Source organism: Fischerella thermalis PCC 7521, assembly GCF_000317225.1.
GTDB lineage: Bacteria > Cyanobacteriota > Cyanobacteriia > Cyanobacteriales > Nostocaceae > Fischerella > Fischerella thermalis.
The window spans coordinates 1-47,877 of the sequence record NZ_AJLL01000014.1 but is presented as its reverse complement, the minus strand read 5'-3'; the positions used below and the strand labels follow the sequence as shown (position 1 = coordinate 47,877).

The following is a 47,877-nucleotide window of genomic DNA, read 5'->3' as shown; positions in this document are numbered from 1 at the left end:
CTCGTGACTTTATTCTACAACAGCTAGGACAAGAGATAGGCTGAAATACACATATTCAAATTCCTGTCAATGCCTAAGTTCTGTATTTATCATTTCTGATCCCTTATAGCCGATCCCTGATCCCTAATCCCCGATTCCCGACCTACTAGCCACTCAAAAGCGCTTCTACAAACTCATAGCTAGAAAAAGGACGCAGATCTTCAATACCTTCACCAGCACCAATGAAGCGAATTGGTAAACCCAGCTGCTGTACTACAGCTAAAGCCACACCTCCTTTGGCGGTGCTATCCAATTTTGTGAGAACTACACCTGTGAGTTCTGCGGCTTGAGAGAAAACTTCAGCTTGACGCAATCCATTCTGACCTAAAGTTGCGTCTAATACCAGCAATGACTCTATTTTGGCATTGGGTGCTTTTTTATTAATAATCCGACGGATTTTGCTGAGTTCTTCCATTAAGTTTTTCTTATTTTGTAGTCTGCCTGCGGTGTCTACCAGAAGTAATTCACTTTGCCGTGCTATTGCCGCATCGATCGCATCAAACACAACAGCAGCTGGATCAGTATTTTTCCCAGGATTGGCAATTACTTCTACACCACTGCGATCGCCCCAAACTTTTACCTGTTGTACAGCAGCAGCACGAAAAGTATCAGCTGCCGCAATCAAGCATTTATAGCCAGATTTTTGTGCCAAGTGAGCAATTTTACCAATAGTAGTAGTTTTACCAGCTCCATTGACCCCTGTGATTAACCAAATATTAAAAGCATCTTTTTCTGGCGCGAAAAACTGCTTTTGGGATTTCTCCTGTGGTCGATCCAGCATATCCCGGAGAATTTGTTTGAGGTAGGCGATCGCCTGTTCTGGTGGCAAAGCTTCTTCGCGCAGTTTGTTCTGCAAGGCGGTGATAATGTAATCTGTTGCTTCCACACCCACATCTGCCTGCAACAACAATGCCTCAATTTCTGCTACTCCGGCTTGATTTAGCGGTCCTTGACCAACAATTGCCTTGAGTTGGTTAACAATATTACGACGGGTTTTATCTAAACCCTGCCGTAGCCTTTTGAGCCAAGTAATTTCTTCAATTGAAACGTCTTCTGCGCGCCTACCCTGTGCTGCTAGTACTTCTGCTGACCATAAAAATCCTTCATCAAAGTCTAGTTCGGGTATAGCTTCGGTTGTTTCTGGAACCTCAGTCGCAGATGCAGTTGGTTTGACTTCTTCCGGTTCTGTGACTTCGATCGCAGTTGCCATTAAACGTTCTTGTTTTGCTTGTCGTTCAGCCGCTGCCTTTGCTAGTAAAGATAAACCAACAGGTTCTTGTGGTGGTGTTACTGCTTCAGTTGAGGTCTTCTCTGAGTTTTCTTCTAATGTGACAACTGGCGTTTGGGGAACATTTTCTGTTGGTGGTTCTGGTGCTGATGGTGTGACTTCAGCTAGGGTTTCAACCTTTTGTGCGGATAATGTTTCTGTTGTAGTTTCTAATGTCGTTTCAGTTACAACCTCAGTTGTTTCCTCACTAGTTGGAGTTTCTACTGACTGAGATTGTTGCTTTTGTTGAATATTTTTATAAGCAGCTTTAGCGAAGGCAAGTAAATCTGTTGCTACAGCTTGTTCTGTTTCTGCTGTTGGCGCTGTGGCTGATTCTGTAGGAGATGGCGTTGCGGCAGGAGTTTCTGCCTGTTTTTCTGGGGATGAAGTATCAGAAGAATCAGTATGTTGACGACGAAACCAATTAAAAGCCATATTTTAGTTAGTGGTTGGTAGTTGGTTGTTATACCAGACGTGCCATGGCACGTCTGTACAATAGTTAGTAGTTAGTGCTTGATGGTTAGTAGTTATTAGTTAGTAATTAATGGTAATTCTTTAACTCCCCCCACTCCTCACACTCCTCACACTCCACCCTTACGGGAAGCCGCGCAAAGCGCGTCTACACACTCCTCACACTCCCAGACGCTTCAAACAGCGCGTCTCTACATTACTCCCCACCTCCCGATCTCCCCATCTCCTCTAAACAGGCTGTTTTTGCTGTTGCGTAACTCGGCGGAGAACACCGTTAATAAACCGATGACCTTCATCTCCACTGTAACGTTTGGCTAATTCCACAGCTTCATCAATTGCTACACTGTTGGGAACTCCCAAATATAATATTTCTGCTACAGCAATTCGTAAAATATCACGATCAATTTGAGCCAGACGAGTCACTTGCCAATCTACTAGCGCTAGGCTGATTTGCTGGTCTATATTTTTGCGTTCTTCGTCGATTGTTCTGACTATTTCAATGGCGTATCTGCTAACTTCTTTGTCTTGGTTTGCTAGCTGAATTAATTCTGGAAACTCAACAGCTGCACTTAACTGGTTAATTGCTGTTTGAGTAGAAGTTATTGCTTCTTTCACCATCGTTCTAGCAACATTAAGGTCACTAGCGCGAGTTTCGCTACTGAGGAGGCGATCGTTACTGCGTTGTAGTTCAGCGACAGCATTATCCAAAGTATCTTGCACTTCTGAGCGCAGGGTGCGTACTGCTGCTAACACCAATTTTGGTAGTTGGTCTTCAGTTAATTTTTTAGGATTGGCTGGCAGCTGAGAAAGGCTCAGAAGTGCCAATTCGCGGGCAATTTGACGGGGTTTCCTGGATTGCATATGAATTTAAGTAAGAATGTATGGGGAGTATAAGTCAGGTGAATATCAACGGAGTTAACAGTATATCAGTAGTGTTTACTTGTTAATTTACATTAATCAATTTTAAGTATCTTCAACAGGAAAAACCTGCCGTTTTGCTTCTAGAGGTGATACTTCTACTTTACGGTCTTTGGTAATAATGACAGGAGGCAGGGGAGTGTTAGGGGCGACAATACCGCCAGAAACAATAATTTTGAAGGCGTCTTCTATCGACATCGACAGGTTGACTACTTCATCTTCAGGAACTACCGCATACCAACCAGTGGTGGGGTTCGGTGTTGTGGGGATAAAAATACTGAGCATAGGACGAGACATATTCGCTTGGATATCGCTGCTGACAACGCCAGTAACGAAAGCGATCGCCCAAATTCCCTGACGAGGATACTCTACCAATATTACACGGCGAAATTTACCATTTGTATCTTTGAGTATCGTCTCTAAAAGTTGCTTGAGGGTTTTGTATACCTGTCCAGCCAGGGGAATTGCCTGTAAAAATCGCTCACCAAAATCTAGTAACCAGCGCCCTACAATGTTCCTAGCCATCAAGCCAATTAGGAGAATACTTAGTAATGGCACCATTAACCCCACTAATAAATCTAGTAGATTTACTAAGATGGGGTGCATTCCAACAAAGGGATTTAATTGCTTGGGAATGCGCGTGAGAAAGTTAATGACCCAACTAGCAATGGTAATCGTCAGCCAAATGGTAGTTGCTAGAGGAATCACTACCAACAAACCAGCAATCAGGTCATTTTTTAAGTCCTGCTTCCAGCGATCGATTACCAAACCCTGATTCTCCTTTTTTAAGCTTGTAGAATTTCTGTTATCAATATTCATAACAGCAGTTTTAACAAATAGCTAAGACAGACCTGGACATTGAAAAGTCGTATTTTGCTGTTTAATTCAGCAACTTGTAGCTAAAGAACAGCTATTTTTCTAGCTTGATGAAAAAATTCAGCAACAGAAGCCAGAAGATCAAACATTGCTGTACTGTCTCCTCACCTCTGAACCCAATTTTCATCGCTTAATTGAGTTTGAGCATGTAGACTTGTACCAACTGTGATAAAAGTTGGATTATCTCAAGAGAGCATTAATTTACTTTTTAAAACTTGTAAACGATTGTTGCAAGTTTTTGGGGTATCTCTAATACTACCGCGTGCAATCCCAAGCTGGTTATTATTCCATAAGTATTTATTAGATAGCGTTTTAATCAACTTCTTGAACAAGCTAGTCTGACAACATAACTTTGGATGATTCTAAAAAATTTATTTCTGTAATGTTAATTTCTATAAACTATATTAACGGTAAGGGTATGTGGGTGTGAGGTCTAGAGGAAAAACTAGCCCCAAATAAAAAAGATACAAGCTGATGCTACTTGACCCCAGTTACTGATGGAGAGAACTGTCTTGCTGCGTGCTAACTCCCTTATGGCAAGGAAAAAGTCAAACGCAGTTAATCATGTTTTCCCTAAAACCCTACACCCTTGTTTTTGACTGTTGTCACTTTTTTGTCAGGTGATTGTGTATCTAGATCTAATATAGGCATATGCTTCATTTCCCAGATTTTGAGTAAGATAAGATACTCATAGAAAGTTTGCAAAGAACACCATGCCAACCCAGCACGTCCATCCAGACACCCACCTAAGAGAAAATACATATATATAAAACGTAGCAAGGGTCTAGCGGGTAGACGCAAAGACAAATCTTTGAGGGCACGTCGGCGTTCAACTTCTGACTTACCAAAGAATAAATCCCACCAGAGGATTTTTCCATTTTCTAGTTGATGCAGCGTTTCTTTTGCTTCATCAGTAGAGTAACGGTTGTGCTTTTCAATCCAGCGACTCAAGCCTTTGCTACAAGTGTAGTGGAGATAGGTTTGTTTTAAAAAGCTTGTTGCGCCGTCACAAACTTCTCTTTCTGTATGACCATAATCTGTAAACCAAACCTTACCATGACGGAAAAGCCGCAGTTGGTAACGAGGATACTGAGTACTGCGGCGAATCCAGGTATCCATAAATATTACGCGTTCGGCAACGTAGTAACCAATGTAACTTGGATTTTGCAGTGCTTGGTTGCATTCAGCGAATAGTTCTGGTGTCATGCGTTCATCAGCTTCTAGAATATACACCCATTCATGTTTTGGAGGTATGTTTTCTAACATCCAAGTCCGTTGACGACCGTGGCTTTCAAAGGCATGTTGAACAACACGAACAGGGTAACTACTGGCAATTTCTACAGTGCGATCGCTACTGTATGAATCTACAACAACAATGTCATCTGATAGCATTGCTGACTCAATACAAGCCGCAATATCTAGTTCTTCGTTATAAGTCAATATATAGATTGAGAACATTTGAAACTGTTAGTCAATAGTCAATTGTCGTTGGTCACTATATTATTCTCCTCATACTCCCCCCACTCCCCCCACCCCTCACACTCTCTTCCAAATGCGTGAATTTTGAATTCTTTTCTTCCCACCTCCCCACCCTCTTAAGTTACTAGCGTGCTGTAGCTTTACGTACTGAACCACCTTGAGCAGCACCCATACCTCTTAAACCTGTCCAGCCGATAATAATGTATCCGATAGACAGCAATAGACTGCTCATACCAATTCGCATTCCAGATTTCCAGGCTCTTTGTTTAGCTTGTTTTTCAGCTTCTTCCTTACTTTGACGAATTTGGTTGCGTCGTTGATTTGCAACCTGCTGTGGGTCGCTTTGCTGAGCTATAAACTTGTCAAGTTCTTGAGGATTTTGTTTAGCTTTTTTAAGTACCTCTTTCACAGGTGGCGGAACATTCGGACTCTCAAGTGCTTGTTTGTACTTCTGCTCATCTTTGAGTATTTCAGTTAATTGAGCTTTGACTTGGACTTTCTGCTTTTCTAACTCAGTTTTGACTTGGTCGTTGCTCAACTGAGCTTGTACCTGTGATAATTGATTGTCCAGTTGAGTTTCTGCCTGATCTGCTTGTTTGTTGATTTGTTCTACCTGTTGCACGCTAGCTTGACGTACATTATTCAGGTGCAGGGGAAAAATCAGCAAAAACATCAAGCCTAAGATACTAGATAGTACTAATGCAGGGAATCTCAAATCTATACCAGACGGGCGACCATCTTCAGTAATATCAGCCCAATATCCAGCAAACAGCATAGCTAACCCTACTAAGGGTACAATCCCTCGGTCAACCAACGCTGTTGCTAAATCAATTTGCCATAAGCGATTTGTAGGTTGGAAGGGAAACAACAGAATTACAAAATCTAGTAAAAAAGACAAAATTAAAATTATTCCAACCACCTTCAGGGTACGAGCAGCAGTGACAGCAGCAAAATTATTATTCATAATTCATCTCGAATCGATAAGAATGAGTGACTATTTTATGTCAAGTTACCTAAATATTGTTCCTAATACCTGAGCAACTATTGAAAACCTGGAGTATTTTTAAGTCGGTAATTATTTTTCTATGTCATTATCAATACACCAAGGTAACACTTACAATTGAGCCTGTCCTCAGATAAATTATAGTGATTACTAATACCTAGAGCTTGAGTGATAACTAGGAAGTTGGGGATTGGCGAAAGGGGACAAGGGAGACAAGGGAGTGGGGGAGCCAGTGCAGTCTTGTTGGTTTCCAACAAAGAGCAACTGGCGTGGAGTGTGGGGAGTAGAATAATAACCACTAACCACTAACCACTAACCAACAAAAATTTGTTCCCAAATAGACAGATCCTCTGGACGGTCAACATCAGCTAAACTTGGCAAATAAGCCACTGATAAATTAAGTTGATGGCAAATAGCCACAGTTTGTTGCAAGACTTGGGAAGTTCCCCAGTCTATATCAACGAATAATTCTAAAAAAGGACGCTGCAAACCGATTAGATAATAACCACCATCTATTGCTGGTCCAAGCGCTATATCCCACTGCTGAAGTTTTGTGAAAGCCTGAGCAAGAATTTGGGCATTGACACCAGGGCAGTCAGTGCCGATAATGACTACTTGTCGCGCACCTGCATCAAACGCATCTAAAAGTGATCGCGTCATCCGCTGACCTAAATCTCCCTCACCTTGATACTGGTAAATTAAATCAGTTCCTAACCAATTTTGCATTAATTCCAAATCACCGCCACTAAAGCGTACTTCCACAGAGATGGCGATCGCTTTTTGCAATTCTTGAACCTTAGATAGGGTATACTCAGTCATCTGGCGCTGAACATTTGCAGCACCTCCAGCCCCCAAAACAGGTATCAGCCGAGTTTTTGTCAAACCTGGTTCTGGATAGCGAGTAAAAATTATTAAGTGCTGCTTGGCAATTTTGGGTGATTTCAGCACGCAATATATATTTGAATTCAACCAATAATATCTTAATAGCAATACTTGCCATTTTCGTTAGCTTTGATATGGTCTTTTCCCATACGTATTGCTCCTAAAAGAGTAGAAATATAAACGCAACGCTTTGCTTTACCACCGTTTTGACTGTATAAGGTAATTTGTCCTAGTGATTTTAGTGATGTATGAAGACATTCATCTCCAACTTCATAAATTGGACAGCCTTGATAGTTAAATACTACTCGCCACACTTTTTGTGAAGAATGCTTTCTGAAAGTTGTTTCGTATTTACCTTTCTGATTTTTTTCTTGAGCAATACGAATATTAGTATCGAGATTATGCCATAACTTATCGTTGGTACTAATAGCACTAGGAATAAATTGTCCTGCTTGAGCTTGATGCACTGTCCATTGAATAAGATTGTTTTGTTCGCGAAAGCTAACTTGCCAACTTAACTTTTGCTTTGTGGCTTCGTTTTGAGCTTGACGCATAGCTCGATAAATTTCATCTTGGGCAACGTTGAGCCGTTGACTTTCTATAAAAACTAACCAATGAGGTACAACGATTATAGATAGTATACTTACTATAAATATGGTGACTAAATTTTCCAGGAAAGTAAATCCATAGTTCCTGTTTTTTTTGTAAAAAAAATCGTACATTAACTATAAACAATAACTAACACGTCTATTGCTAGTTACTGGGATTTACTAAAAAATCCGGATATTTAATTTATTTTTTTACTTTAATTAAAAGAAGCGAATAATTATAAAAACTAATCTTTTAATATTAGTTTCCAAATAATAATTTTTCATCTCCTTGTTGTGGGTATCATTAACTATGATGTCTTGCACCTAAAGCTGATGTAATATCCAAGAAGACAGGGAAAATTTTTTTCACTTAATATTGGAGGTGAAGGGAACAGATGCACTTTATTTAGAGAGGTAGCGCTGTAAATATCCATGCCTCCATAGGTAGAAAGGACTAATGAAACTACTTATAAAAAGTTGCATTTCACACGCTGCTACCAATTCAGTTTTAATTTTCCAGCGATACTTGAGTAAATGGATAATAATCTTACGTAAATCATTGAGCATGTAAGCAGCTAAAGCTATTGGTTTTTGCCAAGATTTTAAATTGACTGTGCGAGTTATGTAGCGACTAAGTCCAATTCCACGAAAAAAAGGAATTAAATATTCTCTTTGTAAACGCCAAGAAGGAATCTGATGATAAATTTCCATGGCTGGATTATACCAAATTTCCCAACCTGATTTTTGAATATAAGATAATGCTTCTAAGTCTTCACTTGTAAGCATATTGCCAGTTACTCTACCAGACAAAATAGTTTCTTTCGGTAAGCTTTCTAACCAAGCTTTTCTGCAAACAACAAGCCCCGCAGATGGTGGAAGCAATTTTTTGTGAGACGAATATAAAAGAGGCAAATTACCTCGTTCTGTAATAGCCAAGAATGGGGCTATTCGTTGAAAATTTTCTGGTGGTTCTACTTCAAATTTTGGATGAATTTGACTACCATAAGCTCCTGCTTCTGGATGAGATTGACCGAAAGCATAAGCTGCTGCAACCCAGTTATAAGTTGGGTAGTTATCATCATCCAAAAAGCCAATAAATTTTCCCTTGGCTTGTTCAATAGCTGTTTTGCGAGCATATGCTGCTCCTTGTTTTGGTTCAAAGCAATACCTTAAGGGATAGGAACATTGCCAAGAAGATTGATAACTGCGAACAAGAGTAGCAGTATTATCTGTACTGTTGTTATCTACAACAATAATCTCCCAAGAAAAGTGTTCAGTGGAAATTTGATTTTGCAGTCTTTCTAGTAGTTCAGGTAAACGGCTTGCGCCATTATAAGTAGGGATAGCTACAGTAAAGTCAATATGCATAATCTGAGCGCCAAATAAAAAAGCACCTGATAAACTATTTTCAACTTCAGGTGCCATATTAGTGTCCCGTGTAATTACTAAATTTATATATTATTTTTGATAATAAAATTGTTACTCACATGCAGTATCCTTGCCTGTTTGTAGTGAACCTAAAAGAGTTTTTACAATTACGCATCGCTTTGTATTAGTTGCTTGAGTAGGATTACCAGGTTTAGCTATGGCAACTGCTACAATTAAGCCTTTATTACCAATCTTACTATTTTGTACAGCAGTCAAACCATCATTTTTGGTTTTAACTGTTAGGTCTAAAGCACCCATGTAATCAAATGTTATCGTTTGTGGTTTGCTAGTGGCACTGAATACAGGATTAGAAGCATAACTGACAGTACTACTGCTGGTATTTTCACCTGTAATGTTAGTTCCAATAACTAGCTGTCCGGGTTTAATATCTAAATCCCCTAATAAATTTTCCCAATCCGAACTATTAGGAACAGCATTTGTACCATCAGAGTTTTTTGCACGATATATAGCAAATTTTTGAATATTATTGTCAGTTTTAAAGCTAACACTGTAACTGAGCTTTTCCTTTTTCGCTTCTCGCTGGGCTTCTTGGAGTGCTGCTAAAACAGCATCATTAGCTTTATTTAACCGTTGTCTGTTGACAAAAGCAATCCAGCCGGGTGCTGCGATCACTGCCAAAACTCCAATTATCACTACCACTGCCAAAAGCTCAATCAGGGAATACCCTGCCTTAGATTGAGTGGAGTCGGAATCAAATTTTGATTGTGCAATCAATAATCTTACGCATACAACTAGGCCACACATAGTTAAGCTGCCCTGATTTTACAAACTTGAGAATTTTTACTGAGTAAATAAGAATCCACGTCCTTTTACACGTATGCTGGCTTGCGGAAAATAAACTTTGTTTTGTTCTATGTTTTGATGGAAGTTAAGATTGTTTTGCTGAATACGAGCCAAAGCATTACCACGTAAATAAACTTCAGCAACAGTCTTGTCTGAGTCTACACAGACGTAAAAGCCACGTGTTATTACATTGCCCGTAGCAACATCATCTCCACTGCCAGAATATTTTGGTATTAATTCACCCATAGAGCAAGTTGGAGCTGTATTTGTAGTACCAATAGGTGTTTGATCAATGTAGTCAACCAGTGGCAGAATATCTTGGGTATAGTTTTCACCAGTCTTTTTTGTCCATTTATTCATTTTGGTTTTCAAATCACCTTCATCTTTGAGATCGAATAATTGAAAACCTGGATCGCGAGTACTTTCTCGCTCAGCATCAGTCAGTCCATAGCCATTACTGATTTGAAATCTGCCAATTCGCGCTGCTTTTGACCATGTAGGGTTATTGTCTTTTATTAAATAGTAGGCAACTAATGAGTAAACAAAAGTATCATCTGTTCCACTTCCTACTGTTAGTGCGCCAGGGATAAATTGACGTTTCCAAAAGACAAGAATAGGAAAGTAATTATCTTTTTGATCATACTTAGGTAGTTGTTTTCTAATGGCTTTAATGCCATCAGCGTTATAAATAAAAACTGCCTGCTGCAAATCACGTGCTATAAAATCAAGAGCTGCTTTGATTTCTTGCTCAGAGTTTATTTTGGCTTGCTCTTTCCTATCTGTGTCCATGATGTTGATCATGAATCCTAATAAAGGTGTAATCACAAGAAAGGCAAGGAGCAGAGCAACTAATAATTCAATCAGAGTAAATCCACTGATTTTTTGTTGGCTCTTAAAGTGTTTCAGCTGATTCATCAAAATCCATTTGAATGGATTCATAACACTACATTTTCCCCTTGAGGTTACGAAGATTTAACATTGAGATTGAGAATTATCCTTATTTTTTAAGCGATCGCAGAAATTACTGAATGTTGTTGATTTATTAGATATTTCTGTTGATGTTTCCAACAGAGGAGCTTGTATTGGTGATAAACCACTCCCACCAGTAAAACTTCGTTGTTGCTTAATATCAGGAGATGCTTTCAATGTAACGCCGCTTTGAAAAGCATCTGCTCTGTATACTCGCAATCCTAATCTGTAGCCATCATCAGCATTAGTAGAATTGGCGTTATATCCAAATGCTTGGATGATCATGTCTTTAGAATTATCCTGGGTGCAGCCTCCTGTATCTGCATCTACGCAATACAGTTGAAATAGTGTAGAAGCAGGTGATATTGAACAGATAGCACTTCCTGTTGTCGGACAAGATAAAGTTCCTGAGGGTGCTGGTATTGGCGGATCATTCTTTTTGCTGATCGGAGGTGCTACAATCTTTGCAGAACGAACACCGTCAATGTAGGTTTTGGCAGCATCTGTAGCTAACTCAACACGCTTTGCTTGCACTCGTGTTCCCACAGACAAAACAATCACAGGGGCGATCGCTGCTAGTAAAATAGCAACAACAATTATTGCTATTAATGACTCAATGATAGTAAAACCTAACTGACTGGACAGGGATAGTTGCTGTTGTTTGTGGTGAATCATATCTCAGCAATTAAATAATCCTAGCTTTTCGTTAAATGCAGAACTAGATGAAATTAAGGGCATGTACCACGTTGGTCTTGGCTAAGAGCGTATTTGTAATTACTTCCATAGATCGTGGAAGGAGCATTTTCATAACCACCAGTACTGCTGTCTTGAGCAGCACATAGCAAAGTTTTCACCCAAGCATCATCTCTTCCGACTTCTCTGTAAAATTCGTTAGGAGGGTTAGTTGCAGGTGAGGTAAAGCGTTGCGAGAACAAATCAGGTAACTGAGTTAACAAGGCTACGTCATAACCCCAGAGACGTTGAGAGCCTGTATAAAAGGGTGTACGACCAAATCTATCATTATTGGTTTGGTTAACACTCAGTCTGTAGGCTTGAGGATATCCAAAAATAGTTCCTGTAGAACTGTACCCTGTAGAAGAATTATTGTATGTTTCAGTAAATACTTGGAACGGTGCTGTAGCAAAAGAACTACGTTTAAACTGGATAAAAGCACCAGCGGCTATGTGGTTAACAAGGTCGGTGTTATTAGGACCATTTTGCCAACGCTCTAAATAACGTACAAAGTTTTCTAAACCACCATTGCTTTCAACTGGACGTCCTGGAGTATCACCCTGAGCAAAGACGAGATTGGTTTCTGTAGGTGTAGCGGTTTGCATCCAGTTACCTGTAGTCCTCGCATCACCACTGTCGTTGAGCGTACTTGTATTACTACTCGGCGATGTCAATGGATACTGAATTTGTAGAACTGGTATTAAAAGCGGTTGCTCTGTGACTCTTGTTCCACTGAGGCTACTGCGATTTTCAATCCACAGAGGGTAGCTATGGCCATAATTGGCAGTGTTACTTTTATCTGTTTTAAACCAAAGAGCTCTTTGATGTAATCTGGGTCGATTACTAGAACTGTATGCAGGGTAAGGAGTGCCTGCAATTGTAGTATTAGTGTAAGGATAGTAGTTTACCTGCCCTGCATTATCTGTCTTTCCATCAGAGGGATTATCAGTACCTTTTATGCCCAAAGGAATTGGTCTACCACCAGATAGGATTAAATTACCGTTACTATCTCTGAGGAAGGCAACACGACGGGGAAAATGTCGGTCTGCTGCATTCAAGGCAGGTCTAGCTGTAGTACCAGCTCCTAGTTTATCAACTGTAAAGTTAGAATCATTTGGTAATATACGCTTTGTACCCGAATCCGTTGCCTTGTAATCCCAGTCAACAGTGCTACCAGCTGCATAACCTACACTCCAATCACTAGCTCCACAAGCTGTAATTGTTGGTTTACGACAAAGTTCCATGACATACTCTGGAAAAGGTACCCGACGTTGAATTGGGGTAACAAAGTTGTTGAAGTAGGAACTTTGGATGGGCTTATTATCTAAATCTGTAGGATTACCGTAGCTACTATTATTATCTTTCCAAGGAAAACTAGTGACAAAGTTGTTATCCCAAAAGCCATTGATTTTAGCAGCAGCTGAAGCTGTGATTTGAGTCTCAGAAACCGTTGTATCGGCTGCATCTCCATCACCATTTAAATCAAAGCCAAACTTTGTCTCGTCAACATTTCCCAAGGGCTTGTCACCATCACCATCAGCATCAAAAGTAACAAACACCGGATTACGATCTTTATCGATGACATCATAATTAGTTCTTAAGTCATAGTCACCTTCTTGGCGGAAGCCCAAGCGGAAGTTTTTTGACAAAATTGTAATTGCATCAGCTATTACCGAGGCTGATCGCCATGTTTCACCAGTGGTGCAACCAGAAAATTGACCCGGGCGACAAGCAAATTGTGGATTCAATGTTTTACGTTTGTAAAAGTCATTACCCCAGCTGTTAGTAGATTTCAAGAGAATATCTGTAAACTCTTCTTGTGTGTGGATGTTAAAATTCCCTTTAATGTAAACTGGTAGGTTTGATGCTAGAGTTAGACCTTTTTCTTCAGGTTTATAAGTACTATTTCGGCTCAAGTCACTGCCATTAATTAGCATAATGCCGTTAGGCCGCCGAGTTGGGTCTAACCTAAAGTCAGTAGCACTTACATCTTTACTTGCATTGCTAGCGTCTGGCAGTGCATCATCACGGGTGGCATAAATAATGCCACTATTTGGAAATAGAAACTCTCCACCTGTCTTTGATTTTCTGCGTAACAGGTCTAGATCTATAATCGTGGCACGAATTTCTAATGGCTGTCGCAGTTCTACATCTAAATCGTAGCTTGTTCCCGATGCCGATTTATCAATAGCCTTTATCTGCCTTGCATCCAAAAAAGCAGTTTCCATAATCGCGCCATGAGGAATTGCAGAGTCTGTAGGACTGCCAATTGTGCCATCTAAAATCTTTAAAGCACACATTGCAGAATCAACTGCTGATTGTTCTGCTAAGGTTAGTGACTTACTAGCTGCTATTTTGTCTAAGGCCTTTTTAAGCTGTTCATTTACCAACCGTCCGTTGGGGTACTTTAACTGTGCTTGGTAATTCAATTCTGCTTCATAACCTGTTGTTGATAGAGAGGAAGCGGAGTAGACGACACCGTTGTGGGATTTGCCTGGATTGTCATTAACGTTGGGCAATCCAGTTAAGTTTCTATAGTTATCTCTTAAACTAACATCTGGTAAACCTGTTTGATTTCTGGCTGTCGTACTGTTTGTAGGATCGTAGTAGCTACTGACACAAGCGATCGGTGTTTGGTAATCAGTTGGAGTCTTAGGATCGTAGGAATCGTCTTGGTAATGATAAACCGCCGTAGCCCGCATTCGCAGGTATGGTGTTTTGTCATCGGGTAAGCCCTCGGGCTTGGTGGTAACACCCATTGGCATATAATCTGGCCAAATAATCTTTTGGGTGTCAGTAAAAGTATTATCGCTAGGATTATAGTCATTGGGTAAGTAAATTCCTGCTCCCGTAATCACTCGCAGTCCTCCAACCACATCCAGTGATCCTTGGGGTTTTTGTGCTGCTGATTTTTCCCAAAAGCCATCCCGATCAGTCATTCCTAGATCATCTAATTGGTAAGCTTGGGTGAAGCGTTTGCGCTGATTAGTGTTGTTATCCCATTCTTTGCCAGAAATTACCTGACCTTCTTCGGAGCTAACAAATTTACCTTTAGTTGTACTGTATATAAACTGCGGCAGATTGTTACCTACTAAAACGCGATCGCCGATTCGTTCTTCTTTACCTAAATTCACCTGTACTGCTGGATCGGTTGCCGACAGATGAAGTTTCTTCGTACCGTTATCTTTAATGTCAATGTTGGCATAGTTGGAAGCCGTCTTACCATCACTGGGATCATAAGGAAAAACCCATGCATCTACCGGTCGTAGAGAGTTACCACTTCCTTGTAGCGGGCTATTTGTTTCATAATCATAGCTAGTAGAACCAAGTGTATATTTCAGAGGATTACTATTAAAAGGAATCTCTGCGTAGGGAACACGCCGAGTTCGCTTTCTAAAGTAAATCCTTAGCTGTTCATCACGTACCGCAGCTGGATCTAAAGTCGGATCAGCAGCAATTTGTCGGTCAATTTGCTGTTGAACTTCTTCAGGCAGAGCGGTTTTACTTGGATAAGTAGCGTTTGTTACTGCTACTAGATGGTCAATTCGCTTAGCATAGGCCTCATCATTGAAGGCTGCTGTATTTCCGTAAACTGACGCTGGTACGGTTTTTTTTGTGTTGTCAAGTTTATCCTGGACAATTGCAATATTATCTACGTCATAGCCTTGATTGAACAAATCTACAAAAACACCAGAACCGGAGGAGCTTTCATCAACACGGCTATTGATGACATTGCCAGCTACAATTATCTTGCTATTTTCCTCTGTGTAGTAACACGATTTTGGGCTGCTGACCAGATAATATCTAATGGTATTAGAAGCAGCAGTACCGGATTGCCTTGTCAACAAATTACCATTTGTGAAGATACGTCCATTGATGTTGATACCAAATCCTGGTGCAATCTCTAGATCATTTTCATAAAGAACTGCATTATTATTCAGAGGTATTCTTTCTCTGTCCTGTTGATACTCCAACGCTACAAAACCTTTATTGCCACTGAACTTTTCATAATTACTACCCAAGCCTGTTGTATCAGTGATCGGTACGGTCGCAGTGTATATAAACAAGCTTCTTTTTAGCTTGCTACCAACTTTATACCAGCCCTGACTACCTACTAAATCGGCGCTAGTAGCAACATCACTCTGACATTTACCACCAGTTGCACCTTCGTCCATGGGTTGTGTTCTTGCTTCTAGGGGATTTCTGGGTCTATTACTAGTAGGAGTACGAAAATAGATACCATAAAGGGTATAACTATCTAATTTACCGTTATTATCAGTATCAACAGGGTATTTCCATGCTGTATTCAGAGTCTCTTCATCTTGAATACCACTTGTAGAATTAAAATCTTTCACGACTTTGAGCGGTGTTTCATCACCAAATGTGAATTCACTGATATTCTCACCAATAACTTGAGTTAATGAAAAGTCAGACGGAGTTGAACGTGGAAGCCGTGGATCTTTAAATAGTTGATCTATTTTTGCTTTGGCTCTTTCTAAAGCAGGTGATGCTGCATTTAAAACAGCTTCATTCACGCGAACATTACTAGCATTTTTAGAACGTTCAAAAGACCGAAATAAGATAGCAGTAGTTAGTAGCACTACCACCAACGATACCATTACCACTGTTGGTAACACAAAGCCTGCATTTATCCAATCTGATTGTCTCCTAGTTATTAAGAAACATCGCAGTAGCCATAGACTTTGCTCTTTCATTATTGGTGAAGAATTATTGCAAAGTTTTTGAGATATTTTTTGTATTTTCCTGACTAACTTGCGTTTTGGAGACATAACCTAATTTCCTGCTAAGTTTTTTTGAGTGTCTATTTTATGGGCAATTAGAAATTCAGCCTTTCGATAAATTTCGCAGGCACTGTGCAAAGCTTTATTTATATAGCTACTGCCAGATATAAACGTAAACATAAATGCAGTAGCAACATAAATAAAAAATCTTGAATTTATATTTTTGATAATTTCTTATTATTTATCCAGAAAATTTCTATTTTATCTGAATAATTTAATTTATAACCGACAAAGGATAATAACGCCATAACTTCACATCCAATTTTGTGATTTTGTTTCAGAGCGAAGTCACTTGATGACTATGTTTTTAGCAAAGTAAGCTTATAGTACCCACTTGTGATAGTAAAATTATCAACCTGCTAAAAATTAAGTAGTTAGGTATAAATAAATGAAAGGTTTATGGTGGAGGCTTCAGCCTTCAGTACGAACAGATGTCTGACTTTTGTTGATATGAAGCCCATGCTTTCTAATGCCTCAATACTATAATGGCAAGTAAGTATGACAAAGTCTTAAATTTATTATGTAGCGATTATCGCTTAAATTTAAGTAATATTACTATATTATGCATTTGATCTCTTCTTCTTTATATTAAGGAGAGTGGTGTTAGACAACTGAAATATCATCAAAGTATAATGTATAAATTATAATAGGATGCCAATCTACGTACGCAATGGAGAATACCCAATGTTTCCAGCAAATAGAGCAGCTGAAAATTTTTCATCCATTTTTATAGATAGAAAGTATTTGATTGCAAGAATTTGGTCAAATCGAGAACTAAAAAAATTTGCTCATCTTTTTGATGGAGATATTGTAAATGTTAGTGGTTGGCAAGATGCTGATAAAGAGGGCAAACGGTATAAAGATTATTTTATAAATGCTAGTAGTTATACGATCACCAACTATAAGCCTGAAGCAATGGGATTTCAAGGATTAGAGAATGAATTTTTTTTGGATTTAGCTAGTGAATTACCAAATGAACTAATCAATAAATTTGATGTTGTATTCAATCACACAGTTTTAGAACATATTTATCAAGTAAATACTGCTTTCAAGAACCTATGTTTGATGAGTAGGGATGTCGTAATACTGGTTGTCCCGTTTCTACAGCAAATGCACACAAATTATGGAGACTACTGGCGATTTACTCCACTAACTATAAAAAGAATGTTTGAGGAGAATGGTATGTCTCTACTATACTTAAGCTTTAATAGTCATAAAAATGCTTCGATATATATATTTAGTATTGCTACTAGGCATACTTCAAAATGGCAAGATAAAATTAAAGGTCAGTTTTCTTATATAGAACAAAAAAGACCATTAGACGGTTTTGAATCTTATATTGGTTGTCATGCAATTCAGAATGAATTTTACGTACTATCAAAAATGTTTGGCAAGTTGAAAGATATTTTATTCCACCCTTTTATTAAGAAAATTCAAAAATAAAATACATTCAATCATGCACGAAAATACAGGAAAAGTTTAAAATGTCCCAGTCTAAACCAATTTTTTTGAGTAACTGGGTTTTGCTATTGTAAGTAAATAGACCTAAACTCTTGGATAATTTATATTTTTACCTTTTTATTTGCCTTCATCCCCCATTTACAGGGAGATGAAAAACTTCTTCATTGAGTAACGACTGTACTATGGGATTTTGCCCAATGATTTTTTGTACAGTGTTTGATAAATTCGTAACGTGAAAGCTTGTTTTAGAGGCTAAAGCGCCTCATTACAAACATAGTTACGAACTACTCAATTTTCTGCCTAGTAATGATTGAGATTAATCCCTGCTTCTTTAGCCATAGCTGCTAAACCTTTCTTTTCTAAGGTTTTGATAGCTTTGGTAGACAATTTGAGTCTCACCCAACGATTACCCTCGGGCCACCAAACGCGCTTGCTTTGCAGGTTGGCATTCTGAATACGCTTAGTGCGGCGGTGGGAGTGGGAAATTGCAAAGGCGTTATTGGCCTTTTTACCAGTTAAATCACAGCGACGAGACATAGGATAATCTCCGATTTATTTTGAACACGATCTTCTATTGTATAGCTGCTTGCGGGTGGTGGAGAAAGCTATTGAGGTGGTTGAGAAACAGGTGCAAGACCCCACAGGCAATTATATTCACAAGGAGGAGATGAAAATATATCTCCTCCTAAATTCTTACACCCAAACTACCCCCACACCCATTTTCAAGACAGGTATAACTTTATCCTTCCTTAATGGGGGTTACTTAGTTGCTTGTTCTGTCAACTTCGTTAAGACTTCATTAGAACGTTCAACAAAGCCTTTCATTCCTTCAGCATCAAATCCTTTTTGAGACATCAGTGCCAAATCATAAATATGTTGGCAAATCATGTTAACTAACTGACCTGTAGGTGATTCACCTCCACCCTGAATAATACTACTTTGACTAAGGGTTGCTAAGTTCTGAATCAGGGGGTGGCTAGTATTTACCAACAGAATATGCTCTTCGGGAAACTCTACCGTTTGCTGTTGCATGAGTGCATTCATTTCCCGGAGGCGACGCAAAATCTCTGGTAGCAACACCATTGCGGGAGGTGTGCTTTGGGGATTATCTGATTTTAAGGCTTCAGTACGGATGTTTAATTTAGGTTTGTTGAGTGCTTTCTCGAATAACTCCTTAATCACTTCACTGCGGGTTTTATTTGTTTTGGGATCAACTATCTCTGTAGCTTGATCTTTATCTAGGAGAGTTTGATCCAAGTCAGAGTCTACACGCGTAAATTTGACATCTTGGAATTCACGTTCGAGGAAATTAATAAAGTGGGTGTCGATGAAGGAGTCCATAAACAGGACTTCCAAGCCTTGTTTTTTATGAAGTTCTACGTAGGTGGCTTGTGCTGCTTCATCGGTGCAGTAGAAAACGCGGTTTTTGTGGCGTTCTTTGTTGCGTTCTAAATATTCTTTGAGGGTTGTGTAGGAATCACCTCCAGAAGATGCAGGGGGAGTGACATCTTGCCAAACGTCTTCCCCTTCGGATTGTACTTGTACGGCTGGGGTTTCGGAAGCAGTTTGGTTTGATAGCTCAGCAGTACTGCGGAAAATTAGGATGTCTTCGACTTGCTTTTTAAACTTTTCATCGTTCATCACCCCGAATTTAACGAAAGTACCGAGGTCTTTCCAAGCGCTGATATATTGATCGCGGTTGTCGCGGTAGAGTTCTTTAAGGCGATCGCCTACTTTTTTGGCGATGTAATCACCGATTTTCTTAACGGTGCGATCGGTCTGCAAAGCACTGCGTGATACATTTAGAGGAATATCACTGCTATCAATTACACCCCGCATCGGCAAAAGAAATTGGGGAATAATTTCTTCGCAATGATCGCTGACAAAAACTTGATTGCAGAATAACTTAATCTGCCCTTTGGTAACATCAACATCCGGTCTTAGTTTCGGAAAATACAGAATACCATTGATGATAAAAGGATAATCTGTATTCAAATGCACCCATAGTAGGGGGTCTTCTTGGAAAGGATAGAGGTAGCGATAAAACTCTATATAGTCTTCCTTACTTAAATTACTGGGAGACTCACGCCACGGTGCTTTTTGTCGATTTAACACCTCGCCATCCAGTTTAATTGGCACTGGCATAAAATCACAGTAAGTCTTGACAAGATTTTTGATGCGTGCAGATTCTAAATAATCTAGTTCTTCCTCCATTAAATGGAGAGTAATTGTTGTACCACGAGCCGTACGAGATGATTCTTCTAGGGTGAACTCTGGCGAACCATCACAAGTCCAGTGAACAGCCTGCGCTCCTTCTTTGTAAGATAGGGTATCAATCTCGACTTTTTGCGCCACCATAAAGGAAGAGTAAAAGCCTAGACCAAAGTGACCGATAATAGGCTGGTCAGATGTGCTTTTATACTTCTGAATAAATTCTTCGGCGCTAGAGAAAGCAACTTGGTTAATATACTTTTTCACCTCATCTGCTGTCATCCCGATACCGTTATCGGTGATGGAGAGGGTTTTATTGTTTTTGTCTATAGCAATTTGAATTTCTGGTTCACCGATATCGCCAGAGTATTCTCCAGCACGGGATATCATGTTCAGTTTCTGTATGGCATCGACGGCGTTGGATATTAATTCCCGCAAGAAGATTTGGTGATCTGAGTAAAGAGACTTCTTGATAATCGGGAATATATTTTCAGTATGAATACTGATGGTTCCTTGTTCTAGCATAATCTCTAATGAAAAATACCAAACGCTTTAGTGATCTTCAAACAAGAATACACTAACACTCTCTGTTACTAGAGTGTAGGAAGGAGCAAAGTTGCGAACAATCAGAATTTTAAAAGCTCTACTTAGGTAATTAAACCCTCTTAATAGCACTGTTTGCCCTATAATGGCGATTCGGATTTCCCTACCTAGTAATGATATAAAAAATAGTAATTTAAATTACATTCTCAAGCAAAAAAACAGAATACATTGCAAACTTCTAACCTAGAATCAAGCATAATTATATTTTGCCTTACCTATTAACTTTCTAAATGCATTGCTTTAATGTTCGAGGACTTTTTTACGAAGATAATAAATTCATAAATAAATTTTTGGCCCTTTGACCAGCCGCCAACCAGTTTAAGCGATTTCTATACTCATTAAAAGAAGAAAGAGCTAAATTTTCATATTTTGAATAATTAAGTAGATAAGTAATAATGTAATTACAGTAGTCTGATATTTTAGCATCCATAGGAAAAGTTTTACCATTAACATCATCTTTAATAATTGTAGGAATACCGGCTAAATTTGTTGCTAAGCAAGGAACTCCAAAAGCATTAGCTTCAATTAAGACATTGGGAGTAACATCTGCTTGAGTAGGTAAAATTAGAAAATGAGAATCTGCAAGTAAATTATAAAAATATTCTTTCCCTTGAACTGTGGATTTATCTATATATCCTATTAACTTTACAAAATTTGGTAGACTTTTCGTGTTTTTCGGTAGGTCTCCTATAATTCTAAATTCAATATCAAAACCCCTTTTTTTTAATTCATTACTGACTGCTAAAGCTATTTCTCCTCCTTTTCTTATCCAATCAACACCAATAAATATAAATTTATAAAAATTTTCCCCTCTTGAAGCGATTATTGTTTTAACTTCTTCAATGGTTCTCTCTGGCTTTAATTCTATATTTGCTCCTCTAGGAATGACTTTGATTTTGTCACTGTTGATTTTGTAAATCCTTATAGCTTCTTGAGCAGCCCACTCAGATGAAAAAATAACTAATTTCGCTCTATCCAAAGCAGATTTTTCTATTACATAAATGTTATTTCTAGTTTCTCTGCAAAGATTACTTAGATACGGATAAACATCAATTAATGCTGCTAAAACTGTGTCTATCCAAATAACAAGTGGTTTTTGATGCTTCAAATAAGCTACTGGTGCAGCTCCTTCTGTACATAAAATTATATCTATATCTAATTTATCAATTTTTCTTATGATTTGGTATGCGTAATTTTTACAGACTATTGGTTCAGCCCATCTATAATAATCTTTATGATAAAAATTTCTATAAAAACTCCATTTAGGTCTAGTTAACCAAGAGTATCTTTTTTGAAAATTTCCTACAGTTTCAATTGCTAAACCTTGATTTATTAAAGTTTTAAATATGTAGTGATTTGAACCATAATTTCCTAAATTAAATTTTGCCCATTTTGAGGGGTTGAGAACATCGTAGGTAGTTACATAACCTATCTTCATAAAGAAATACCCATGAATAGACGTATTTTCTAATGATTATCAATGACGATTCATAAAATTTATCAGTTTGATTTTACTTAAGTAAAACGGACTTATTAGAGTACCAATGAGTCGTTCCATCTCACAAGCGGCAACAATTTCACCTTGTGCAAATTTTCTAAAATTAGTGAAATGAATTATCAGCTTATGTAAGTCACTTATTAAGTAGATAAAAAAAGCAAAAGGTCTTTGCCATCTATGTAGTGATAACATCCGCAAATGAAAGCGACCTAGACCAATACTCCGCATCAGAGTCATAAGATAAGTTTTTTCTAATCGCCATGATGGTATAACATGTTCAATCTCCATAGCAGGGTTATACCAAATTTCCCAGCCAGCTTTATGGATGTACAATAGTGCTTCAGTATCTTCACCAGCTGGCATGAAAGATGTTCCAGCTCTACCAACTAAAAAAAGCCGAGAAGGTACATGCTGCTTCCAAACATTCCGACGAACAACTAATCCTGCACCAGGGGGAAATCCTTTTTTCCGCGGTTCGTATATGAGGGGTTGTGAGCCTCTATCAACAATAGCCAAGTAAAAAATTATTGGCTTCAGTTCTTCCGGTGGATTTGTTTCGTATGTACCATGAATTCTACTGCCAAAGGCTCCTGCTCGCGGATGTTCTTTTGCAAATGTGTATGCTGCTTGTACCCAGTTGAGTGCAGGTAAATTATCATCATCAAGAAAGCCAATTAATTCTCCATTTGCTTCTTTGATAGCTCTTTGTCGGGCAAAAGGAAATCCTTGCTCAGCTTCAAAAAAATATTGAAAGGAGACATCCTTGTGCCAAATAGCTTGGTATTCTCGAACAACTTTTGCTGTATTATCTGTGCTATTATTATCGACAACTATAATTTCCCACTTTAAATGTGTTACCCCTGTCTGGTTTTGCAATCTCTCTAGGACTTTGGGTAAACGGCTTTCGCCGTTGTAGGTAGGTATGGCAACAGTGAAGTCAAAAGACATGATTATACTGCTTTTAGGGAATATCAAATCCTATAATCTAATTATTCCCAGCCAGCTATAAAAACTAACTTCATCTAAAATACTTTCAATCAAAATCAGTTGAATAGAGTAGTTGCAAAAAGTATAGGGAGAGGATGTATTCTCTTTCCTCTCCCCTTGCTGCTCATTCTTTTAGTTTTTTCAATTTTCAGATGATGACTCTATCAGTTGTACTGTGTTGGCAACTATTGATACTTGCAGGGAAATTTTCTTGCTAAATTTCAACCCGCTATCTCCCTTGTCAATGATTATCGTGTCCCCAGCAATAAACGTATTCTCCAGAATTTTGGTAGCGATCGCATTCTCAACTTCTCTTTGAATTGCCCGTTTTATTGGACGAGCGCCGTAAACTGGATCGTACCCCACCTCCACCAGATAATCACAGGCAGCGGGAGATATTTCCAAAGATATTTTTTGCTCTCTAAGCAGATATTCCACCCGTTTGAGTTGAATACGCACGATTTGCTGCATCTCACTGCGGTTAAGGGCATGGAAGATAATTAAATCATCAACACGGTTGAGAAATTCTGGGCGGAAGTGCGATCGCAAAGCATCCATCACCCGGTTCCGCATTTTCTCATATTGGGAGTCATCACTAGAAACATCCAAGATGTGTTCGCTACCAATGTTACTAGTCATGACAATAACGGTGTTGCGAAAATCAACGGTTCGCCCTTGGCTATCCGTAATTCTACCGTCATCAAGCACTTGTAGCAAAATATTAAACACATCCGGATGGGCTTTCTCAACTTCATCCAGCAGCACCACCGAATAGGGACGGCGGCGAATTGCTTCCGAAAGTTGCCCGCCTTCTTCGTAGCCGACGTATCCTGGAGGCGCACCCACTAACCGAGAAACCGAATGTTTCTCCATATACTCAGACATATCTAAACGCACCAGGGCGTCATCGGAATCAAACAGAAACTGCGCTAAAGCACGGGCGAGTTCTGTTTTCCCCACTCCCGTCGGTCCCATGAATAAAAATGAACCGATGGGACGGCCAGGATCTTTCATCCCAGCCCGGGCGCGACGAATGGCGGCTGCAACGGCTGAGACGGCTTCCTGTTGTCCAATGACTCGTTCGTGTAGGTGGCTTTCGAGTTTGAGTAACTTTTGCCGTTCCGACTCCAACAAACTATTAACGGGAATTCCTGTCCATTTGGCGACGATTTCGGCAATATCCGCTTCAGTGACTTGTTCCCGTAACAAGGTTTTACCTTGACTCTGAATTTTCAGGAGTTCGGTTTCTTTGGCTTCGCGATCGCGTTGCACTCCTTCCAACTTGCCATACTTTAATTGGGCAGCTTTATTTAAATCGTAAGCCCTTTCTGCTTGTTCTATTTGTACCCGGAGCTTTTCTTCTTCTTGCTTTAAGGCACTAATCGCTTCTAATAGCTGCTTTTCACTTTGCCATTGCCCGTTTAAATCCTGCTGTTTCGCGGTTAAATTGCTAATTTCTAGTTCAATTCGCGCTAAACGCTCTTTCGTTTGCGGTACAGCCTTTTCTTCTCCCGCCAAGGACAGCTTTTCCATCTCTAGCTGCATCAGGCGACGGTCAATCGCTTCCAACTCAGCTGGTTTGGAGGTAATCTCCATTTTCAGTTGGGCGGCGGCTTCGTCTACTAAATCGATCGCTTTATCTGGCAAAAAGCGGTCATTAATGTATCTAGCAGAGAGAGTAGCAGCTGCCACCAACGCCGAATCTGATATTTTGACGTTGTGATGGACTTCGTAACGTTCTTTGAGTCCCCGCAGGATAGAAATTGTATTTTCCACGCTGGGCTGATCTACAAATACTTGTTGAAAACGCCGTTCTAAAGCAGCGTCTTTTTCAATGTATTTACGGTACTCATCCAACGTGGTAGCACCTATACACCGCAGTTCTCCCCGTGCCAACATCGGTTTGAGTAAATTTCCGGCATCCATTGAACCTTGTTGCCCGGAACCTGCACCGACAACGGTGTGTAACTCATCGATAAATAAGACAATTTGACCGTTAGATTCCGTAACTTCCCGGAGAACTGATTTGAGGCGGTCTTCAAATTCACCCCGGTATTTGGCCCCAGCAATCAAACTACCCATATCCAGGGCGATGAGTTGGCGATTTTTCAAAGATTCCGGGACATCACCATTCACAATCCGTTGTGCTAAAGCTTCGGCGATCGCAGTTTTACCAACCCCTGGTTCACCAATCAAGACGGGGTTATTTTTACTACGTCGGGACAATACTTGAATAACCCGCCGAATTTCGTCATCCCGTCCAATTACTGGGTCGAGCTTGCCAGACTTTGCCTGTTCTGTCAAGTCTCTACCGAATTTTTGCAAAGCTTCATAGCGGGACTCGGGATTTTGGTCTGTGACTTTTTGGCTACCACGGACTGCTTTAATCGTAGCTTCCAACTTCGCAGTATCTAGATTAAAGCCTTTAACTATCCGTCGCCCGACACGTTCATCTTCGACAAAAGCCAGCAGGATATGTTCTACGGAGATGTAAGAATCCTTCATCCGTACTCTTTCTTCTTCGGCTACGTCCAATAGAGTATCTAAAGAACGCCCCAGGTAAAGCTGATCACTTCTACCAACTTTGGGCTGACGACGGGTAAATTCTTCTAGTTGTTGTAGCAAACGGTTAGCATCTACACCAGCACGGTTAAGAATTCGTGCTGCTAAACCATTTTCTTGTTGTAATAAAGCAATAATTAAATGTTCTACATCTAATTGCTGTTGTTGATAAGCACGTACTATATCCTGAGATTTAACAATCCCTTCCCAAGCTTTATCTGTAAATTTATCTGGATCTGTAGGCTGCATCTTTACAATTTTAGATTTTGGATTTTAAACTACGGACGTACTTGTCTTAGAATATTATCCCAGCATGAATTGCTTGCAGCCGCTTGTATCTACGGTTGCAGTTTTTATATTAGTTTGTGGTTGTTTGGAAGTACCAATCAACAACCAACAACCAACTATCAACAATTTAAAATGAAAATACACTTCTGAGGGTGGTTTGCCAAATAGTGCCGTTAGAACTATCGTTATCGGCGTTTGTTACTAATGAAAATGTGGGGGTGATACTCAGATTGTCACTGAGTTGGAGATTATAGAAGGCTTCAAAATTTGTCTGAGTGGCATTTCCTAAATCTTCGCTGACAAAAGGCTGACCGATCGCTATACCCGCAACAGTACCGGGAAGCAAGAGGTTACGGAAACCCACACCTACAGCCCATGTCACCGGATGTAAATCTAAATCCTCATTGATGGCGGTATTATATCCATTGTAATTACCAAATCCAAAGCGTCCAAAAATGCCTGCATTCCGATTGAGGCTATACTCGGCATTGACACCAAAGGCGTTAATGTGTGTATTGTTAATCAGGGCATTTGTGTATTGCAGTCTCAAGGCTAGCTGATCGCTGGGTAAATATTCAACTTCCACACTAGCTTGATAGCGATCGCCAAACAAACCCCCTTGTGTGCTGGTAAAATCTGGTTGGTCAGCATCGGCAGCAATGTAGAGCGATCGCACCGTGAATTGACCATCGCCAGGGTTCCACTGCACAGCAGCACCTGCACCGCCATTGCGATCAATTTGATTTTGGACAATCAGAGGATTATTCAGGAAAAAGCTAGAACTAAAATCAACCGCCTCGTTATTGGCATATTTATTATGGTCAATAAAATCTCGTGGTAACATTTTTGCACCCACTGTCACCGCCACATCTTGGGAAGGACGAAAAGTATAGTGTAAGCGTCTCAACCTGAGATCAGAGTCTACTTCCACATAATCAAGTCCACCACCATTGGTAATAAAACCAGTGGTTCCCAGCAAATTATCTTCCTGTTGTTGTGCCAAACTAATTGCATCTCCACCATTGTTACCAGCTTCTAGTTGAGTCACAAGTACATCTTGTTGATTGAAGCTAGTGGAGAGGGTTAAGCGAGAACGGGAAACTACAGTTTTGTTAGCATCAGTACCATCAGTCAAAGCAATAATTGCTTCACCGTGTAGTTTCGTAGTCGTAGAAAATTGGTGTGCTTGTAATTCGCTGTTGCGTGCTTCTAAATTATCAACCCGTTGCTGTAAGTCATCCAAAGCCGAACGGAATTCTTTTTGCAACCGCCGTAAGACAATCATGTCTTCTTGGATAAAGCGATCGCTCATCCTATCAGCAATAATATCTTCAACCTTAGATAAAGTAGCCGCAAGAGCAACAGCAAACTCATAACGGCTCATGGGACGATTACCACCAAAGGTACCATCTGAGTAACCAGAAATGACATCATATTTTTCCACGAGTGATTTTAATGCCTGATAAGCCCAGTCTGTGGGCTGAACATCAGACAATTCTGAGACTGAAGTTTGCTGTGTTCGTAAATCAGAATCAACGTCAAGATTACCAAACACTTCATCTTTGACTAACGACTCAGAATTTGCTATGGTTGAAAACTCTATTTGCCCAACACTCACATCAGTGTCTGGAGGTAATACTTCCACATTATTTGTGGCGATACTATCCTCTGGAATGACTACTTGTAAGCTAGAGTCAGAGCTTTGAGTTTCTGGCGACGGTTGAAGTAGCAGAGAATCCGCCTTTGCGGGTAAGCACATGTGGCTAAGGACGCCCCAACCGACTAAACCCCCCGCCAAGAATTTGGGCGAACGAATCCTCTGTTGTCGGCATTGCTTGACGCTCAATTCTATCTCCTGCAATTCTGCCTCAGAATTACTGAGTGACAAGTTTTTGTTCTTCCTGTTTCACAGCAGAACCTTGAGTACCCAGTTGAATAAGTTCTACTTTATACCCATCTGGGTCTTCTACAAAAGCAATTACTGTAGAACCATGTTTCATTGGCCCCGGTTCTCGCACTACTTTACCACCACGTTTTTTAATTTCTTCACAGGTAGCATAAATATCATCTACTCCGATGGCAATGTGACCGTAAGCATTGCCCAAATCATACTTATCCACACCCCAGTTATAAGTTAGTTCGATAACTGTGTGATCACTTTCCTCACCATAACCAATAAAAGCCAGAGTAAATTCTCCCCCTGGATAATCTTTTTTTCGTAGCAACTTCATTCCCAAAACATCGCAGTAGAACTTTAGCGATTCTTCCAAATTGCCAACACGCAGCATTGTGTGTAGGAGTCGCATAACTAACTATCTCCGGTTGTGGTGCTTGGTTGTGATTGTTCCCTAGATATTGTAAACGAAGGCAGAAGACAGTAGACGCGTAGCGGCTTCCGCAGGTAGGCAGAAGGCATTTATCGGTGGTGCTGTACTACAAGTTCATGATCTACTAAAATCCAAAATATAGTAGTTAGTGCGATCGCTTTCTATTCTCTTTCTATTGCAGCATTCTCCATGAGAACTCCTTGGCGTCTAAGAGATTATGTATTTGCTGCTTTCATGACGATAGGCATGGTGATTGCTGTGATTATGGTCGGGCCCTTTGCACCACCTAGCTATAGCTAGCTGCCCTCTATCCGGAAAACTTAGTAATTTTTAATCATATCGGCAGCTTTTTCAGCAATCATGATTGTGGGAGCGTTAGTGTTACCACCAGTAATGGAAGGCATAATTGATGCATCTATCACTCGCAGTCCTTGGACTCCATGAACTTGTAGTTGGGAATTAACTACCGCCATAGAATCATTACCCATTTTGCAAGTCCCAACAGGGTGATACAAACTTTCTACAGTGTCTCGAATATAAGTACGAATTTCTTCATCATCCTGTACCCCCACACCAGGAACAAATTCTTCACCTCGAAAGCTATCAAAGGCTGGCATTTGTGCTAATTGACGTGATAGTTTAACACCTGCAACCAAAACTTCTAAATCAGCTGCTTTTTCCAGATAATTTGGTTGAATGACGGGTGCTTCTGAGGGATTAGTAGAACGTAAAGTAATGTTACCTTTGCTTTGTGGATATAAAAGAGTCGGGCCAAAAGTAAAACCATGTCCTTCTGGTCTAGTAAAGCCATGATTTAAAAAGTAAGTAGGAGCAAAATGGAATTGTAATTCATTCAATTGTGAATCAGGATTGATTTTGACAAAACCTCCCGCTTCTGCAACATTCGTAGTCAGAGGCCCATTTTTAAACAATAAATACTTCAGAACATTGATAAATTTTTCTGCATTTGCCAGAGATACAGATTTAGTACATGTATAAGCAACAGGTACACACAGATGATCTTGTAAATTTTTGCCGACACCAGGTAAGTTCATGACTACAGGAATCCCTAAAGATTTTAATTGTTCAGCATCTCCAATTCCTGATAGCATTAACAACTGTGGTGAATTAATTGCGCCACCACTTAAAATAACTTCTTTAGCAATTTTTATTTCATGGTTTACACCTTGATGAATGTAGGTTAAACCAATAGCTTGTGTACCTAAAAAATTTATTTTTGTAACTTGGGCATTAGTTTGAACAGTTAAATTTGGTCGTTGTAAAATTGGCTTTAAATAAGCAGCTGCCACACTATGACGTTTACCGTTTTTTTGAGTGACTTGATAAAATCCTAATCCCTCTTGTTTGGCACCATTGAAGTCTGGATTTAGTAGTAAATCTGCTTGTTGTGCTGCTTTGACAAAGGCACGAGAAAGTGGATTAATACAGCGCTGATTTGTGACATTGAGGAGACCATCAACACCGTGATATTCATTTTTCAGGACATTCTGATTTTCAGCTTTAATAAAGTAGGGAAGTACGTCTTTAGCACTCCAGCCTGAATTACCTAAATTGTGCCAATAATCATAGTCACTTAAGTTACCACGAATATAAATCATGGCGTTTATGGAACTGCTTCCACCGATAACTTTGCCACGAGGCCAATATAGTTGACGATTATTTAAGAAAGGCTGTTTTTCTGTGTAATATGCCCAGTCATATTCTGTTTTTAACAACTTAGGAAAACCAGCAGGAATATGAATTTCTGGCTTTTGATCTGGGTTCCCTGCTTCTAATAGCAATACTGTGGTTTTTGGATTTTCTGTCAGGCGATGGGCTAATACACAGCCTGCTGAACCTGCACCGATAATTACATAATCGTACATTGGGATGTTGATTTTTGGTTGTTCCAGCATTTTTTATATATTCATAAATGTATTAATTGCATCTGTCAAAAGCTACGGAAGCTATTTCTACCTGAAGTAGGGTTAATCTAGAATATTTAATTTATAAGATTTTGTGAGTGAGGAGTGGCAAGTTAACCTCAGTAATTTTAATTACGCAGTTTTGGTAAAGTAATCGGAGACTTTTTATGACATTTGCAACTGACGAAAGAACCAAAAAAGCTGTAGAACAATTTCGCAAATTTGACGTTGATACTCAGCTAGCCTTACTCTGGTTCGGCTATCTAGACATTAAAGAGCAATTGATACCAGCAAATCAAACTTCTGCTCAAGATACAGCTGCGGCATTGTACGATCAAATTAAAGCATTGCCAAAGGAACAGCAGCTACAAGCACAACGTGACATAGCTAGCCGTGCTAATAGTGACATTAGCCGCGCCTACACTGCTTTAAGTTCCAGTGCCAAGATAGACGTATGGTTGCGTTTAGCGCAGGGAATGGAAGAGGGTGTTGTGATTCAAGTTCCCTCTAACTACAAATTACCTGAGAATACCAATGATTTTGTCAATACTATCAAAGGCTTGGAATTTGAACAGCGTGTAGACTTCACACGTAGTATTGTGATAGAAATGGGAGCAAAATAAGAAGGTTAAAGGGTTTTATTTTTCCCTTTCCCTTTTTCCCTGTTTTATCAAACAAGGCAGAGGAGCCAGTGCGGTGGACGGGTTTCCCGGCATAAAGCACCTGGCGTGGCAGGAGGCAGAAGGAATGCTCTCTAACCCTCTGCCTTCTTCATCTTGTCTGAAGCGCCTCCCACTCCGGACGTAAAATACCAAATATAATCAAATCAAACCGCCTACCCTCCCGCTGAATAAAGCTGCGTTGAATTCCCTCTTGACGAAATCCGACTTTTTCATGGGCTTTAATTGACCGGATATCATAACTAATAGTTGATGATCCCACTCGGTAGAGATTTAATTCCCGGAAGGCATACCCCAACAGCAGTTTTAGTCCATCCGTACCATAACCTTTACCCCAGTATGCCGGATCACCAATTGCAATACCCAATGAAGCAATCTGATGCATCCACTGAATACCGAACAAGCCAGCGCAGCCAATCAAAGTATCATCTGCTAAAGTACGCAGGTGAAAGTGAAACCCGTTTATTCTCAGGCGGAATTTTGGACTAATGAAACGTTAATTACGTCTACCTGGCTGAAAAACACTTAGTGTCTTTGTGCCTTAGTGGTGAAAAAATCACCAACCACCAAGACTCCAAGACACAAAGAATAGTCATCTCTGTTGCCACACAAAATTCTTGACGGCTATTTAGCATTCTCTAAACAAGTGTGATTTACCACAAACCCACTAGTTGTCTTAGTTCTTCCATATCCAAATGATCACTCGCAAAAGCTTTACGTAGAAGTGCATGGGGAATAAACTTGTCATACTTCTGAATTTCTGGAGCTTCTGCATCACTTAATAAATTCTCAGCCGTAATTCTTTGTTCACACAAAGAAAGAATTTCTGGATAAAGAGAGTTTACTTTTGTTTTATCTAATTTAATTATCAAATAGTACGGATTTACACCGCCAATACTTTTAATTGCTAAAGATTCACGACAGAACATGTTTAGCAACCTTTCCAAAGTCCGGTAAGCTACTGTACCCATCCAAGGAAAAATGCAAGACTTATTTTTAGCCAGAAGCAAAATATTTTTTTGATCTAATCCAGAATTGCGTGTAAGTTCGCGAACTACACGCAAACGCTTCATCGCGTTACTTTGCAAATAAGGATATTCTGTATCTTCAAATAAAACTTGTCGCATTCTTTGGAGAATGCGTGTATGAATTGTACCGCTACCACCACGCCAAAAAATACTTGCTTGACCTTCAACTTGCTTCACTAAGATAATTTTCTTTTTAAAATCAACTTCTACAACTTCCCAAGTTTTCCCTGCTAAAGCAAATTGATTACCTACAGGTGACGGCAGAGATATACTACCAATTTCTGTCGCTCCTTGTTTAACCAGAAATTCCTCATTATCTGGGAAGACAGCGTAAAATTGAAACTTACCCACCACCCTTTCACCAGCCAAACCTAAAATGAGTTTCCCCTCTTCTGTCAATTGCAGATGGTTAATATCAATTAAATAGCGTAGTAATAACTTCAAATCATCTCTAGATACGGCAGTAAATACAGGCAAACTCAAGACTTTTTGAGCAAGAGTAGCTGGTGAAATTTCACCAACTGCTACTACAATACTCATAGTTTGGTGATACAATAAACTAAATGGATATTTCACAGGCTTAATTGGTTCAATCCACTTTTCCTCCAAATAAAGTTGAATAATTGCGATACACTGTAAAAGTTGCCAAGGAATTTGTTCTGGTAGAGTTGCTTCTGATAACACTTCGTTTTCCGCGCACACAAAGCGCATATCGGCAGCTTCACCCCTTCTACCTGTACGTCCCAAACGTTGTAAAAAACTCGCTACGGAAAGCGGTGCTTCTAACTGAATCACCCGCTCAAGATAACCAATATCTATACCTAATTCTAAAGTCAAGGTTGCAGCAGTCACAGCAGGTCGATTCGGTTCCCGCATTGCATTTTCTGCAACTTGTCGCAAGCTAGCAGATATACTGCCATGATGTACATGATATATATCCGCTTCCCCTTCCCTCATGGCAACTTTGCGCAAAGAAGCAATCACCGCTTCAGTTTGCGATTTATTATTAGCAAAAATCAAACACTTACGATTCTTACTCAAATTAAAAATATATCTTTCATAAACATCAATATCAAACTTACCCTCTCTCCCCTCTCTTATGTCCGCGCTCTCTGCGTCTCTGCGGTTCTTTTTTCCCCAAAACTCATCATCAACGCTAACAAAAAAATGCTCCACAGCCAACCTAATTTGTCTATTTTCCCTCTCAATCTTCGGCGTAATCACCGACTTTTTACTCCCAGAACATAACCACTCCTCAGCCAATGCATAATCACCAAGAGTAGCCGATAAACCAATTCTTCGAGGTTGCTTTTGCGTCAAGTCTTCTAATCTAGCCAACTGACAAAGAATCTGACAACCCCTTTCCGTACCCATAAAAGCATGAATTTCATCAATGACAACAAATCGTAAATCACCAAACAAACGCTTGATGTCATGATATTTATTAATTAATAAACTTTCTAAAGATTCTGGTGTAATTTGCAGGATACCTAGAGGATTTTTGAGCAGCTGATTTTTATGACTTTGAGAAACATCACCATGCCAATGCCAAACAGGAATGTCTGCTTCTTTGAGTAAACCATGCAAACGTTCAAATTGATCATTAATTAAAGCTTTGATTGGCCCGATATACAATGCACCAATTGTACTTGATGGATTTTCATGTAATAAAGTTAAAATCGGTAAAAACGCTGCTTCTGTTTTTCCAGCAGCTGTAGCAGCCGCAATTAATAAATGAGCATCTGTATCAAAAATGACTTGACATGCCGCTATTTGAACTGGGCGTAATTCCGTCCAGTTGTGATTGTAAATATATTCTTGAATAAAGGGTGCGAGTCGGGAAAAGGTGTATAGGTTATTTTTGTTTACATGTATTGGTTGTGGCATTTAGAAAAGTTTTCATACTCAAAATTTTGATCAAGTATAGCTTTTGAGTAGGGAGTATCCTAAATGTTTGAGTTTATTTTTAAACGCCAAGGGTCGCAGAGGTTGACGCACTAGGTAGCAGAGTGTTAATCAGAGCTACTTCGTTTTGTGTTTTGAAAAATTTGGGATGCTCTCATTGAGTATAAAAATAGGTTAAGTTTCACCTGACTAGTAAGCCTTTAGAACAGAGTGAATCTATGAAGCAACCGAAAATTGAGATAGTGACAGAACCACAGCCTCATGAAGTTGAATTTGTCCTACAGCAGATTATTAAATTCAATAGCAGTCGTGCTAGTGAGGGTAACTACAAGCACTTAGTAATCTTTCTGCGAGATTCAGATGATCATATCCCTGTTCTGTCACTCTCGGAAAACAATAATCTCAGCCAACTTCTGAGACTTTGGTTTCATCCGGGTTTGAGGCTTTATTTTCTAACAGAAACTAAAATTTATAGACGAAAAGTGGAAACTAAAGCCCCGTAACTATTTGAGCGATTGGATTCTCCCAAAGTGACAAATGAGGGATATAGTGGGTGGATTAATTGGAGAAACATATTGGCAGTGGTTGTATGTTGATGTGTTATGGGTACATGAGTTGTTTCGTGGGAAAGGTTATGGTGATATTCTTTTAGCCACTGCGGAACAAGAAGCTGTGAAGCGAGGTTGTCAATATGCGTATTTGGATACATTCAGTTTTCAAGCTCCAGAGTTCTATCGGAAACGTGGATATGTCGTGTTTGGTGAGTTACCTAACTTTCCACAAGGTTATAGCCGTTTTTTTTCTGAAGAAGGAGTTACAGTAAATTATTGAATACAGTCCATCAGGGACTTGCAAATAAAAAAATATCCAATTCTATACCCCTATACCTCTACACCCGTGTTTCTTCAGAGATTACCTGCAACAAATACCTTTTCTGTGGCGATCGCTAATTCTGGCAAAGTCCGCGATTCAATCTTCTGGCTACCTGTAAATACTGTTTCTTCGTACAGTCCTTCTTCCAGTAATAATACTGAAATTTTTGTCTCTAAGGGATCTACAATCCAATACTCTGGTACTTCTAGGGCAGCATATTCAGAACGCTTGTAGCGATAGTCCCGTTTTATCGATTCTGGACTGACTATCTCTACGATTAATAGCGGCGGCGTTTGAAATACTGCTGATACATTCATCAATTCCCTTGCTTGTTCTATCGTCACTACGCACAAGTCAGTCAACCGAGATTTATTTCTACCTGTTCTGACTCCAGCTTCTCGCAAGCATAGCCAAGGTAAACCCAACCGCTTAATTTCTGCTTTAAGGCTTGTATCTAGAAAATCGGCTATTAGAAAATGTTCAATTGTAGGTGGGTTCATAAGTTCCAGAGAGCCATCCACCAATTCGTAATGGCAGCCAGTGCCATCATCATAGGTTAAGTATTCCTCAAAGGTGAGCTTAGTTGCTGGTGTAGTGACCATCCCGATTGATTTCTAGACGGTATTTATATCCTAACCTGAAAATATTTATGCGATTTATGTGAGCTTGAGAAATACTGTGAACACTGAGTCATCTTCTTTACTAGTTAGAGATATCGGCGAACAAGGACTTTTACAAATTTTGCAACGCTTCTGTCCTCAGGAAATTATTGGGGACGATGCAGCAGTAATTGCTACTGAAACAGGGCTGTCTCTGGTAGTAACTACTGATGTTTTAGTTGACAACATTCATTTCAGTGAAATTACTACGTCAGCAGTCGATGTTGGCTGGCGGGCTGCTGCTGCTAATTTATCAGATCTGGCGGCGATGGGCGCTTCCCCCTTAGGAATTACTGTCGGGCTGGGACTACCTGGTGATGTTTCTGTGAGTTGGGTAGAACAAATGTATGTAGGTATGACACAATGCCTACAACAATACAATACCCCAATTGTGGGTGGTGATGTAGTGCGATCGCCAGTAATTACCATTGCTATTACTGCTTTTGGTCAAGCTTACCCCCAACAAATTATCCGCCGTCACCGAGCTCAAGTCGGAGATGCGATCATCGTTACTGGTGTTCATGGCGCGTCCCGGGCTGGCTTAGAATTGCTCTTGCATCCCGAAAAGGCAGAAAACCTTAGCCCAGAAGAAACAAAGGCTTTAATCCGCGCTCACCAGCGCCCACAACCCCGATTAGATGTCTTACCCATCCTCTGGCAAATTCTTGGTTCTTCTCAATTGGCGATCGCTGGGATGGACAGCAGCGACGGTTTAGCTGATGCGTTAGTACAAATTTGCCGTGCTAGTAATGTCGGGGCTGTAGTAGAACGTACACAAATTCCTTTCCCACCAGCTTTTGCTCACTGGCTAACCCCAGAACAAGCCTTAGAGTATAGCCTCTACGGTGGTGAAGATTTTGAATTGGTGTTGTGCTTACCAAAACAGCCAGCTGATAAATTAGTACAAATGCTTGGTCAGGGCGCTGCTGCGATTGGAGAAATCACAAATGGCTCAACCGTAGTATTACGTGACCAAAAACAAGAATTCCCCGACCAAGTTTTATCTCTCAGTCAGGGATTTCAGCATTTTGGTTAGTGGTTGCTAGTTGGTTGTTGGTTGTTAATTTTTCCAAACAACAAACAACCACCAACAAACAACAAACCTAATTACTTCCACTTCTCGGCTACTAATTCTGCCAAGTCTAGAACGCGTTGGCTGTACCCCCATTCGTTGTCGTACCATGCCATGACTTTAACCATGTCACCACCCATGACCATTGTCAAGCTGGCATCAACAATGGAGGAAGCATCAGTACCTTGATAGTCAGAGGATACCAATTGTAGTTCACTGTAATCTAAAATGCCTTTTAGCTCATTTTCAGAAGCTTGTTTCAGGGCTGCGTTGACTTCTTCAGCAATGGTTTGTTTCTCAACTTGTACTACGAAATCCACCATTGAAACGTTAGGGGTGGGTACACGCAATGCTACACCATTGAGCTTGCCTTTGAGTGCTGGTAGTACCAGCGCTACAGCTTTAGCTGCACCGGTGGAAGTAGGCACAATGTTAATAGCCGCAGCACGCGCACGGCGTAAATCCCGGTGAGAAGCGTCCAGCAGACGCTGATCTCCTGTGTAGCTGTGGGTGGTGGTCATTGTACCTTTGATGATGCCAAATTTCTCATGTAAGACTTTGGCAACGGGAGCTAAGCAGTTGGTGGTGCAGCTGGCGTTACTGATGATGTGGTGTTTGTCGTGATCATAATCGTGATGGTTTACGCCAATTACAAAAGTACCATCTTCATTTTTGCCAGGGGCGGTGATCAATACCTTTTTGGCGCCAGCATTGATATGCTTCATCGCCCCTTCTCTGGCAGTAAATACCCCTGTTGCTTCGATAATTAGGTCGATTTCCCACTCTTTCCAGGGCAAGTTTTCTGGGTTGCGATCAGATACGCATTTAACGGTCTTACCGTTAGCGATGATTGAGTTATCATCGGCAGTAATTTCAGCACCTTTTAACTTCCCTAGCATCGAATCATACTTGAGCAGGTGAGCGTTAGTTCTGGGGTCTGAGGTGTCGTTGATAGCAACTAGGTCGATATTGCTATTCTCTCTACCTAACCAACAGCGCATAAAGTTACGACCGATGCGCCCAAAACCGTTGATAGCAACTCTAATCACAGCGTCTTGCCCTCTGTTATATATGCCTAATTAAATCTTATGGTTGACCCCGATCATATCGCAAAGGGGGGAGTATTTATAACTATAAAGTGTTAGATCCCAAAAAAATTTTAATTTTTTTAATTATAGCTTCAGGGGAGCGAGGATCGGGAAACTTGGGGTTCCCTATGGAGATTAGGGGCAACGGGGATCGGGCATTGGTTATTAGTTTTCTCCATGTTCCCCATGTCCTGCTTGTCCTCCTTCAACTCTCCGATCCCCAATCCCCTGCTTCAAGCATAGAGATTGTGATCAGCTATGTAACTTCGTACTGATTCTGGAACTAAGTAACGAATCGATTGGCGATCGCGACATAAGTTACGAATCATACTTGACGACACTCCTACTAAAGGAGTATGCAATAATTGCCAGTGTATGGTAAAGGACTGCCTTGCTAATTTTTGCTCCACTTGCTTGCAGATTAAATCAGTTTGAGTTATACATTCACTACCAAGATATCGGGGTGCGATTAACCAATCGCACAATTGTGCTAATTCCTGTCCGCGATACCACTTAGGTAATGTTTGGAATGTATCCAAACCAACAATCCAATACCAATGAGTATTGGGATAAAAATTGGATAAATCAATCAGGGTATTGATGGCATAAGAAGTACCAGATTGCAATTGCTCAATCGGTGAAACAGCAAAGCCAGAGTTGTCTGTTGTCGCCGCTTGCAGCATTGCTAAACGATGTTGAAACGAAGCCGCTTTTTTATGAGGAGGATGAGCTGATGGCACCCAAATAATCTTTTCTAGAGGTACTTGATTGAGAGCGGTTTCGGCTACGATGAGATGTCCCCAATGAACGGGATCAAATGTGCCACCAAAAATTGCAATTTGTTGCATCCACTCTCTTTTTTAGCTTGATTCGATTTCAAAGTAGTTAACACTCAGTCTACCATTGTAGCTAATTCCAGCACATAGACCGAAATTATGTGTTTGAAAATACAGTTGTATATTTCCCGAAGGTGCAGAAATTTGCAGAATAAACATAATATTAGTTCAGGAAGAGAAAAACCACTGGCAAGGTTAAAATCATCCTGAAGTAATGTAATCTGAGCATAAAAATCTACCTATCAGGAGTATGAGATTTATACAGAGGTAGTATCAATAAAAAACAAAATCCTGTTATGATACGCGTGTCATTTGTGATGTTTATGTGGTGTGGTATTAGAGGAGTAATTGATGAAAGATTTTGTAGACTTTAGCGGTAGACCTTTTCATTTTATTGGTATTGGTGGCATAGGTATGTCTGCTTTGGCATACGTGCTAGCAAAACGTCAATTGCCTGTTTCTGGTTCGGATCTTCGTCCAAATCACATTACTTCCAAATTGGAATCTATCGGGGTTCATATTTTTGCTAAACAAGAAGCAAGCAATTTGGAATTCTTTCGCCCCAAAGAGAATGAAAATCGAGTAATTTTAAATACTCAAAATCATGTGTCAACTGATAAAGTGGCACAACTACCGCAAGTAATTTGTTCAACAGCAATAAATACTAACAATTTGGAATATAAAGCAGCATTAGAATTAGGCTGTCCAATTTTCCATCGTTCAGATGTATTGTCAACTTTAATTTCCGAATATGACAGTATCGCAGTTGCTGGAACTCACGGCAAAACTACCACGAGTAGTATGATCGGATATATGCTACTGCAAGCGGGTCTTGACCCCACAATTTTGATTGGTGGTGAAGTTGATGCCTGGGAAGGTAACGCAAGATTAGGTCAAAGTTGCTATTTAGTAGCAGAAGCAGATGAATCAGATGGTTCATTAGTTAAACATGCCCCAGAAATCGGTGTAATCACAAATATCGAACTAGACCATCCCGACCACTACGACAATTTAGAAGAAGTAGTGGAAATATTCCATACCTTCGCTAATAGTTGTAAAACTCTGGTAGCTAGCATTGATTGTGCAACGGTGCGCGATCGCTTGCAACCAACAATTAGTTACAGTTTACATCCAGACACAGGTGCAGATTATACCGTAACCAATATAGACTATCGTGCAGATGGCACTACCGCCTTAGTTTGGGAGCGCGGCAAAGCCTTGGGTGTGTTAAACTTACGTTTACTCAGTCGCCATAACCTCAGCAACGCCCTAGCAGCAGTAGCCGTTGGTCGCGTCTTGGGATTAGAATTTGGCGAAATTGCCAAGGGACTTGCTACTTTTGAAGGCGCAAGACGTCGCTTTGAATTCCGGGGCGAAGCTCATGGAATCACATTCATTGACGACTATGCCCACCATCCCAGCGAAATTCGTGCTACTCTAGCAGCCGCACGTCTGCAAGCAAGACCAGGACAAAGAGTAGTTGCCATATTTCAACCTCATCGCTACAGCCGTACACTGGCATTTTTAGAAGAATTTGCCGAATCTTTTACCCATGCTGATGTAGTTATACTCACTGACATTTACAGCGCTGGGGAAGTCAACATGGGACAGGTGAGCGGTGAACAACTAGCACAGGAAGTTGCCAAACATCATCCACAAGTCAAGTATCAAGCAAACCTAGCCTTAATGTGTGATTTCTTACAGCAAACACTACGTTCTGGAGACCTAGCACTGTTTCTAGGAGCTGGGAATTTAAATCAAGTAATTCCGGAGGTAATTGCTACACTCCACCAACCAGCGACAGCGACATCCTAAAAGTCTCAAGGGCTAGTTTCTTGCTCTAGCTTAATGTTCAGTCTTGCAACCTTAATTTATTGCATCAAATAATTACCGTATTTGTACGGTGGATAAACATCAAATTAAAACAGATTCTGGTAAATATGGCAATTTCCCAGGCAGCGGTAGATGTCTGCACAAATTCTGGTGTGAATGTAAATAAACGACAAACAACTAATTCCGAAATTAAGGAAATTCCCTTACTTGGTACAGACTGCGCAATTAAATCACAAGTTCCTCTGTCAGCATATACTTCCTACAGAGTTGGAGGACCAGCAGAATGGTATGTTGCGCCTCGCAACATCGAAGCAATGCACGCTAGTTTAATATATGCCAAAGAGGAAGGTTTACCAGTAACAGTACTGGGAGCAGGTTCTAACTTGCTAGTAAGCGATCGCGGTATTCCAGGCTTAGTTATCGCTACCCGCCATCTGCGCCAAACTCATTTTGACCCAGAAACTGGTCTATTAACAGTAGCAGCTGGGGAACCAATACCCGGTTTGGCAATGGCTGCGGCAGAGCGGGGATGGCAGGGCTTAGAATGGGCTGTAGGTATCCCTGGAACCGTTGGTGGGGCTGTGGTGATGAATGCAGGAGCGCATAATAGCTGTATTGCAGATATCCTAGTCAGCGCTCAAGTACTTTCACCTGACGGTACTATCGAAACCCTGACTAGCGAACAATTGGGTTATAGCTATCGTACTTCTATCTTACAAGGAAGCGATCGCATTGTTACCCAAGCCACCTTCCGAATGCAACCAGGCGCGGACCCCGCCCTTGTGATTGCAACTACCAAGCAACACAAACAGCACCGACTGACAACGCAACCTTACGACAAACCCAGTTGCGGTAGCGTCTTCCGTAACCCTAAACCCTACGCCGCAGGTTGGTTAATTGAACAAACTGGTTTAAAAGGCTTTCAGATTGGTAACGCACAAGTAGCACAACGCCATGCTAACTTTATCGTTAATTGCGGTGGTGCTAGTGCGTGGGATATTTTCAATCTCATCCGTCATGTGCAATATCAAGTACAGGATCGATGGTCAATTTTACTAGAACCAGAAGTCAAGATGTTGGGAGAATTCCCAGCAGCTTGTTGATAGTTGCAATTTAAATCAGGTAGTAAGCACGCTTTGTGCTTACTACAAATTTTTTGAAGGCGGGTAAAAATCTACTTTCATTGCCTGGTTTTTCTTGATTCTACTTTGTGTCTTTGTGTCTTTGTGGTTAAATATTCCCCTTTCCCGGGACGCAAACAATGAAACAGATCCTAAATCCAGGGAGCTTAACACAAAAGTATGTAATCAAGGCTTGAACCACCAAGACACTAAGACGCCAAGGGTTCATAGACTGTGCATAATTTAAGGTGGGAAGTGGAATCCCAATTTGCTCAACCACTCCCCGATGAAGTTCTATTAAATCAAACTTCTCAGACGCTGTACTAATTGTGGTGCTTGCAACACACCCTCAATTCGATCTACTGGCTGACCTTGCTTAAATAGTAATAAAGTTGGTAGAGCCTCTATCCTGTACTGAGTAGCCAATTGTTGGTATTTTTCGGTGTCTATTTTGACGATTCTGATTTGACCTTGGAGTTGGGCGTTAACCTGCTCTAAAATCGGAGTCATCATCTGACAAGGCCCGCACCAGTCAGCATAAAAATCTACCAATACGGGTACATCAGAGCCAGATAGCATTTCTTCAAAGCTATTGAATTGCTTTTTTGTAGCCATGTGATACGCACCAGTTTTTTATTGTTTGATTTTAATAGTAGTTCCTCAGGGTTGGAATGATTGTAAAGCATGTTTGCGGTGCTGTATCAGCAATTGGTGATTGGTTTTTCCCATTACCTATTACCCATTACCGATGACTGAACTTCACAAATACGATTTGTTTGCATCCCATCCTCATACAGAAGTTTCATCACATCATCTTTGTATTTCTGAAATGTGCTATGGCGCTTGATTTGAGGGTTCGATTTGCTAGGTAGTTGGATTTGCAATTCGCGCCTAATTGTACCTGGTCGCGCACTTAGTACGTAGATACGCTGTGATAAGAAAATAGCTTCTTCTACATCATGAGTGATCATAAAAATTGTCGTGCTGGTACTACGCCAAATTTCTAGTAAAAATTGCTGCATTGCTTCTTTTGTCTGTACATCCAAAGCGCCAAAGGGTTCATCCATAAGTAAAATTTTTGGTTTCGATGCTAAAGCACGAGCGATCGCAACCCGTTGTTTCATCCCACCAGAAAGTTCTTTAGGTAGCGCCTTAGTAAAGGTAGATAAACCTACTACTTCTAGATAATAAGCCGCCTGTTGTTTTCTCTGGGCTTTGGGTACACCTTGTAGTTTCAAACCAAATTCTACATTTTCGGCAACACTCATCCACGGATAAAGAGTATAGCTTTGAAAAACCATACCACGATCAGATCCTGGCCCTGTAACCCGCACCCCATCAACCAGTATCTCCCCTGCGGTTGGAGTATCCAACCCCGCAATTAGGCGTAGCAGGGTTGATTTACCAGAACCACTTGCACCTACTGCACAGACAAATTCTCCCTCTTCAATATGCAAACTAATATCTTGAAGTGCAGTGAGCAAACCGCGCTTCGTTTTGAATTGTTTTTGGAGTTGATTAATTTCTAAATGCATAATTTGTTATTTGTTATTTGTTATTTGTCATTTGTCATTTGTCATTGCCCACTTGCAAGAAGCACGCAATAACAATCGAAACAAAAGGTCAATTCCTAAACCAATTAAACCAATTACAATTAATCCAGCAAAAATTTCATCTGTTTTCAAATACCTTTGGGCAACACTAATTCGGCGTCCTAAACCTTCTGTTGCTGCTACCAATTCCGAGACAATCACTAAATTCCAAGATGCAGCCATGTTGACACGACAAGCATCGATAATATTAGGTAGAATAAATGGAAAAATAACTTGTAGTAAAACTTGTTTTCTTTGACCACCTAAAGTATAAGTGGTTTCTAATAATTCCTTGGGAACAAACTTGACTGCATCCATCACCATTAAGGTATTAAAAAACAGTGTGCCGATAAAAATCAGCATGATTTTCGGCGTTTCTCCCAAGCCAAAATATAAAATTAGTAAGGGAATAAATGCCGGAGCTGGCATATAGCGCACGATACCAATCACTGGTTCTAGCAACGCCCGAATGCTGGCAAAAGTACCCATTAATGTGCCTAAAGGAATGGAAACAATTGCTGCTAGGGAAAATCCACCCAGGACTCGAAATAAACTAAAGGCAATATCTTTTTGTAAATCTCCACTTGCCAAAAGCCTTTGAAATGCCTCCCAAACTTGACCGGGAGAAGGAAGAAATAAAGGTGGAATTAAACCTGTATTAGAAATAATCCACCACAGAAGTATAGGTACGGAAATTGACAAGAACATTAAAGTCCAAGCCAAGTTATGAGGAATATCCTCAGCAATGCGCCAAAAGTATGATTTTGGTAACATTTTCTGAGGACGTCCGCAATTTATTTCTGGCAAATCTTCAGCGTGTTGGTTCATGATTTTTGCTTGGCGGCGTAGGCTTTGATAAAACGATCATCAAAGATTTGGTTAAGATTAGGTGCTTGTTTAATCAAACCGCTCTCAACCAGAAATTTACTAATTTCCTCAGCAGCATATCTCAGAGATGTCATGTTGTTACCGGGATTAAATGCTTGGACATTTTCTTCTAGAGTAAAGATTTTAGTCCCTGCATTGTATGCTTGATATTCGGCAACAGACACCCCTGCACGTTTTGCCATAATTTCGTAAGCTTTTGCTTGATTTGCTCTCATAAAATCTAAGGTTGCAAACCAAGTATTTACTAATGCTTGGACATCTTGTGGTCTCTGATTAATGAGTTGGCGACTGACAACTAAATGGTCAGGAATTGCCCCCGGAAAGTCTTTAGAACTAAATAATTCTTTACTACCAGGACGTGATAAAGCCTTTGTGGTGAAGGGTGCAAAAACTCCCACTGCATCAACTTGACCAGCAACAAAAGCAGCGGCGGCTGCGCCTGTTTCTAGTGGTTGAAACTGAATATCAGCTTGCGTTAAACCTGCTTTTTTTAGACCTAGTAATAATAAAAAATGGTCAACAGTTCCTTCTTCTGCTGCAACTTTTTTGCCTTTGAGGTCAGCAATAGTATTAATTCCTTCTCTGACGATAATTTTATCGTTGCCGGTTGAATTGTCATTGACCAAAACAATCACTTGATCTGAACCGGCGGCTACTGAACTAATCGTGTCATTTAAAGTTTGAGTATTGGCATCTAATTGACCTGCTCTCAAAGCATTAATGGAATCTAAATAGCCATCAAACCACTTCAAGTCGACATTAACTTGATTTGCTTCAAATAACTTTTGTTCTTGAGCAATTTGCCAAGGAAACCAACCAGGCCAAGCACTAAAACCGAATTGAATTGGTTTGGTATTTGTAGGAGTTGCAGCCGAATTTCCTGATGTAGAAGTTTGTGGAGAAGGAGTACAACTGACAGCAACAAGTAAACTGATGAAAAATAAAGCTAATAAAGATGGCAAAATGCGTAACTTCATGAAACTCCTCTCACAACTAATACTAGTTAACACGAACTAGACGAATTTCCGTCCGTTGATTACGTTTATCCTCGGGATGAACTCCAGCTAGTGGCTGGCTAGAACCTTTACCCACAGCTACAATCTTGTGCTTGAGACCGCGATCGCGCAGATAATTCGCCACTGTCTGCGCCCGTTTTTGACTCAGAGTTTGGTTAAAATCGGCTTCGCCAAACTTAGAAGTATGACCAATCACTCGTATAGCTATTGTTTGTTCGTTGAATTCTGCAATATCCCGACTCAGCTTATCTAGCGTTTCCTTACCTTGATTAGTAAGCAAAGCAGAGTCAGTTGTAAATTTCACCTCTCCTTGCAGTTGTAAATTGCCAATATTAGGGGCGGTGGCTATCTGGTTACTATTGAAATTCGCAATGGGAGCGATCACTTTTCCTTTACCAGCAAATCTGTCTGCTAGTTCCGGGTTATCAATACGTACCTGTTGAATTAAATTGTGGGTGTTTTTCGCCGCCTCCGCTATGAACTCGGAGGTAAACAGTTCTTTGGGATTCTGGGGAACTTGATTCATTTTGCCTACTAGCGCCAGCACCGCAGCAGTAGAGTTGATGCGTTTCTCTAAGGTGCCATCTTTCATCCAGTTATCAGCTTCCACGGAGGTAAAAAAGTCAATACCTTGCAAAACTGCGTTAGCATCAGCGCTAGATAACTTGCCATCAACAGCAATTTGTGCTTGCAACTGTTCAGCATTGCGGACATTAGTATCAATAAACCGATAATAAAAAGTGAGTAATTGTGATATGCTCTCTGGTTGCGACTCCATCAGGCGGTTAGAAGCAACAATCACATCCACAATTGTCCCCGGTAAATCCTTACTTGATAGCACCACCGTGTAACCCCTCTGTCTGGCTTGGCTGACATAAGGTTCCCAAAGCACAGCAACTGCCACATTTTGATTGGAGTCTTGCAATACCTTCCAGGCTTCGGAAGCATCTGCCACTTTTTTGATTTGGAAATCTGACAGCTTAAACTCCTCAAATTTTGTAGTCAACACCTGTGCCAAATACTCGCTAGGAGTATCCCCGGCAAAGACAATTGTGAACTGTTCTCCCTTGTTGCGTGCTTCCTCTACTAATTGCCTCAGAGCCAGCATTGATTTGAGATTGGGATACTTCTTAGTATTGAGGACAACCGCGTCTGCTCCTACCGTATAATCAATTAGCCCCACAATTTTTCCTTGAGGCTGTTGTTTGAGAAACTGATCCAGTGTCGTTACCAACAAGTCAGATTGTCCCTGATTAAAACGTTCAGTGCGTTTAGCTTGGTCAAATTCATCTTCATAACGCAGGTTTAAACCAGCTTTTTTTAGCGCTTCCAAAAAAGTCTGATTGCGAAAAGTGCTGTAACCACTAAAAGTATCTCCCAGAAGTGTTAATTTTTCATCCATCAATTCAGCTGCGGATGTATTTTTTACACTTGAAAAGGTAGGAGATGATAATTGGTCGATTAACCAAATCGTACCAAAAGTCAAACAAGAAACTCCTAGCCCAAGAGCCAAAAAAAGAAAAATGGGAACGTTACGCTTACTCATAAGACCCGTCGATTATAGTATCGAATTAGACAATTTATTTGGTCTTTGCAGTAGATTTACGCGTGCAATTAATCCCTGAGTTTAACTTAAAGTAAGGCTTGAATTTTTGCGACAAATTATTTCTTTGTCCTTATACCAATTCTCTATAAACTTGTACTTAATTAATAACTCTGTAGTCCTTGGCGTTCTAGCCTGCGGGAAGCCTATGAGCGCGTCTGATGCGCTCTTGGTGGTTCGTTTATAAATATCTAAGTGCATCTTCACAGAGAAATGGTGTTAGTCATTACTTCGTCAATTTTTTAAGTACAAACCTTACAATTTGTACCGTAGATGCATCAAATTGCACATTTCTACAATCTGCCAATGTCAGGGTTAGTCAATTAATGACCTTCAAGACATAGTAAAATTCCTGTTAGGTCTTTTGACGGTGACTTTGCGTAAATATCCGTATCATACCAAAGTAGTGGCTCTTATACCTAAGTTTCACTGTGAGCTTAAAGGGTAGTTTAAGGATTTGAACTGACGCACCCAATCAAACCAAACTTCCAAGCCTTCACCTGTTTTTGCAGAAACAGGAATAATTGTGACATTGGGATTCATCTGACGAACATGAGCTGCAATACAACTAATATCAATATCCAAATAAGGAGCCAAATCTATTTTGGTAATCAGCAGACAATCTGCTTGTTGAAACATAATCGGATATTTCAGAGGCTTATCTTCACCTTCAGTCACGCTCAATAAAGCAACTTTGGCGTGTTCTCCAACTTCAAATTCAGCAGGACAAACTAAATTACCAACATTTTCTACCAGCACTAAATCAAAATCATTGGGATTGTATTCATGTTCTAGTCGATGAATTCCACCTGCTACCATTTTGGCATCCAAATGACAGGAACGACCTGTATTAATTGCAATTACTGGTACACCGTATTTTCGCAGACGTTCTGCATCTAAATCGGTGGTCATATCCCCTTCGATTACAGCAATTTTTAACTCATTGCTCAAAGTAGCAAGGGTACGCTCTAGTAGTGCTGTTTTACCAGCACCCGGACTACTCATAATGTTGAAACAAATAATTCCCCATTTATCAAAATGCGATCGGTTGTGATCAGCCCCTTGCTGATTAGCATGAAGCAAGTTAATTCCTAAGGCTGCGTCAAATGTTTGATGCATAAGCGTACTCAATTTTGTCAATTTTTAATTCTCTACCTGAGCGAATATCCTCCATAGGAGAATTACATTCAGGACAAGCGTATTGCCAGCCAATTTGCGGTGAATATTCTTGTTGGCAACGGTGACAAAAAGCAATTAATGGTGTTTCTTGAATCACCAGTTTTACCCCTTCTAAAAAGGTATTGTGCGTTTGCACCTCAAAAGCAAATTGTAAGCTTGCTGGTTCAACACAAGTAAACCTACCAACAATTAGGTGAATTTGAGAAATCTGAGGGCGCTCAGGCTGGGATTCCCACCAATCTTTTACAGTTAAAATGAGCGCTTTTGTCATATCAGTTTCGTGCAAATTTTCTCTCCTTCGCCCCAGGCTAAAACCCAAGGTCAATATTGATCCAATATCAAATCTGATTAATCAATTACTGCATCTATACCTCACCCCGGC

39 protein-coding genes are annotated in these 47,877 nt (G+C 40.2%); 7 read left to right on the top strand and 32 right to left on the bottom strand.

Annotation, left to right across the window (positions count from 1 at the left end; genetic code table 11):
• Positions 1–145: 145 nt before the first annotated feature.
• The 12 genes from ftsY to hpsA form a co-directional block, all read right to left on the bottom strand.
• Positions 146–1,741: a signal recognition particle-docking protein FtsY gene (ftsY, locus tag UYK_RS0104360; RefSeq protein WP_009459803.1), complete on the bottom strand. Its 1,596-nt coding sequence runs from the start codon at positions 1,739–1,741 to the stop codon at positions 146–148.
• Positions 1,742–2,005: 264 nt separating this feature from the next.
• Positions 2,006–2,638: a transcription antitermination factor NusB gene (gene nusB, locus UYK_RS0104355; RefSeq protein ID WP_009459802.1), complete on the bottom strand. Its 633-nt coding sequence runs from the start codon at positions 2,636–2,638 to the stop codon at positions 2,006–2,008.
• Positions 2,639–2,740: 102 nt separating this feature from the next.
• Entirely contained in the window at positions 2,741–3,514 is a 774-nt protein-coding gene (locus tag UYK_RS0104350) for a DUF502 domain-containing protein (protein ID WP_009459801.1), read from the bottom strand.
• Between the two features lie 630 nt (positions 3,515–4,144).
• Positions 4,145–5,029, bottom strand: coding sequence for a glycosyltransferase family 2 protein (locus UYK_RS0104345; protein WP_009459800.1), 885 nt, complete (start codon positions 5,027–5,029; stop codon positions 4,145–4,147).
• 145 nt (positions 5,030–5,174) lie between these two features.
• The gene (gene hpsJ-B / locus UYK_RS0104340) at positions 5,175–6,014 is read right to left on the bottom strand and encodes a hormogonium polysaccharide biosynthesis protein HpsJ (RefSeq protein WP_009459799.1); all 840 of its coding nucleotides are present in this window, start codon (positions 6,012–6,014) and stop codon (positions 5,175–5,177) included.
• Positions 6,015–6,365: 351 nt separating this feature from the next.
• Entirely contained in the window at positions 6,366–7,001 is a 636-nt protein-coding gene (locus UYK_RS0104335) for a TIGR04282 family arsenosugar biosynthesis glycosyltransferase (RefSeq protein ID WP_009459797.1), read from the bottom strand.
• A 32-nt stretch (positions 7,002–7,033) separates the two neighbouring features.
• Positions 7,034–7,657 carry a pilus assembly FimT family protein gene (locus UYK_RS0104330; RefSeq protein WP_009459795.1) on the bottom strand — a complete coding sequence of 208 codons (624 nt, stop codon included), beginning with the start codon at positions 7,655–7,657 and terminating at the stop codon, positions 7,034–7,036.
• Between the two features lie 270 nt (positions 7,658–7,927).
• Positions 7,928–8,893 carry a hormogonium polysaccharide biosynthesis glycosyltransferase HpsE gene (gene hpsE, locus UYK_RS0104325; RefSeq protein ID WP_180962863.1) on the bottom strand — a complete coding sequence of 322 codons (966 nt, stop codon included), beginning with the start codon at positions 8,891–8,893 and terminating at the stop codon, positions 7,928–7,930.
• Positions 8,894–9,004: 111 nt separating this feature from the next.
• The gene (locus tag UYK_RS0104320) at positions 9,005–9,718 is read right to left on the bottom strand and encodes a pilus assembly FimT family protein (RefSeq protein ID WP_009459791.1); all 714 of its coding nucleotides are present in this window, start codon (positions 9,716–9,718) and stop codon (positions 9,005–9,007) included.
• 36 nt (positions 9,719–9,754) lie between these two features.
• Complete coding sequence (gene hpsC, locus UYK_RS0104315) at positions 9,755–10,696, bottom strand: hormogonium polysaccharide secretion pseudopilin HpsC (protein ID WP_009459789.1); 942 nt, start codon at positions 10,694–10,696, stop codon at positions 9,755–9,757.
• Between the two features lie 33 nt (positions 10,697–10,729).
• Entirely contained in the window at positions 10,730–11,401 is a 672-nt protein-coding gene (gene hpsB, locus UYK_RS0104310) for a hormogonium polysaccharide secretion pseudopilin HpsB (protein ID WP_016870966.1), read from the bottom strand.
• A gap of 53 nt (positions 11,402–11,454) precedes the next feature.
• On the bottom strand, positions 11,455–16,248 hold the full coding sequence (hpsA, locus tag UYK_RS0104305; RefSeq protein ID WP_026086355.1) for a hormogonium polysaccharide biosynthesis protein HpsA: 4,794 nt from the start codon (positions 16,246–16,248) through the stop codon (positions 11,455–11,457).
• Between the two features lie 696 nt (positions 16,249–16,944).
• Between hpsA and UYK_RS0104300 the strand changes: the two genes are divergently transcribed.
• A complete protein-coding gene (locus UYK_RS0104300; RefSeq protein WP_016870964.1) occupies positions 16,945–17,703 on the top strand; it encodes a class I SAM-dependent methyltransferase in 759 nt (252 codons plus the stop codon).
• 318 nt (positions 17,704–18,021) lie between these two features.
• Here the strand turns inward: UYK_RS0104300 and rpmB are convergent, their stop codons facing one another.
• The 8 genes from rpmB to UYK_RS0104260 form a co-directional block, all read right to left on the bottom strand.
• The gene (gene rpmB, locus UYK_RS0104295) at positions 18,022–18,258 is read right to left on the bottom strand and encodes a 50S ribosomal protein L28 (protein WP_009459782.1); all 237 of its coding nucleotides are present in this window, start codon (positions 18,256–18,258) and stop codon (positions 18,022–18,024) included.
• Positions 18,259–18,480: 222 nt separating this feature from the next.
• Positions 18,481–20,457, bottom strand: a complete 1,977-nt coding sequence (htpG, locus tag UYK_RS0104290) for a molecular chaperone HtpG (protein WP_009459780.1) — start codon at positions 20,455–20,457, stop codon at positions 18,481–18,483.
• Positions 20,458–20,794: 337 nt separating this feature from the next.
• Complete coding sequence (locus tag UYK_RS0104285) at positions 20,795–21,973, bottom strand: glycosyltransferase family 4 protein (RefSeq protein ID WP_009459778.1); 1,179 nt, start codon at positions 21,971–21,973, stop codon at positions 20,795–20,797.
• Between the two features lie 39 nt (positions 21,974–22,012).
• Entirely contained in the window at positions 22,013–22,981 is a 969-nt protein-coding gene (gene hpsE / locus UYK_RS0104280) for a hormogonium polysaccharide biosynthesis glycosyltransferase HpsE (RefSeq protein ID WP_009459776.1), read from the bottom strand.
• A gap of 180 nt (positions 22,982–23,161) precedes the next feature.
• Entirely contained in the window at positions 23,162–25,831 is a 2,670-nt protein-coding gene (gene clpB / locus UYK_RS0104275) for an ATP-dependent chaperone ClpB (RefSeq protein WP_009459775.1), read from the bottom strand.
• Positions 25,832–25,997: 166 nt separating this feature from the next.
• Positions 25,998–27,716 carry an iron uptake porin gene (locus tag UYK_RS0104270; protein ID WP_009459774.1) on the bottom strand — a complete coding sequence of 573 codons (1,719 nt, stop codon included), beginning with the start codon at positions 27,714–27,716 and terminating at the stop codon, positions 25,998–26,000.
• A gap of 28 nt (positions 27,717–27,744) precedes the next feature.
• On the bottom strand, positions 27,745–28,176 hold the full coding sequence (gene gloA, locus UYK_RS0104265) for a lactoylglutathione lyase (protein ID WP_009459773.1): 432 nt from the start codon (positions 28,174–28,176) through the stop codon (positions 27,745–27,747).
• Positions 28,177–28,517: 341 nt separating this feature from the next.
• Entirely contained in the window at positions 28,518–30,083 is a 1,566-nt protein-coding gene (locus UYK_RS0104260) for a GMC family oxidoreductase (protein WP_026086354.1), read from the bottom strand.
• 206 nt (positions 30,084–30,289) lie between these two features.
• Between UYK_RS0104260 and UYK_RS0104255 the strand changes: the two genes are divergently transcribed.
• The gene (locus UYK_RS0104255) at positions 30,290–30,745 is read left to right on the top strand and encodes an orange carotenoid protein N-terminal domain-containing protein (protein ID WP_016870959.1); all 456 of its coding nucleotides are present in this window, start codon (positions 30,290–30,292) and stop codon (positions 30,743–30,745) included.
• A gap of 148 nt (positions 30,746–30,893) precedes the next feature.
• Here the strand turns inward: UYK_RS0104255 and UYK_RS24005 are convergent, their stop codons facing one another.
• Complete coding sequence (locus UYK_RS24005) at positions 30,894–31,268, bottom strand: GNAT family N-acetyltransferase (RefSeq protein ID WP_071588103.1); 375 nt, start codon at positions 31,266–31,268, stop codon at positions 30,894–30,896.
• A gap of 187 nt (positions 31,269–31,455) precedes the next feature.
• On the bottom strand, positions 31,456–33,717 hold the full coding sequence (locus UYK_RS0104245; RefSeq protein ID WP_016870957.1) for a DEAD/DEAH box helicase: 2,262 nt from the start codon (positions 33,715–33,717) through the stop codon (positions 31,456–31,458).
• Positions 33,718–33,953: 236 nt separating this feature from the next.
• On the opposite strand from UYK_RS0104245, the gene UYK_RS26945 reads away from it, so the two are divergent.
• Both UYK_RS26945 and UYK_RS23995 read left to right on the top strand, forming a co-directional pair.
• Positions 33,954–34,238, top strand: coding sequence for a hypothetical protein (locus tag UYK_RS26945; protein ID WP_016870956.1), 285 nt, complete (start codon positions 33,954–33,956; stop codon positions 34,236–34,238).
• A 34-nt stretch (positions 34,239–34,272) separates the two neighbouring features.
• Entirely contained in the window at positions 34,273–34,566 is a 294-nt protein-coding gene (locus UYK_RS23995) for a GNAT family N-acetyltransferase (protein ID WP_016870955.1), read from the top strand.
• Between the two features lie 74 nt (positions 34,567–34,640).
• Here UYK_RS23995 and UYK_RS0104230 read toward each other — a convergent pair whose 3' ends face one another.
• Positions 34,641–35,210 (bottom strand): Uma2 family endonuclease, encoded by a 570-nt coding sequence (locus UYK_RS0104230; RefSeq protein WP_009459771.1) that lies wholly within the window; start codon positions 35,208–35,210, stop codon positions 34,641–34,643.
• A gap of 76 nt (positions 35,211–35,286) precedes the next feature.
• Between UYK_RS0104230 and thiL the strand changes: the two genes are divergently transcribed.
• Entirely contained in the window at positions 35,287–36,303 is a 1,017-nt protein-coding gene (gene thiL, locus UYK_RS0104225; protein WP_009459770.1) for a thiamine-phosphate kinase, read from the top strand.
• Positions 36,304–36,374: 71 nt separating this feature from the next.
• On the opposite strand, the gene UYK_RS0104220 is transcribed toward thiL, so the two are convergent.
• Together UYK_RS0104220 and nadD are read right to left on the bottom strand one after the other, a co-directional pair.
• Positions 36,375–37,388 (bottom strand): type I glyceraldehyde-3-phosphate dehydrogenase, encoded by a 1,014-nt coding sequence (locus UYK_RS0104220; RefSeq protein WP_009459769.1) that lies wholly within the window; start codon positions 37,386–37,388, stop codon positions 36,375–36,377.
• Positions 37,389–37,660: 272 nt separating this feature from the next.
• Positions 37,661–38,275, bottom strand: coding sequence for a nicotinate (nicotinamide) nucleotide adenylyltransferase (gene nadD / locus UYK_RS0104215; RefSeq protein ID WP_009459768.1), 615 nt, complete (start codon positions 38,273–38,275; stop codon positions 37,661–37,663).
• Between the two features lie 339 nt (positions 38,276–38,614).
• Here nadD and murC point away from each other — a divergent pair, with 339 nt between their 5' ends.
• Complete coding sequence (gene murC, locus UYK_RS0104210) at positions 38,615–40,078, top strand: UDP-N-acetylmuramate--L-alanine ligase (protein WP_009459767.1); 1,464 nt, start codon at positions 38,615–38,617, stop codon at positions 40,076–40,078.
• Between the two features lie 125 nt (positions 40,079–40,203).
• Positions 40,204–41,199 carry a UDP-N-acetylmuramate dehydrogenase gene (murB, locus tag UYK_RS0104205; RefSeq protein ID WP_009459766.1) on the top strand — a complete coding sequence of 332 codons (996 nt, stop codon included), beginning with the start codon at positions 40,204–40,206 and terminating at the stop codon, positions 41,197–41,199.
• A 315-nt stretch (positions 41,200–41,514) separates the two neighbouring features.
• Here murB and trxA read toward each other — a convergent pair whose 3' ends face one another.
• The 7 genes from trxA to hypA form a co-directional block, all read right to left on the bottom strand.
• A complete protein-coding gene (gene trxA / locus UYK_RS0104200) occupies positions 41,515–41,832 on the bottom strand; it encodes a thioredoxin (protein ID WP_009459765.1) in 318 nt (105 codons plus the stop codon).
• Positions 41,833–41,945: 113 nt separating this feature from the next.
• Positions 41,946–42,752, bottom strand: coding sequence for an ABC transporter ATP-binding protein (locus UYK_RS0104195; RefSeq protein ID WP_009459764.1), 807 nt, complete (start codon positions 42,750–42,752; stop codon positions 41,946–41,948).
• Positions 42,753–42,779: 27 nt separating this feature from the next.
• The gene (locus UYK_RS0104190; protein WP_009459763.1) at positions 42,780–43,637 is read right to left on the bottom strand and encodes an ABC transporter permease; all 858 of its coding nucleotides are present in this window, start codon (positions 43,635–43,637) and stop codon (positions 42,780–42,782) included.
• Positions 43,634–44,674 carry an ABC transporter substrate-binding protein gene (locus tag UYK_RS0104185; protein ID WP_009459762.1) on the bottom strand — a complete coding sequence of 347 codons (1,041 nt, stop codon included), beginning with the start codon at positions 44,672–44,674 and terminating at the stop codon, positions 43,634–43,636. Before UYK_RS0104185 ends, UYK_RS0104190 begins: the two co-directional genes overlap by 4 nt.
• 22 nt (positions 44,675–44,696) lie before the next feature.
• Positions 44,697–46,259 carry an OmpA family protein gene (locus UYK_RS0104180; RefSeq protein ID WP_009459761.1) on the bottom strand — a complete coding sequence of 521 codons (1,563 nt, stop codon included), beginning with the start codon at positions 46,257–46,259 and terminating at the stop codon, positions 44,697–44,699.
• Between the two features lie 483 nt (positions 46,260–46,742).
• Entirely contained in the window at positions 46,743–47,435 is a 693-nt protein-coding gene (hypB, locus tag UYK_RS0104175; protein WP_016870954.1) for a hydrogenase nickel incorporation protein HypB, read from the bottom strand.
• On the bottom strand, positions 47,419–47,820 hold the full coding sequence (hypA, locus tag UYK_RS0104170; RefSeq protein WP_009459759.1) for a hydrogenase maturation nickel metallochaperone HypA: 402 nt from the start codon (positions 47,818–47,820) through the stop codon (positions 47,419–47,421). Before hypA ends, hypB begins: the two co-directional genes overlap by 17 nt.
• Positions 47,821–47,877 lie beyond the last annotated feature (57 nt).

Coding starts and splice junctions, on each gene's coding strand:
- ftsY (WP_009459803.1), bottom strand. CDS start 1,741: ATGGCTTTTAATTGGTTTCGTCGTCAACATACTGATTCTTCTGATACT.
- nusB (WP_009459802.1), bottom strand. CDS start 2,638: ATGCAATCCAGGAAACCCCGTCAAATTGCCCGCGAATTGGCACTTCTG.
- UYK_RS0104350 (WP_009459801.1), bottom strand. CDS start 3,514: ATGAATATTGATAACAGAAATTCTACAAGCTTAAAAAAGGAGAATCAG.
- UYK_RS0104345 (WP_009459800.1), bottom strand. CDS start 5,029: ATGTTCTCAATCTATATATTGACTTATAACGAAGAACTAGATATTGCG.
- hpsJ-B (WP_009459799.1), bottom strand. CDS start 6,014: ATGAATAATAATTTTGCTGCTGTCACTGCTGCTCGTACCCTGAAGGTG.
- UYK_RS0104330 (WP_009459795.1), bottom strand. CDS start 7,657: ATGTACGATTTTTTTTACAAAAAAAACAGGAACTATGGATTTACTTTC.
- hpsE (WP_180962863.1), bottom strand. CDS start 8,893: ATGCATATTGACTTTACTGTAGCTATCCCTACTTATAATGGCGCAAGC.
- UYK_RS0104320 (WP_009459791.1), bottom strand. CDS start 9,718: ATGTGTGGCCTAGTTGTATGCGTAAGATTATTGATTGCACAATCAAAA.
- hpsC (WP_009459789.1), bottom strand. CDS start 10,696: ATGAATCCATTCAAATGGATTTTGATGAATCAGCTGAAACACTTTAAG.
- hpsB (WP_016870966.1), bottom strand. CDS start 11,401: ATGATTCACCACAAACAACAGCAACTATCCCTGTCCAGTCAGTTAGGT.
- hpsA (WP_026086355.1), bottom strand. CDS start 16,248: ATGTCTCCAAAACGCAAGTTAGTCAGGAAAATACAAAAAATATCTCAA.
- UYK_RS0104300 (WP_016870964.1), top strand. CDS start 16,945: ATGTTTCCAGCAAATAGAGCAGCTGAAAATTTTTCATCCATTTTTATA.
- rpmB (WP_009459782.1), bottom strand. CDS start 18,258: ATGTCTCGTCGCTGTGATTTAACTGGTAAAAAGGCCAATAACGCCTTT.
- htpG (WP_009459780.1), bottom strand. CDS start 20,457: ATGCTAGAACAAGGAACCATCAGTATTCATACTGAAAATATATTCCCG.
- UYK_RS0104285 (WP_009459778.1), bottom strand. CDS start 21,973: ATGAAGATAGGTTATGTAACTACCTACGATGTTCTCAACCCCTCAAAA.
- hpsE (WP_009459776.1), bottom strand. CDS start 22,981: ATGTCTTTTGACTTCACTGTTGCCATACCTACCTACAACGGCGAAAGC.
- clpB (WP_009459775.1), bottom strand. CDS start 25,831: ATGCAGCCTACAGATCCAGATAAATTTACAGATAAAGCTTGGGAAGGG.
- gloA (WP_009459773.1), bottom strand. CDS start 28,176: ATGCGACTCCTACACACAATGCTGCGTGTTGGCAATTTGGAAGAATCG.
- UYK_RS0104260 (WP_026086354.1), bottom strand. CDS start 30,083: ATGTACGATTATGTAATTATCGGTGCAGGTTCAGCAGGCTGTGTATTA.
- UYK_RS0104255 (WP_016870959.1), top strand. CDS start 30,290: ATGACATTTGCAACTGACGAAAGAACCAAAAAAGCTGTAGAACAATTT.
- UYK_RS0104245 (WP_016870957.1), bottom strand. CDS start 33,717: ATGCCACAACCAATACATGTAAACAAAAATAACCTATACACCTTTTCC.
- UYK_RS26945 (WP_016870956.1), top strand. CDS start 33,954: ATGAAGCAACCGAAAATTGAGATAGTGACAGAACCACAGCCTCATGAA.
- UYK_RS23995 (WP_016870955.1), top strand. CDS start 34,273: ATGAGGGATATAGTGGGTGGATTAATTGGAGAAACATATTGGCAGTGG.
- UYK_RS0104230 (WP_009459771.1), bottom strand. CDS start 35,210: ATGGTCACTACACCAGCAACTAAGCTCACCTTTGAGGAATACTTAACC.
- nadD (WP_009459768.1), bottom strand. CDS start 38,275: ATGCAACAAATTGCAATTTTTGGTGGCACATTTGATCCCGTTCATTGG.
- murC (WP_009459767.1), top strand. CDS start 38,615: ATGAAAGATTTTGTAGACTTTAGCGGTAGACCTTTTCATTTTATTGGT.
- murB (WP_009459766.1), top strand. CDS start 40,204: ATGGCAATTTCCCAGGCAGCGGTAGATGTCTGCACAAATTCTGGTGTG.
- trxA (WP_009459765.1), bottom strand. CDS start 41,832: ATGGCTACAAAAAAGCAATTCAATAGCTTTGAAGAAATGCTATCTGGC.
- UYK_RS0104195 (WP_009459764.1), bottom strand. CDS start 42,752: ATGCATTTAGAAATTAATCAACTCCAAAAACAATTCAAAACGAAGCGC.
- UYK_RS0104190 (WP_009459763.1), bottom strand. CDS start 43,637: ATGAACCAACACGCTGAAGATTTGCCAGAAATAAATTGCGGACGTCCT.
- UYK_RS0104185 (WP_009459762.1), bottom strand. CDS start 44,674: ATGAAGTTACGCATTTTGCCATCTTTATTAGCTTTATTTTTCATCAGT.
- UYK_RS0104180 (WP_009459761.1), bottom strand. CDS start 46,259: ATGAGTAAGCGTAACGTTCCCATTTTTCTTTTTTTGGCTCTTGGGCTA.
- hypB (WP_016870954.1), bottom strand. CDS start 47,435: ATGCATCAAACATTTGACGCAGCCTTAGGAATTAACTTGCTTCATGCT.